The sequence below is a fragment of the Yoonia sp. genome (assembly GCF_965660735.1).
Taxonomy (GTDB): Bacteria; Pseudomonadota; Alphaproteobacteria; order Rhodobacterales; family Rhodobacteraceae; genus Yoonia.
Window position 1 is genome coordinate 1 of sequence record NZ_CBFIBD010000019.1, and the last position, 52,643, is coordinate 52,643.

Here is a 52,643-nt window from a genome sequence, read left to right on the forward strand (position 1 = left end):
GCAAGATTAACCGCGAGCATCCAGATGGTGCAACTGCGGGGCTGCCAATGCAGACCCCCGCAGCCCAACCTGCACAGACCGATGACAGCGGGACAGCGCACGACAGAGGAAAGATTATGGTAAACACGAAAACCACCGGACCGGTTCGCCGTTCACACCGCCGGTTCACCTATGGTGCCCTGGCACGGCTGGCATCGGTCGCGGCCATTGGATTGACCATGGCGAGCGGGACCGCAGCGCAGAACTTTACGACGGATGTCGGTTCAAGCGAGCGGATCAACCTGGCTGGTCAGCTTGGCACGCTTAGTCAGCGGATCATCGCTTCTGCCTGCAACCTGAATGCCGGCATCGCCGTAGCGGAAAGCAACGCGGTGCTCCAGATTTCGGCGTTTCAGTTCGAACGGATCAGCGATGCCCTGCTGTATGGAAACCGGGGCTTTGGCATATTGGGCGAAGAAACACGTCCGCGCACCCTGCAGGTCATTGGCGATCTAAACACGGTCTGGGGTCCTGTGCTGGAACAGGCGGTTGCGACAGAAATCACCGCCAACAATTCCGCGCAGATCGCGGCCATCGCGGAACAAAGTGATGCCATCCTCAACACCGCCAATATTCTGGTCAGCGAAATTACAGGCCAATATGCCGATCCGGTTGCGTTGTTGCATGCGGATGCATTGCTGATTGATCTGGCCGGCCGACAGCGGATGCTGGCCGAGCGGATGTCAAAGGACGTGTGCCTGATCGCATCGGGGGTCAACGTCGAGCAGGCCAGCGAAGACCTGCGCACGACAAGCCGACTGTTCGAAGACACGCTGAACGCGCTGCGCAACGGTCTGGAAAGTGTCGGTGTGCGCCCACCACCTACCAAAAAGATCGAGGACAGTCTGCAATACGTCGTTGATGAATGGCAAAATCTCCAACCAGCGCTGGAGGCGTCGCTGTCGGGCGTGCAGTTGGACGCGGGAATGCGCAGCCAGCTGTTCTATGCCTTCCTTGGCATGGAAGCCCGTATGAACAACGTCGTTGTTCTTTACGACAAGAACTCGAAACTGGGACTGTAACCGAACGCGTTAATCAAAATGAAAGGCACCACTGTGGTGGTGCCTTTTGCCTGTCTTTCATGTCCGGTTCAGCTGCGGCGCAATGTATCACCATACGCCAGTTTCGGGCTGAGCGAGATGACCGGTCCATCGACCGGCGTTTCCCCCGCATTATGCGCGGCGATGATTTGGGCGGCCTTGATACCGATTTCGCGGCGGCAGGCATCCATCGTGGCAAGCTGGCGTGGCAAACCGTCCAGCAACTCGACACCGTTAAATCCGGCGAGCCCGATTTGGCCGGGCACATCAATGCCCTTTTCCAGCAAATATAACAGACCACCCGCACCGATCATGTCATTGGAATAGTATAGAAAATCAAGATCGGGACTGCGCGCGATCATCTTGGCGGTCATCTCGCGGCCCTTGGCCAGCGCGGATCCGCCGGAATAAAATTCCTGATCTGCAATCTCAATGCCGGCCTTGGCCAGTGTCCGCGTGAAACCCTCGAACCGTTTGCGCGCGCGGTGGTCCAGCGGCATCTTGGTGCCCATGAACCCGATCTTTTTATATCCTGCGGCGATAATCGCCTCGGCCATCTTGCGGCCCGCCCGCCGGTGCGAAATGCCGACACAGGCATCCACCGGTTCGCCGTCGGTATCCATGATCTCGACCACAGGAATCCCCGCGCGTTCCAGCATCGCGCGCGATGCTTCGGAATGTTCCAGCCCTGCAATGATCACCCCCGAAGGCCGCCAGGACAGCATTTCGAACAAAACCTTTTCTTCCTTTTCAGGCAGATAGTCCGTGACGCCCACGACGGGTTGCAGGTCCGTATCCTCCAGCACCTGGGAAATACCGGCAAGAACCTCGGGGAATACCATGTTGCCCAGCGACGGAATGATCACACCCACCAGATTGACCCGCTGCGACGCCAGCGCGCCGGCGATCTTGTTGGGCACATATCCAAGCCTTTTTGCGGCGTCCTGCACCTTTTTTCGCGTGGCCTCGCTGACGTCGCCTTTGTTACGCAGAACACGGCTGACGGTCATTTCACTGACGCCGGATGCCTCGGATACATCGCGCAGGGTCAGCGGGCGTTTGTTCTTACTGTTCACAAAGATGTCCTGATTGCAGTGCTGTCCCCATTGATAACGAGCCTTTGGGCCGTTGACCAGATGCGCAAAGGCAGGCATTGAAAGACCCAAGTGGTCCCGTGGCTCAACTGGATAGAGCAGCCCCCTCCTAAGGGGCAGGTTGCAGGTTCGAATCCTGCCGGGGTCACCACTTAAAAAATGCAAATTTTACAGTTTCTTGAGTTTTCCCCAACCTGGACATGAATCGAATTTGTGTGGTGTTCGTAGGTCAGCACAACCTGCAAGCCAGCATGAGCAGACGTGGGAATTGCCATGATAACGCAGCAGCCGCGAGTTTCTTCCCGCTTTTAAGGCGGGAACAAGTCCGCCGCCGAACATGTCCCACGCGCGCGGCATGCTGTCGCCCGTTGAACGTGAGATCAGACAGCAGAAACTGAACGAGGCAGGTGTCTAGGACTGAAGCAGCATCGATCGCGCTATTTCACCGGCCGCTGCGCGACGGGGCCTTCTGACCTGCGAGATTCACGCAAAAATACCATTCTGCGCATTCCGTCCGCCACAAAAACGCGTTAGGCGAAACCATGGATATCAAAGCGATTATCATGGGTGTTGCCTTTGCGGCAATGTGGTCCTCGGCCTTTACCTCGGCGCGGGTGATTGTCGAATATGCACCACCGCTCAGCGCGCTGGCGCTGCGGTTCCTGATATCGGGCTTGCTGGGTGTCGCAATCGCGTGGGCGCTGGGCCAATCCGCACGGCTGACGCGAGCGCAGTGGCTGGCCGTCGTCGTGTTTGGCGTTTGCCAGAACGCGCTTTATCTGGGGTTGAATTTTGTGGCGATGCAGACAGTCGAAGCGTCATTCGCTGCGATCATTGCATCGACCATGCCCTTGCTGGTTGCCTTGGCGGGCTGGCTGATCTTTGGCGCAAAGGTCCGGCCACTGGGCGTTGCGGGGCTGATCGCCGGGGTGTTTGGCGTCGTGTTGATCATGGGCGCGCGGATACAGGGCGGGGTGGACCCGTTTGGCTTTGTTCTGGTGCTGCTTGGGGTTTTCTCGCTGACGGCGGCAACGCTGGCGGTGGGGCGTGCGCAATGGAACGGCAACGTGCTGATGATTGTCGGACTGCAAATGCTGGTGGGCAGCGCGATACTGTGGGTGCCCGCACTGGCGTTCGAGACGTTGGACAACATCATCTGGAACTGGCAGCTGGTCGTGGCGTTTATTTACACTACGCTTGTGCCCGGCCTGGCAGCAACGCTGGTCTGGTTTCTGCTGGTTGGCCGGATCGGAACGGTCAAGGCATCCACCTTCCATTTTCTCAATCCGTTTCTGGGGGTCGCGATTGCCGCCATGATATTGGGTGAAGCGATCGGCGTGTTGGATATTGTCGGCGTGGCCATCATCGCTGGTGGCATTCTGGCTGTGCAGCTATCGAAACAGGCCTAGCCGATCTGGCCCCGCACACCGCCTGTCTGCCCGCGATCCAGCAAAAGATGATCCAGAATGACACAGGCCATCATCGCTTCGCCCACGGGAACGGCGCGGATACCGACGCAAGGGTCGTGGCGGCCCTTTGTGATGACCTCGGTTGGGCTGCCGTCCATGCGGATGGACTTGCGAGGCGACAAGATCGACGACGTCGGCTTGACCGCGAACCGCACCACAACGTCCTGACCGGTGCTGATCCCGCCCAGAATGCCACCTGCGTGGTTCGATGAATAGACGGGCTGGCCGTCGTTTCCCATGAAAATCTCGTCCGCGTTGTCACGTCCGGTCAGCGCAGCGGCGGCCATGCCTTCGCCGATCTCCACGCCCTTGACTGCGTTGATCGACATCATCGCGGCGGCCAGATCAGTGTCCAGCTTGCCGTAAACAGGCGCGCCGATCCCCGCAGGGACGCCACGCGCGACAACCTCGATAATGGCGCCAACCGAATTATGGTCATCCTTGCGCAGCCATTGCAAATACTCTTCCCATTCGCCCGCCGCCTGCGCATCCGGGCAAAAGAAGTCGTTATGATCGATCTGGTCCCAATCCATGCGCGACCGGTCGATCTGCTTGGTGCCCATCTGGGTCATATAGCCCCTGATCTGCACGCCGGGTGCCATGGCGCGGATCGCCTCGCGCGCGACACCGCCTGCGGCCACACGCGATGCGGTTTCACGTGCCGACGACCGCCCACCGCCGCGATAATCGCGGATGCCATATTTCTGGTGATAAGTGATGTCGGCATGCCCGGGGCGGAATGTCTGCGCAATATCACCATAATCCTTGGACCGCTGGTCGGTGTTGCGGATCATCAACTGGATCGGAGTGCCGGTTGTCTGGCCCTCGAACACGCCGGACAGGATTTCGACCTCGTCGGCCTCTTGACGCTGGGTGGTGTTCTTGTTCAGCCCGGGGCGGCGCCTGTTCAGCCACTGCTGGATCATGGCAGGTTCAAGCGCCACACGCGGCGGGCATCCATCGACCGTCGCGCCCAAGGCCGGCCCGTGACTTTCACCCCATGTCGTAACGCGGAAAAGATGACCAAAGCTGTTGAATGACATGGCGTTCCCCTTTTGCTTGCCGGGTCTAGCCGCCGCGACAATCTTCCTCAAGAGGTTTCCCTTGTCATCGCCATTGATACGTCCTAGCTGTTGGGCACCTCGGGGGGCCTTGACTGGCTGAGATGCGCAAGCAGACCCGTTGAACCTGAACCGGTTAAGACCGGCGGAGGGAAGGTATCGCAATCGCGCTATCCCCAATCCGCCCGTCGCATTTGGAGGATATGATGAAAAAACCGATCTATCTGCCAGTTGTCGCGGGACTCGCCCTTTGTGCCACGGGCGCAATGGCGCAGACCCCGGTGCTGCAAGTTCTGACCTATGACAGCTTTACAAGCGAATGGGGCCCCGGCCCCGCGATCGAAGCCGCGTTCGAGGCCGAATGTGCCTGCGATCTGCAATTTATCGGCGCAGGCGATGGTGCGGCCTTGCTGGCCCGTCTGCAATTGGAAGGGCCAAGCACGGATGCCGATATCGTGCTGGGGCTGGATACCAACCTGACAGAGGCCGCCCGCGAAACCGGGCTTTTCGCACCCCATGGCGTAGTGGCCGATCTTGATCTGCCGCTGCAATGGTCCGATCCGGATTTCCTGCCGTTCGATTGGGGCTACTTCGCCTTTGTCGGCAATGCGGGTGAACCTGCGCCTGCATCGCTGCGCGCGCTGGCCGATAGCGATGTTTCCATCGTCATTCAGGATCCCCGTTCATCCACCCCCGGTCTGGGCCTGCTGATGTGGGTCAAGGCGGCCTATGGTGACGAGGCCGCGGCGCTTTGGGCCGATCTGACCGACAATATCGTGACCGTCACCCCCGGTTGGTCCGAGGCTTACGGGTTGTTCCTGGATGGCGAAGCCGATGCGGTGCTGTCCTATACGACTTCGCCGGCCTATCATCTGATCGCCGAAGAAGACGCAAGCAAGGTTGCCTGGTCATTCGACGAAGGGCATTATTTGCAGATCGAGGTTGCGGGCAAGGTTGCAGGCACCGATCAGCCTGAACTGGCCGATCAGTTTCTCGCCTTTATGGTGACGGACGCATTCCAAAGCGTGATCCCGACGACCAACTGGATGTATCCTGCGGTGCTGCCCGATGGCGGTTTGCCGGACGGGTTTGAAACGCTCATGACCCCGCAAGAGGCGTTGCTGTTCGATCCACGCGGTGCAGCCGAGGCGCGCGCCGTCGCCGTTGAAGAATGGCGCAACGCCCTGTCCCGCTAACGCCGCATTGGCCCGGCGCCCTGTCTGGGGCGTTGGTGCTGGTGCTGACATTTGGCACGCTGGCCGCTGTCGGTTGGCGGGCTGAATGGGGCGGCGGGCTGTCGCCGGCGGACTGGTCTGCGATCCGTTTCACCGTGACGCAGGCTTTGGTGTCGGCAGCGCTCAGTGTGGTTTTTGCGATACCTGTCGCGCGGGCCCTGGCGCGGCGTCGGTTTATCGGACGCAACGTGCTGATCACCTTGTTGGGTGCGCCGTTTCTTTTGCCGGTGATCGTCGCCATATTCGGCCTTTTGGCCGTGTTCGGGCGCGGTGGGTTGGTCAATGACGCCCTGACGGCGGTGGGCCTTTCGCCGGTGTCGATCTACGGTTTTCATGGGGTCGTTCTGGCGCATGTGTTTTTCAACCTGCCACTCGCGACCCGGCTTGTCCTTCAGGGTTGGTTATCAATCCCGGCGGAACGGTTTCGACTTGCGGCCAGCCTGAACGCGCCGGTGGGACGTTTGCTGGAATGGCCCATGTTGCGGGCGGTGGTGCCCGGCGTTTTTCTGGTGATTTTCCTGATCTGCCTAACCAGCTTTGCAGTGGCGCTGACACTAGGCGGCGGGCCACGTGCAACGACGGTCGAACTGGCGATCTATCAGGCGCTACGGTTTGATTTCGATCTGGGGCGCGCGGCACTGCTGGCTTGTGTGCAGTTCGGGCTGTGTGCCGTCGCTGCGACAATCGCCTGGCGTGTCACCGGAAAGGATACGATGGGTGCGGGACTTGACCGCATCGTGCAACGCTGGGACAGCGGGCCGGCTGTCATTGATTTCCTGGTCATCAGTCTTGCCACGCTGTTTCTGATCGTGCCGCTGGCCATGATCCTGTTGAAAGGGCTGCCCGGCCTTGCCGATCTGCCTGCTGGCATCTGGTGGGCTGCATTGCGGTCCATCGCGGTGGCAGTGGCATCGGCGCTTTTGTGCGTGGTGTTGGCGCTGACGCTGGCGCTCTGGGGTGGTCCTGTGGTGGCTGTTGTCGGTGTGCTGCCACTGGCGGCGTCCGGGCTGGTTGTGGGCACGGGGGCGTTTTTGCTGGTCTTTCCCTTCATCAACCCCGCAAAGCTGGCACTGGTGGTCACGGCACTGGTCAACGCAACGCTGGCCTTGCCATTCGTGCTGCGGGCCATTGCCCCGGCGGTCGCCGACGTGCAGGCAGATTTCGGGCGCCTGGGCGCGGCACTTGGCCTGCGGGGGTGGTCATGGGTGCGCATTGTCGTGCTGCCGCGGGTCCGCGGGCCACTGGGGTTCGGGGCAGGCATTGCTGCCGCGCTGTCGATGGGGGATCTTGGCGTGATCGCGCTGTTCGCTGGCGAAGCGCAAGAGACATTGCCGCTGGCCATGTTCCGCCTGATGGGTGCCTTCCGAATGGAGGCGGCTGCCGGCGCAGCATTGGTCCTCGTGACGCTGACATTTACGATATTCTGGATCTGTGACCAAGGAGGGCGGCGCGATGCTGACCTGTGAAAATCTGTTGTTGGCGCAGGATGATTTCAGCTTGCGCGCCGACCTGTCCTTGGAAGAGGGGCGCACGACAGCCCTGATCGGACCGTCAGGCGCAGGTAAATCAACCCTGTTGTCAGCCATCGCGGGGTTCTTCGCCCCGGCGCAGGGCCGCATCGTTTGGGACGGGCGCGACCTGACGGATTTGCCGCCGGGGCAGCGACCGTGCAGCATTTTGTTTCAGGACAATAACCTTTTCCCGCATCTGAGCGTGGCGCAGAATGTGGGGCTCGCGCTGCGCTCGGGATTGCGTCTGTCGCAGAGGGATAAGGCGCAGGTCGATGCCGTGTTGGCCGACGTCGGGCTGGCGGGCCTTGGCGGGCGCAAGCCGGCTGCCTTGTCGGGTGGTCAGCAAAGTCGTGCTGCCTTGGCGCGCCTGTTGCTGGCGGACAGACCACTGATTTTGCTGGACGAACCATTCTCGGCCCTTGGGCCCGGGTTGAAAAACGAGATGCTGGATCTGGTGCAAACGAAACTTGCAGGCCCGGATCGACTGATCATCATTGTGACCCATGACCCCGAAGATGCACAGCGGATTGCCGATGATGTGGTTCTGGTAGCGGACGGCGTGGCGGCAAGCCCGGTTGCAACGGCGGATTTGTTTGAGAACCCGCCCAAGGCACTTTCGACCTATCTGGGCCACACAGCGGGTTAAGGTCGCAACGCGGCAAACCCACCTTACACAACGAAAAAGGCCCGCCAGATTGGCGGGCCTTTGATTGATCATGGATCAGTGTTTTTTCTTATGCGGCGCCCAGATGCGCTTGTTCGTCAGATACAGCAGCACCGACAGCACCGTCAGGAAGATCACGCCAGTCAGGCCAGCCTGCTTGCGCGCAACCAGTTTCGGTTCAGCTGTCCACATCAGGAAAGCGGACACATCCTGTGCGACTGAATCCAGTTCGGTGGAATGGCCATCGGCGAATTCCACGTCATCACCATAAAGTGGCGGTGCCATCGCGATGTAGCTGCCCGGCACCATGTGATGCCCGTGTTCGTCGATGCAGCTTTCAGGGAAACCACCGGCGGCGAAAGCCACGTTATAGTAGCCGTCCATCGGCTCGCCTTCGAGTGCGCATTCCGGTTCTTCTTCGTAACCGGCAAGCAGTGATGCGATATATTCGGCGCCACCCATGCCCTTGACCAGCTGGGCAATCCCAGTGCCTGCGGGCCCGTGGAACCCGGCGCGGGCCTTGGCCATCAGTGACAGGTCGGGCGCGTTGGACAGTGACGAGCCGGGGAATTTATCGGCAGGTGTCGCTGGCCGAAAATCGCCTTCGCCATCGAACAGGGCCTGGTCGAACACTTCGTAAAATTCCGCATAGGCACGCATCTGGTCTTCGGGCAGGCCGGGGCCGCCTTCATCATGCAGGTTGCGGAATGCGACCAGTTCAAGCCCGTGACAGGCTGAACAGATCTCGGTGTAGACCTGAAGGCCGCGTTGCAGCTGCATCTGGTCATAGCTGCCGAATGGTCCCTCGAATGGGAATGCATAGTCGGTAATATGCGTTTCGACTTCGGCGGCCATGACGGGCGCTGTTGTGAGCGCCATTGCTGTGGCTGCGGTCAGTGTGAGTTTGCGGAACATTGTGTTTTGTCCTTTCTCACTCGGCCGGATTGACGGCAGCGGAACCGCCATCTTTCGGCGCGTAGTGCGCGTTGAAGTCTTCTTCGATGGTGGCTGGCGGTGTCTGTGGTTTTTCCAGCACGCCAAGCAGCGGCAGGATCACCAGGAAATACGCAAACCAGTAGGTCGATGCGATCAACGAAATCCAGTCATAGGGGAACTGCGCCGGACGGGCACCAACCCACATCAGGACGATGAAATCGACGACAAGCAGCGCGAACCACCACTTGAACATCGGACGATAGCGGCCGGACCGGACCGAAGATGTGTCCAGCCAGGGGGCCAGCGCCATCACGGCAATCGCGCCGAACATTGCCAATACACCAAAGAATTTCGCATCAATGATGCCAAAGCTCAGGAACTGGACGATCTGCACGACCCAGACGTCAGCGGTGAACGCCCGCAGGATCGCGTAGAAGGGCAGGAAATACCATTCCGGCACGATGTGCGATGGTGTCACCAGGGCATTCGCAGGAATGTAGTTGTCAGGGTGGCCAAGGTAGTTTGGCATAAACCCGACAATCGCCACGAACACCGCCAGGATGATCGCAAGTGCGAACAGATCCTTGATCACGAAGTAGGGCCAGAACGGCAGCGTGTCTTTTTCCGCGTCTTCCTTGGAGGTGCGGCGGACCTCAACCCCGGTGGGGTTGTTGTTGCCGGTCGTGTGGAAGGCCCAGATATGCACGATCGTCAGACCCAGCAGAACGAAGGGCAACAGATAGTGCAGCGAAAAGAAGCGGTTCAGCGCAGGCTGGCCCACGGCGGACGCGCCCAGCAGCCATGTCTGAACGGAATCACCGATGAACGGGATCGCGCCGAACAGGCCGGTGATCACGGCAGTGCCGTGGAACGACATCTGGCCCCATGGCAGGACGTAACCCATGAACGCGGTGCCCATCATGATCAGATACATCAGCATCCCGATGATCCACGTCACCTCGCGGGGGGCCTTGTAAGACCCATAGTAGAGCGAGCGGAACATGTGCAGATAAACCGCCACAAAGAACAACGACGCGCCGTTCATGTGGAAATAGCGGATCATATGCCCGCCATTCACGTTGCGCATGATGTGTTCGACGGATGTGAACGCCATGTCTACATGCGGCACGTAATGCATCACCAGAACGACGCCAGTCGCAATTTGCAGGATCAACGTAAAGGTCAGCACAATACCCCAGATCCACATCCAGTTCAGGTTCTTGGGTGTGGGCAGCATCAGGGTGTCATAGATCAGCCCGACAATGGGCAGCCGCGAATGCAGCCACTTTTCGCCGCCGGACTTTGGTTCGTAATGGTCGTGGGGGATACCAGCCATGGCGCTTTCTCCTTAACCCAGTTGAATTGTTGTTTCGTCGACGAAAGACGCGACGGGCACAGGAAGGTTGCGCGGCGCGGGCCCTTTGCGGATCCGGCCAGAGGTATCGTAGTGTGACCCGTGGCAGGGGCAGAACCAGCCGCCAAAATCACCCTGTTCACCCAGAGGAACGCATCCGAGGTGGGTGCAAACCCCCATCTGGACAAGCCAAACCCCGTCTTCTGACAGGGCGCGGTTTTCATCTGCCGCAGTGGCGCTTGGATCAAGGTTTTCATTTTCCGCGCGTTGATCAGGCAGATCGCCAAGGTCGATATCACGCGCCTGCGCAATTTCATCTTCGGTGCGGGCGCGGATGAAAACTGGTTTGCCCTGCCACAAGACCGTCAACTGTGTGCCCGGGTCGACCGCGCTGATATCAACGCGGATCGACGCGAGCGCGAGAACGTCGGCGGAAGGGTTCATTTGGTTGACCAGCGGCCAGACGGCGGCCCCTGTTACAACAGCGCCGGCACCGGCGGTTGCGTAATACAGGAAGTCGCGGCGTGTGCCTTGGTGTTCGTCTGCATGTGACACGGTGTGCATCTCCGATGTTTGCGGGCTTATCGCCCACCCGAAAAATTAGACCAACGTCGCCGATAGTCCATTCCGGCGCTGTTTAGCCATCAAATACTGATACGTCCAGCGGACATTCGGGCGCAGGGGGCTTTGGTTTGCCGCCATGTCATCAAAACGCTGGCCGGTTGCCCCCGTAACGGCCGGGCGCGAGCGGGAGCTTTCATTTGCGATGTTCGATATTTGCAACAGACCTGACGATATAATTTACACCTTCTGCCGCCAATTTCGCCATTCCACCGGTTTTTCAGATCAGCCTGTGTCGACACTGACACAGATCAGGTGCATCCCTTAATTGTGAGATAGTGTTTACTTGTGAGAGTAGGCCTCTCAATTTAACCCATGAGTCGTGATGACATTTTTTGGGAACTGATTCGATGATCCGCCCTGCTGCCGCCTTTTTACTTCTGATCGCCGCGACAACGTCTGCCGCCGCAGAGGTAGAGTTGAGCTTTTATGGTGGCGTGCAATCAGCCAATGCGTCGGATGTTACGGTTCGGAACGACAGCGTCATCCCTAACGGCGATTTTTCGATCGATTGGGAAGGCCGTTCCGGTGATGCCCCGCCATATTACGGGATCCGCGCGACAAAATGGCGGGAAAGCGGGTTCGGCTACGGGCTCGATTTCGCACATAACAAAATCTATCCCAAAGAATTGCCTCCCGGCTATGACGTGCTGGAAATGACGGATGGGTTGAATACGCTGACCGTGAACGCCTATCGCCGGTGGAACGGCGCATTCGGTGACGTCAGCCCCTATATCGGCGGCGGGCTGGGTCTGGCCATTCCACATGTGGAAGTCACGGCGCCAGGCTCTGAAACCTTTGGCTATCAGATCACAGGACCGGCGGCGACCGTGATTGCCGGTGCCAGCTATCCGATCAACGACAGATGGTCGGTCTTTGGTGAATACAAAGGCACCTATTCGTCGAACAAGGCCGATCTGGATACCGGCGGCACGCTCGAAACCGATGTCGTGACGAACGCGGTCAATCTTGGCGTCAGCTTCAACTTCTGAAGATTATTCGGGCGCGGTTGCGATCATGCTATCGCGCTGCACCCAATCCGCGTGCCACGCAGCAAGTGTGATATTGCCGTCGCGCCAGTTGCGCGCGTCGTGCCGTAGATCAAGATAGGATAGCGCGCAGCCGACCGCGATCTGCCCGATGTTCAGCGGGCCGCTCAGGTGGCTCATCCAGCGGGTGTTGATGGCGCCGACCGCACGGCTGGCCTTGCCCCACTGCGCATCCAGCCATTCGGGCGATTGCTGTTGCGATGGACGGAACCGCATTTCATAGGTCATCACAATAGCCGCATCCATGATCGCATCCGCCGTCGCTTCTAGCGTCAGGACCTCCCAGATCCGGCTTTGCGGATAAAGATGGCCACCCGCCAGATCGTCAAGATAACGGGTAATGACACGACTGTCATAGATTGCCGGACCATCATCGCGCAGCAGCGCAGGGATTTTCCCGGTGGGATTCGCGGCCAGTATCGTTGGGTCAGACGCAAGCGGCGTCGTTGACACGTTTACCTCTTCCACCTGGTCCAGCATGTCGGTTTCGCGCAGCAGCACACGCACCTTGCGGGCGAACGGTGACGGGGGCGAGGTGATCAACTTCATCATGGCGGGACCTTTCAGGATCGATTTACCCGAACAAGACCCGATCTTGTCCGTCTTGCCAAGGTGGGTATTTCGTCATGACCCCGGCAAAGGTATCAGATTGCAGGAAATCATCCAGCCAGCGGCGCAGCGGGCCCAGACCCTGCGCATCGAACCAGCCGCGGTCGATATGCGCAAATTGCCGCACAAACGGCAGAATCGCCATATCGGCGAGACGGCGGTCAGGTCCGGTCAGAAACGGCGTTTCGCTCAGCCGATCATTGAGATCACGCAGGAAATCCATCGCTTTGTCCCGCGCGTGGTCCGGATCAAGATCCGGGTAGCGGACCGCGTATTTGGTATGATCAAGCGCCTTTTTGAACGGCCCATCGCAACGGTCGATCAGCGCGTGCCCTTCGGCGGGCATGTCCAGCCAGCATTCCGGGTCAGAGCAGCGCAGCGCCCACAGCATGATGTCACGGCTTTCCGCGATCACCGTAGCGCCGGTGTTCAGCACCGGCACGGTGCCTTTTGGGGATGTCGCAAGAAAAGCAGTCGGTTTATCGCGCAGCAGGATTTCACGCAGTTCCACCTGCTGTCCGCTGGACAGGATCGCCAGCCTTGCCCGCATGGCATAGGGGCAGCGCCTGAAGGACCAAAGGATCGGAAGGTGTGGCATGGGTCAGGATGCCTCCGGCGGGGATATTTGAACTCTGAAGAAGCGTCAGGCGATAAGGGCCTGATCGTTGTGCCCGGTGATGCGGGCGCGGATGATCTGGCTTTCGGGTTGGTCTGTCGCAAAGGTGACTTCGGTGAACTGCTCGGTCCGGCCCATGCGCGGGTTTTCCAGCAGGATATTGTGCGTTTTGCCGACTTGTTGTTCCAGATGGGTCGCGACCTGTGCCTGCCCCGCAGCCCGTAGCCGGGCAGCGCGTGATTTGATCAGTTTGCCGTTCACCTGCGGCATCCGGGCCGCAGGCGTTCCCGGTCGGGGAGAATAAGGAAAGACGTGCAGCCAAGTGAGGTTGCAGTCCCGCACCAGCGCCAGTGCGTTGGCGAACATCGCGTCGGTTTCAGTTGGAAATCCGGCGATGATATCTGCCCCATAGGTCATATCGGGCCGCAGTTTGCTGGCGGTTTCAGTGAACCGGATCGCGTCGTCGCGCAGGTGCCGCCGCTTCATCCGTTTCAGGATCATGTCGTCGCCATGTTGCAGCGACAGATGAAGATGCGGCATCAGGCGCGGTTCGGTGGCGATTGCAGCCAGCAGGTTTTCATCTACCTCGATACTGTCGATCGAGCTGATCCGCAGGCGCGGCAGGTCCGGCACCAGTTTCAGGATGCGCATTACCAGATCGCCCAGCTTTGGCAGGCCGGGCAGGTCGGCCCCCCAGCTTGTCAGGTCAACGCCGGTCAGCACGACCTCGTTATAGCCGGTATCGACCAGCCGCTTTATCTGGTCCACCACAACGCCCGCCGGGACCGAGCGCGAATTGCCGCGCCCAAACGGGATGATGCAGAATGTGCAGCGGTGGTCGCAACCGTTCTGCACCTGCACATACGCGCGGCTGCGGGTGCCAAAGCCATCAATCAGGTGGCCGGCGGTTTCAGTCACCGACATGATATCATCCACCTGCACCGGCTCGGTCTGGCCGATCAGGTCGGGTGCCAGGCCAGCCCACGTCGCGGGGTTCATTTTCTCGGTATTGCCCAACACCACATCGACTTCGGCCATATTGGCAAAGGTGTCTGGTTCGGTCTGGGCGGCGCAGCCCGTAACGATCAGCCGGGCATTGGGATTGTCGCGCCGCAACTTGCGGATGTCCTGACGCGCCTTGCGCACGGCCTCGGCTGTGACGGCGCAGGTGTTCACGATCACAGCGTTATCGATGCCATGGGCGTTTGCCAATTCCTTCATCGCCTCTGTTTCATAGGCGTTCAGCCGGCAACCATGGTTGGAAAATATAGGTGCTTTGCGATCCATCACAGCCACCATTGCCCGTCGAACACATGTGCCGTCGGGCCTGTCATCCAAACCCCGTCGGCGCGCCAGGAAATTTTAAGCGTGCCGCCATCCAGATCAACCCGCACGTCGCGCCCGGTCAGGCCCCGCCGTGCTGCGGCGACTGCCGTGGCGCAAGACGACGACCCAGATGCTAGCGTCACCCCAACCCCGCGTTCCCAGACCCGCATCCGCAGATGGTCCGGTGCGACCAGGCTGGCGAATTGCACATTGGTCCGTTGCGGGTAAAGCGGGTGGTGTTCCATCGCGGAACCGCCCGTGACCAGATCGACCGCTTCCGCATTATCGACGAAAAAGGTGCAATGCGGGTTGCCCATGCCCGTCGCGACAGGATCACCTTCAATCGGCAGGTGCAGCGTGTCCACATCACGCGCCAGGGGGATTTCCTGCCAATCCAGCTGTGGTTGGCCCATGTTGACTGCCGTCTGCCCATTGCCCGCGTCCTGCGCAAACAGGCTGCCGCGATCAGTGGTAATCACCAATTCCGACTTGCCGGTCTGATCCATCAGGTACCGGGCAATACACCGCGTCGCATTTCCGCAGGCCGCAGAGAGTGATCCATCGCTGTTCCAGAATACCAGATGCACATCTGAATCCACGCTGTCAGACAATACCGCCAGCTGGTCGAACCCAACGCCGCGATGCCGGTCAGCCATGGCCACGGCAAGCCCTGCGTCGATACGCGGCGCGATACCCCGTTCGTCGACCACGACAAAGTCGTTGCCCAGCCCGTGCATCTTCATGAAAGGTATATATGTCAGTTCCCGTGCGCTCATGGCGGCCATATAGACAATGCAAAGCGACTTATCCAGCCGTGACAGCATTTGGGGGTTGACCACCTGCGCCGGTCTTTCTAAGTAGCGCTTCATGTGGGCCGTTAGCTCAGTTGGTAGAGCAACTGACTTTTAATCAGTAGGTCGATGGTTCGAACCCATCACGGCTCACCACTTTATCATTTTTTATCAAAGAGTTACCTGGCTTATCGTAGCCGCGTTTGCCACGGCTTCAATTACCGGAAGCCATACGGACGCAACGTGCAGCAAATTCGAGAGATTACATCGCTGCAATGCGCTCACTTTTCAAAAACGGGATGGCCGTTGATTCGTGGCCTTATCTGTCTGCGGAATTGCCGCGATCCATATTGGGAAAAAATTGTGAGCCTTTCATCGGTCGGTCCGGTTCAAGCCGTTCAGATCCCTTGAATGAGGTGAAAAATGAATATGAACAGCAAGACCAACGGACCCGGCACAAACCGGACATTTGTGTTCCGTACAGCGAACGGCGGCAGGAGCACATTCTACCGGATGCTGCGAGATGAACAAATGACTGCATAGGCAACGCAAACCTGTCGTTTGGGTTCATCGGACGAGGGGAGCAATCCGTCTCGGCCTATGATTTGCAGTTGCGCTTATCGGCTGACGCGGCAAGGGTTCTCGCATGACAAAGAAGTACACAGGAAAATGTCTTTGCGGCGATGTGACGTACACTGCCAATGGGGCACCCATCGTTGTCGCCCAATGCCATTGCGATGCGTGTCGCCGATTAAGCGGGACAGGGCACACCGTTGGAGCCGTCTTCGTCGCCGAAGCGGTCACTTTGAGTGGAAAGCTGAGTGAATTCAGTTATTCATCCGACAAGGGTGCGATGGTTACCAAGGTGTTTTGCGCGCACTGCGGTAGTCCAATTTATAGTAGCAACACGCGGATGCCTGACCATTTAACGCTGTCTCTTGGTACGATTGATGATGCAACCGGACTTGATATTGAGGTCGTCATATTTGAACGCGACAGACCTCATTGGGACCAGCTGGGGGAAGATGTCGTTTCATTCGCGACACAGCCAGATTGGAAGCCCGAAAGCTGAACGACACATTGTAGGGCAGCGTTTGGAAAATGGATCTGCGGCCATTGAGTGAACGATAGCAGGGGGCGATTTTGTCCCGCACGAGACATTCCCACGCGCAGGAGCGCCTGTCCTCAATCCGATGTTCTCGGCCTTTGGCAATGCGGCATCCGGCCCACCCAAAAAACCAAAAGGGCCGCCTTATTCGGGCGACCCTTTCGTATTCTCACCGGGGCACATTGTGCGCCGGGATACGTTAGCCGTTGACGCTGTCTTTCAGCGCTTTGGCGATCGTCATTTTGACAACCTTGTCGGCTTCTTTCTTGATCTGCTCGCCCGTGGCGGGGTTGCGGACCATACGCTCTGGGCGTTCACGGCAATAGATTTTGCCGACGCCGGGCAGGGTCACGGCACCGCCGCCTGCGACTTCCTTGGTGATGATGCCCGTCACGGCATCCAGTGCAGACCCTGCTGCTTTTTTATCCATGCCTGTTTCTTCGGCAAGTGCAGCAACAAGCTGCGCTTTGGTCATTGGTTTCGTCGCCATTTTTATGGTCTCCCTCGTTCGCCCGAATTATAGGGCCTATGCCCGCATATTTAACGGTATGTTGTGGGACACCACAACGGTTAGTATGATATTACAAGTGAAAATTGCGCGATTTCGAGTGTTTTTCGCCAGATCAAAGGAAAGCTGTCTCTTCAAAGCTACGCAATTTGCGGCTGTGGATACGTTCAAGCGGCATTTCGCGCAAGCGTTCCATCGCCCTGATCCCGATCATCAGGTGCGCCGCGACCTGTGTTTTATAGAAATCAGAGGCCATTCCGGGCAGCTTCAACTCTCCATGCAGGGGTTTGTCGCTGACGCAAAGAAGCGTGCCATAGGGCACCCTGAACCGGAATCCGTTGGCGGCGATTGTGGCGCTTTCCATATCCAGAGCGATGGCCCGCGACTGACTTAACCTTTGAACCGGGCCTGCCTGTTCGCGCAGTTCCCAGTTGCGGTTGTCGATCGTGGCGACGGTGCCGGTGCGCATGATGCGCTTCAGCTCATAGCCTTGCAGTTCGGTTACATCAGCCACGGCGGTTTCCAGCGCGATCTGGATTTCCGCCAAAGCCGGGATCGGCACCCAGATTGGCAGGTCGTCATCCAGCACGTGATCTTCGCGCAGGTAGGCGTGCGCCAACACGAAATCCCCAAGCCGCTGTGAATTGCGCAGCCCGGCACAGTGGCCCACCATCAGCCAGGCATGGGGGCGAAGCACAGCGATATGATCGGTTGCGGTTTTCGCGTTCGACGGGCCGACGCCGATATTGACCAGTGTGATCCCGCCGCCGTCGGCGCGTTTAAGATGATAGGTCGGCATTTGCGGCATCTTTGCAGGCACCGGAATCGGGGCGTCTGCTTTTGCGATTTCTACATTCCCGGTACTGACAAAACTCGTGTAACCGCTATCGGGGTCGGCCAGCACGTGGCGGGCGTAGGCCTCGAATTCCTCGACATAGAACTGATAGTTGGTGAACATCACATGGTTCTGGAAGTGCTCAGCCGCCGTGGCGGTGTAATGCGCCAGACGGGCCAGTGAATAATCAATGCGCTGCGCGGTAAAGGGGGCAAGCGGGCGCGCGCCATCGGGATAAGTGAACCCTTCGCCGTTGACGATGGCATCATGCGTGGTGCTCAGGTCCGGCACGTCAAACGCATCGCGCAGGTTGAAATCCATCGACCCTTCTTGCGGCACAGTCACAGACGGCACATTCGCCACCGCGAAATGCACCGGCATCACCGTGTCAGATGCGCCGATAATCACCGGCACCCCGTGGCTGGCGATCAGCAGGCCGATCTGCTGTTCCAGATAGGATGCAAACAGATCGGGCCGCGTTACCGTCGTGGCATATATCCCGGGTTCGGCCACGTGACCGAACGACAGACGGCTGTCGGTCTTGGCATAGCTGGTCGTAGTCAGCCGGATTTCGGGGTAAAAGGCACGCATACGGGTATCGGGCTGGCCATCTGTCAGCGCCGTCATGAAGTTTTCCGTCAGGAACGTCACCGCCGCCTGATACAAGTCTTGCAGGCGCGCCACTGCCATCGCCGGGTCGTTGAATGCCTCTGGCGCGGGAATGTCGGGTGTTTTGATGCCCGTCTGTGGTGCCATGTTCATGTGTTTCCCTCAAATAGCTCGGTCAGTTCAAATTTATCCACGTCTACCAGCCCAAGATCAGAAATGCGCAACGATGGGATGACGACCAGAGCAAGCAGCGAATGTTGCATATAGGCGTTATTGAGCGTGCAGCCGCAATCCGCCATCGCCGCGACCATCTGATCGGCCTTCGCAGCGACTTCGGCCGCCGGCCTGTCGGACATCAGGCCCGCGATGGGCAATTCCACCAGCGCCAGTTCCGCATCGTCCTTCCAGACGGTCACGCCACCACCCACTTCGGCCAATCGGTTGGCCGCCGCCGCCATCATGTCGCGGTCGGTGCCCACGACGATCATATGGTGGCTGTCATGTGCCACGGTCGATGCGATCGCCATTCGCCCCTGATAGCCAAAACCAGAGACAAAGCCGTTCACGACCTTACCAGTGCCCCGGTGCCGTTCGACAAGGGCGATCTGATAGGTATCGCCTTGCCCTGCGACCAACCCATCGACCACCGGCAGTTCGGCTGTCAGTGCCTCGGTCGGGGCCTGATTTTCGACGACGCCGATAACCTTGGCGGTGACACTGTTGGCACCATCCGGCGCATGGATTTCAAAGTTTTCTCTGTTTAGCGGCTGCATATTCACGGTATGGCGCGCGTCGGCGGGCCAGTCGTAATGCGGACAATCGACGGCGATCCTGCCATTCAGCGCCACGGTGCGCCCGCGCGCGATCACATGTTCAATGGGCAATGCTTTCAGATCAGACGTCAGGATCATATCAGCCCTGCGGCCGGGGGCGATGGACCCCAATTCGCGTTCCAGCCCGAAATGCGTGGCAGTGTTGATCGTCGCCATCTGCAACGCGATCAGCGGGTCGCAGCCGCAGGCAATCGCATGACGCACGACGCGGTTCATATGGCCGTCGTTCACCAGCGTCCCGGAATGGCAATCATCGGTGCAAAGGATGAAATTGCGCGGATCAAGGCCGCGTTCCGTCACCGCAGTGATCTGGCTTTCCACGTCATACCATGCGGACCCCAGCCGCATCATCGACTTCATGCCGTTGCGGACACGGGCGAGCGCATCAGCCTCGGCAGTGCCTTCGTGATCGTCGGCGGCACCCCCTGCGACATAGGCGGAAAACGCGATCCCCTTGTCGGGCGATGCATAGTGCCCGCCCACAGTCTTGCCCGCGTCCATGGTCGCGGCCATTTCGGCCAGCATCTGGGGATCGCCGTTGATCACACCGGGAAAGTTCATCATCTCGCCCAGCCCGATGATGCCGGGCCAAGACATTGCCTCGGCCACGTCTTCGGCGCTGATTTCGAACCCGGTGGTTTCCAGACCGGGGGCAGAGGGCGCGCAGGACGGCATCTGTGTATAGATGTTGATGGGCTGCATCAGCGCCTCATCATGCATCATCCGGACACCGCGCAGGCCAAGGACATTGGCGATCTCATGCGGGTCGGTGAACATGGTCGTGGTGCCATGCGGGATCACGGCAGCGGCGAATTCGGCAGGGGTCAGCATACCTGACTCAATATGCATATGGCCATCACACAGACCGGGGATCAGATAGCGGCCTTCTGCCTCGATCACCTGTGTCCCGGGGCCGACGCAGTGGCTGGCGTCCGGCCCGACATAGGCGAAACGCCCCCCGGCCACCGCGACCTGCCAGTCAAGAATTTCGCGGGTGTGCACGTTGACCATCCGCGCACCGCGCACGACCAGATCTGCCTTGTCGCGGCCTGCGGCGACGGCAACCAGACGGGGGGCCACATCGGCCCATGACTTGATAGAAGTATCCATCCCCAAAATTGTCACCCTTTCGGGCAGGGTTCAAGGGGGTCAGATGTTGGGCAGATCCAGCGGCTTTTGGTCCGGGTTCAGCTTGTAGACTGAATAATTCAGTGCGGCCGCGACAGTGACCCAGACCAGATAGGGCACGAACGCCAGCCCGGCCCAGAAATCCAGCCCGAAGTGCGTGATCATCGCCCCCAGCACAGCCAGCCACAAACACGCCATCACCGGCAATGATGCCCGCAGATTCCGCAACCCGAAGAACACCGGCGTCCACAGCGCGTTGAACGCGATCTGAACAGCCCAGAACGCCATGGCGTAGGCACTACCTTCCATTCCGGCGACGCGCGCCCCTGCGAAGGCGATCAGCAGATAGATACTGGTCCATACCACAGGAAACACCCAGTTCGGCGGAACCCACGACGGTTTTTTCAGGGTCTTGTACCACTCGCCAGTGGGAAACAGCGCACCTGTGGCGGCGGCCCCGAATGTGGCGGCGAGAAACAGGAAGAAAAGCACGATATCCATTGCGGGCCCCTTTCAAGGTGACATGTGACACCTAGGCCAGCGGGCGATCCCTGCCAAGTGCTGCTTCGCGGGCGCGCAATTCGGCCAGCATCGCCAGCACGGCGCTTGACCGGCCCGGATCAGGCCGTGCCCGGCTTGCGGCATTCACCAGAAACGCAACTTCATCCAGAGGATTGGCATAGATGATTGCAGATTTCGGCATCACAAGCGACACACCTGTGCGCAGCGACGATTGCACCACCCAACCGAGTTTTTGCCGCGAAGATGTGCGGGCGCGCATTGAAAGACTGTCATATCCCTGGCGGCGCACCTGCTTGCCGATCCCTGCATAGATCAATCGCGCCGCCCAGATTCCCGTCCGCGCCTGCAAGGGCAGTACGTTGATCCCAGCCTCGGACCGCAGATAAAGCCTATCGGCCTCGGTCAGCAGGCGTTTGACCATGCGGCGCACGGCTTTGGTTGGCCGCGGATCGCGGGTGAAATTGACCGGATCGATCCCAGCCTCTTCCAGCCAGTCCAGCGGCAGGTAAATCCGCCCCATCCGCGCATCTTCGCCGACATCGCGGGCGATATTGGTAAGTTGCATTGCGACACCCAGATCGCAGGCCCGCGCCAGTGCATCGGGGTCGCGCACGCGCATCAGCACACACATCATCGCGCCGACCGCACTTGCGACACGGGCGGAATAGTCGCGCACGCCGCTCAATGTGTCATAGCGCCGCTCGGCGGCATCCCAGGCGAGCCCCTCCAACAGCGCCTCTGGCAGGGCGCGGGGCATGTCGAAATCTTCAATGATGGCGGCAAACGCACGATCTTCGGGCGCGTTGCGCGGCTTGCCCTGATAGGCCAGATCAAGCCTGTCTTGCAGCCGTAGCACAGCGCCGGTCTGATAATCGCCCTCATCCACCTCGTCATCGGCCAGTCGACAGAACGCATAAAGAGCGAGTGCAGGGTCGCGCACCTTGGCCGGCAACAGTCTGGAAGCCGCATGAAACGACAGCGATCCGTGGCGGATCGCCTCGCGGCAATGCGCCAGATCATCGGGCCGGATCATTCTGCGGCCACTTTGATTGCAGGCATCGCAGGCGCATCGGGGACCAGTTTTCCCAGAACCTCGGCGCTTGAAATCACCCCGGGAACGCCGGCACCGGGGTGGGTGCCCGCGCCGACAAGGAACAGCCCGCGCGCTTCTTCGCTGATGTTGTGTGGCCGGAACCATGCCGATTGCAGAATGCGCGGTTCGATGGAAAACCCCGAACCGTTGGGCGACAGGTAACGGTCGCGGAAATCTGCGGGTGTCAGCGTCATTTCGGTGACAATACGGTCGGCAAAACCGGGCAGGGATTTTTCGACCTCTGCCTGCATCTTGGCCTTGTAGTTCGCCGCCTCTTTCGCCCAATCGACCGGTTTATCGAACCCCAAATGCGGGACGGGTGACAGGACATAGAACGTATCATCGCCGGCAGGTGCCACGCTGGGATCGGTGCGCGCCGGCCGGTGGATATAAAGACTCATGTCGTCGGCCAGATTGCCCTTGATAAAGATATCCTTCAGCAGGCCTTCGTAGCGGGGCGCGTTGGTGATTGTGTGATGGCCGATGTCGGGCCACATATCCGCGGTTCCCTTGGTGCCAAAATACCAAACGAAGAGACCCATCGACCAGCGGCGTGATTTCAGTTTCTTGTCGGTCCAGCGTTTGCGCGGGCTATTACGCAGAAGGTGCTTATAGGTATGCCCCGCATCGGCGTTGCTGATGACGAGTTGGGCCGGAATAGTGTCTGAATTCGTCAGGCGGACGCCCTGCACTGCCCCATCGGTGACAAGAATCTCATCGACCTCGACCCCATGCCGCACTTGCCCGCCCTGCGACCGGATCACGCCCACCATCGCATCGGCAATCGCCTGCACGCCACCCATGGCGTAATGAACGCCGAACTGCTTCTCCAGATAGGCGACAAGCGAATACATTGCTGTCACATGACGGGGATCACCACCGATAAACAGCGGATGAAACGATAGCGCCATCCGCAGACGGGCATCGCGGACACGGGCCTTGGCCAGCCCAAGGATCGACCGGTCGGCGCGCAGCCGCGCAAAGGTCGGCAGCACCTTGATCGTTTCCCATATCCGGTGCATCGGCTTGGCAACCATGCCTTCGAACCCGACTTTATAGCAGGCCTCGCTGTCGCGCAGGAACCGTTTGTAGCCTTTTACATCGCCGGGCGACAGGCGCGCGACCTCTGCCAGCATCGCATCGGTATCCTGCCGCGCGGTAAAGCTGGATCCATCCGGCCAGCGGACCTCGTAAAACGGGTCCATCGGGCGCAGGTCCACGTCTTTGTGGAAATCGCGCCCGCAGGCGGCCCACAGGTTTTCGTACACCTGCGGCACTGTTATGATCGTTGGCCCAAGGTCGAATCGGTGGCCATCCTGCGTGATGGACGACCCCCGCCCACCGGGCCGGTCAAGCCGGTCCAGCACCGTGACGCAATAGCCCTTGGCGCCCAGCCGCATCGCCGCCGCAAGCCCGCCAAGGCCAGCACCAATGACTATGGCAGCGTTTGAATCGGTTTGATCAGGTATCAACATGGCTTAACACTAGTAGTGTCAGGCTAAGTTGACAAATACTATCGCGCCGCCTTCCCAAATGATGTGCCGTGTGTCAGGATTAATTGACACTAGCAAAGGTTCCGCTTCTGACCCAGATCGTCACACTGTCGTTTTTCCGCTTTGCCGGGCCGCTGGCCCGGATTTGGGCGCTTGTCATGATGGGCGCGGCGCGGGTGCCGCTGGCCCGCACGCCTGACATCGGGTTCTGGAAGCTGTGCGGATCCGGCACAGGCGAAGGGTTCACCCCACTTCCCAATACGGCAGTCTATGCGATTCTGGCCACATGGCCAGATGTGGAAACCGCGCGGAAGCGCACGCAGTCGGGGATTTTTGCACGTTACATCCGGTGCGCGACGGAAAATTGGACGGTCTTTCTGCAACCCACGTCTGCGCGCGGGCAGTGGTCGGGAAAAACGCCGTTTCTTCCATCGGGGGCCATTTCGGGCGGTGCGCTGGCCGCCCTGACCCGCGCAACGATCAAGCCACGTATACTTGCGCGGTTCTGGGCGCGCGTGCCCAATATCTCGGCCATGATCGGGGCCGATCCAAACGTCGCCTTCAAGATCGGTATCGGCGAGGTGCCGATGCTACATCAGGTGACATTTTCCATCTGGCCGTCCGAGGACGCGATGGCCGGTTTCGCCCGCACCGGCCCCCACGCCGACGCCATCCGTGCCGTCCGTGACGAAGGCTGGTTTCGCGAAGAACTTTATGCCCGTTTCGCGGTTCATTCCGATATCGGCACCTGGAACGGCACATCCCCACTCACCAAACTGGAGGCCGCATGACACAGCCTTTCCCCTTTTCTGCCATCGTCGGGCAGGAGGAAATGAAACAGGCCATGATCCTGACCGCCATTGATGCGTCCATCGGTGGCGTGCTGGTGTTCGGCGACCGGGGCACTGGCAAATCGACCGCGGTCCGTGCGTTGGCCGCACTGCTGCCCCCGATCCGCGCGATCAAGGGCTGCCCGGTAAACAGCGCCAAGGCCGCACAGGTGCCGGACTGGGCCGGGCTGAAATCCAGGCGCGTGCATGACATGCCGACACCCGTCGTGGACCTGCCGTTGGGCGCGTCAGAGGACCGCGTGACTGGCGCGCTGGATATCGAAAAGGCTCTCACCAAGGGCGAAAAGGCGTTCCAGCCAGGGCTGCTTGCCCGCGCCAATCGCGGCTATCTCTATATAGACGAGGTCAACCTGTTGGAGGATCACATCGTCGATCTGCTGCTGGACGTGGCGCAATCTGGCGAAAATGTCGTCGAACGCGAAGGATTGTCGATCAGGCACCCGGCACGGTTTGTGCTGGTAGGGTCCGGCAACCCCGAGGAAGGCGAATTACGCCCGCAACTGCTGGACCGGTTCGGCCTGTCGGTCGAAGTGACATCGCCCAAGGATATCGACACCCGCGTCGACGTCATCAAACGCCGCGATGCATTCGAGAACGACAACACAGCCTTCATGGTGCGCTGGCAGGCCGAAGATGCCGCGATCCGCGACAAGATCCTGATCGCGCGCAAGGCGCTGGCCAAGCTGAACACCACTGAAAGCACATTGCGCGACGTGGCCGCGCTTTGCCTGGCACTGGGGTCCGACGGCCTGCGCGGTGAATTGACGCTGCTCAAGGCAGCGCGTGCTTTTGCAGCGTGGCGCGATGACACGGCAGTGACGCGCGGGCACGTGCGCGCCGTGGCGCCGATGGCCCTGCGGCACCGCCTGCGCCGTGATCCGCTGGATGAGGCGGGCAGCGGCACACGGGTGGCCCGCACAGTGGAAGAAGTTCTTGGATAGCTGGGAACAGGCCACCCTGGCGTTGCGGCTGCTGGCGATCGATCCGGGCCTTGGCGGGATCACGATCCGCGCGCGGTCCGGGCCGGTGCGTGACCGTCTGCTGGGGCAGATCGGCCCAGACGTCCGCAAGCTGCACCCGGCGATATCGGATGCCGCACTTTTCGGTGGTCTTGACCTGAGCGCGACATTGCAAAAAGGCCATCTTGTGCAGGAACAGGGTCTGTTATCGCAGCCCGGTCCATTGATCCTGACGATGGCGGAACGTGCCAGCACGGCGCTAGCGGCGCGGCTGTCCATTGCGCTGGATGCTGGACAGCACAGCCTGATCGCGCTGGATGAAGGGGCCGAACCGGACGAGGTTCTGAACCCCAAACTGACAGAGCGGCTGGCATTCCATGTGGATCTGTCCGATTGCCGGCTAGGCGAGACGGGTGCAACTGAAATGCCCGGCTTTGCCCCGCAAACCCAAAGGCTGCCGTCTGTTCCACCCGATGCAAGGGAAGCAGTCACCCGGATCGCCGCCCAGTTTGGCATCGACAGCTTGCGTGCGCCGCTGTTCACGCTGCGGGCAGCGCGGGCACACGCGGCGCTTTTGGGCAGGGATAGTGTCACATCCGACGATCTGGAAATCGCTTGTGCGTTGACGCTGGCGCACCGCGCGACGCGTATCCCCCAAGACCCGGCACCGCAGGAACCGGACACACCGCCCCCCGATCAGGCCGAACAGGAAAACGAGCAGGACACATTGGATCTGCCGGACGAGATGCTGCTTGATGCGGTGCGCGCGATGTTGCCCGATAATCTGCTGGAGCGGCTTGCGGCGCAAAAGGCGCGGTCAGGGCGCGGCAACGGCAGCGGCGCCGCGCACAAAGGTAACCGGCGCGGCAGACCGCTGCCATCGCGCGCCGGACGCATGCACGACGGCGCGCGCATCGACATTATCGCGACATTGCGCGCCGCGGCCCCCTGGCAGACGATCCGCAAACAGGCGACCGGGCGCGATACCCTGCAAATTCGCACCGGCGATATCCATGTCAAACGGTTCGAGGAAAAGTCCGACCGGCTACTGATCTTTACCGTCGATGCCTCAGGCTCATCAGCACTCAGTCGGCTGGCCGAGGCAAAAGGCGCGGTCGAACTTTTGCTTGCGCAGGCCTATGCGCGGCGCGATCACGTGGCATTGGTGGCCTTCCGCGGGACCGAAGCGGAATTGCTGCTGCCGCCCACCAGATCGCTGGTGCAAACCAAACGCAGGCTGGCCGCACTGCCCGGCGGTGGCGCCACGCCATTGGCGGCAGGTATGGCAACGGCGTTTGAACAGGCGACGCAGGCCGTGCGCCGCGGGTTGACGCCGACCGTCGCGATCCTGACCGACGGACGGGCGAATATTGCGCTGGATGGCACCGCCAACCGCAAACAGGCGGCACTTGACGCACAGCAAATTGCACGGCTGCTGCGCGCCAGCGGGATTGATGCGTTGGTGATCGACACGGGCAACCGGCCCGAACCTGCGCTGCGCGACCTGGCACAGACGCTGGCCGCGACCTATCTGCCGATGCCACGTGCCGATGCAAAACGGCTATCGCAATCCGTTGCCACCGCGCTGGGCGACTGACGCGTGCGCTGGCCCAAGGATGCAGAAAACTGGCCCCTGAACCAGTATTCCCGGCGGGTTTTGTGCCGTCCGCACCGCTGGCATGTGCAGGAACACGGCACCGGCGATACGATCTTGCTGATCCATGGCGCAGGCGGTGCGACGCAAAGTTTCCGCCATCTGTTTCCACTGCTTGCGCAGGATCATCATGTCATCGCCATCGACTTGCCGGGGCAGGGGTTTACGCAACTGGGCGCGCAGCAACGCTGCGGGTTGGATCACATGACCGAGGATCTGCTTGCCCTGATCCGGCAGGAAGGCTGGACGCCTCGCATGATCGTCGCGCATTCTGCCGGTGTTGCGATTGCCCTGCGACTTTTTGAAAAGGGCTTGCGACCGGATCAAGGGATCGTGGGAATCAACGCGGCCCTTGGCAATTTCAAGGGCGTGGCGGGCTGGCTATTCCCGATCATGGCCAAGACACTGGCGGCGACACCTTTCAGCGCCAGCCTGTTTGCGGCCACGACCACCCGCAATTCCGTGCGCAACCTGATCAGGGGCACAGGGTCCAAGCTGGAACCCGAAGGCCTGGAACTCTATTACCGTCTGGCCCGTGATCGCGGGCATGTGGATGCGACACTGTCGATGATGGCGCAATGGTCGCTGGACGGGCTATTGGCGCGGCTGGGGACGATCGATGTGCCGGTGCATTTGATCACCGGTCTGAACGACAAGGCGGTCCCGCCGCAAGTCAGCCGGGATGCTGTAGCCAGCCTACCTAATGCGCGCCTGACCGAACTGCCAGACCTTGGGCATCTTGCCCATGAAGAAGACGCGCAAATCATAGCGGATCTGATCCGCGGATAAAAAAAGACCGCCCAGGTTTCCCAAGGCGGTCTTTTCAAGAATGAAATTAATTGGTTGCTTCGGCTTCTTCTGCGCCAAAGGTCGAAAGATAAGCGAACAGGTCATAAGCCTGCGATTCTTCGCGCACCTGATAGGCCATCTTGCCGCGGGCGCGGCGATTATCCAGCGTTTCGCGCAGCCAATCTGTTGGGTCTTGCACGTAACCGACAAATGCCTCTTCCGTCCATACACCGCCAGCTTCGCCGACTTCGACGATGGAATCACCGTAACGGAACCCTTCGACGGACCCGATCGTCCGACCGGCGATACCATAAAGATTCGGACCTGTCTTGGCGTTGCGCCCTGCCAGCACCTCGCCCGATGCATCCTGCACCACGTGGCAGGCCACGCACTGGCGGTTGAACTGTTCTTCACCGGCGGCTGCGTCACCTTGGGTGGATGCATGGCCAGCTGCAAAAGCGGGCGCTGCGAGAACTGCAAAAGCAGCTGCCATTGTAAATCTTTTCATGATCGTGTTCCTTTTCGATCTCTGTTTTGACCGTTTGCCCCAGTCGCATGGCAATGTAATACAAACAGCAGGGTGGTCCACCCCTGCTGGGAAAAAGTTGTGTGATCCCGATCAGGCAACAGCATGGGCAAGGGCGCACTGCCGCCAAAGAACGCTGAGCGCTTTGACAAGATAGTCGATATCGGCATCTGTATGCAGTGGCGACGGCGTAAACCGAAGCCGCTCCGTGCCCTTGGGGACGGTCGGATAATTGATCGGCTGCACGTAAATATCCCATTCGCGCATCAGGTAATCGGCCAGCATCCGGGTCTTGACCGGATCCTTTATCAGCACAGGCACGATATGGCTTTCGTTGGCCATATGCGGAATGCCTTCGCGATCCAGCGCCGCCCGCAGACGGGCCACTTGGCGGCGCTGTTGGGCGCGCTCGATCTCTGACTGCTTGAGATAGGCGATCGATGTCCGCGCTGCGGCCGCCACGGCAGGGGGCAACGCCGTGGTAAAGATAAACCCACTGGCAAAGCTGCGGATAAAATCACAAAGCGCCGCAGACCCGGTGATGTAGCCGCCGACAACGCCGAATGCCTTGCCCAACGTGCCCTCGATCAGGGTGATCCGGTCGGCAATCCCTTCACGTTCGCTCACGCCGCCACCGCGCGGGCCATACATGCCCACGGCGTGCACCTCGTCCAGATAGGTCATTGCGCCGTATTTCTCGGCCACTTCGACGATCTGGCGGATCGGGGCCATATCGCCATCCATCGAATAGACGCTTTCGAACGCGACGATCTTGGGCACATCGCGCGGCAGGGCGCGCAGCTTCATTTCCAGATCATGCACATCGTTGTGTTTCCAGATCACCTTGTCGGCGCGGGAATGGCGGATGCCTTCGATCATGGACGCATGGTTTCCCGCATCCGACAGGATCACGCAGTTTTCCAACCGGCTCCCCAGCGTGGATAGCGCCGCCCAGTTCGACACATAACCGCTGGTAAACAAAAGTGCCGCTTCCTTGCCGTGCAGATCAGCCAGTTCATGTTCCAGCAACAAGTGATCGTGATTGGTGCCGCTGATATTGCGCGTCCCACCCGATCCGGTGCCGGTGCGTTCCACCGCCTCGCACATGGCGGCAATGACCGCCGGATGCTGGCCCATGCCCAGATAATCGTTGGAACACCACACGGTCACATCGCGCACGCCGTCCTCGGCATGGTTGGCGGCCCGGGGGAATTTCCCGCACTTGCGTTCCAGCTCGGCAAAATACCGGTAATTGCCATCATCTTTCAGCTGGTTCAGCTGCGCGTTGAAAAGGGCATCAAAATCCATCGGTCTCATCTTTCTTCTTTGGGCATGGTTTTGGGCGCGGGCAACATCCAGCGCCAGAGTTTCGCATCAGGCAGCGGCACCACCATCAGCCAGTGTTCCAGCAACGCCAGCGCCGCCAGCGCAGTCAGCAGGGCAAATCCGACGACAGTTGCGTCAGATCCGGCGGTCCAAAGGCGTTCGGCACAGACTGCCAGCAGGGCGGTCAGCGCGGTGATCGCCGCAGGAAAGGCAAGCGTGACAGGCCCGCGCCGGAAATAGGTTTTCAGATGGATCAGGCGATCTGGCAGAAATTCCGTATTGATCCGGGGCACCCCGAAAAACAGGTTCAGCTTGGCGAATATACGCGCCAGAAACAGCACCAGATAGGTCGCCATCGCCATCCGGTTCGGCGCGCCCTGTGACAGCAGGACCAACCCCAGCAAACCAGCGGTCAGCAGCAGTTCATGATAGGCGACCGTGGCAAAGGCGCGGTTGAACCGGTCCTTTCCCGACAGGCCCGGCAGGCAATCGTTGCGCATCGGGCCGGTGACGACGCCTGCCAGAAAGGCCAGTTCGATCCAGGCCCAGACGGCCAACGCACCCAGAAAACCCATATAGGCCCCAAGAACGCTGGCATCCGCCAGTGTAGACATCACCGCCCAAAGACCGATGATCAGCAGCGGCACACCCGCAATTACGGTCACTGCGTGGTTGTTCTGTCGGTCAGCGCGCCGCACCGCCACCAAAATCGCCCCGGTGGAAAACCACCAGACGAATATGGCAAACAGCGATGCGGTCCAAGGTGATGTCATCTTGTTTCTTCCGAGCACAAATATCCCGGTGGTGTGGAGGCAGAGCCTCCACCGGTTTTCAGCATGAAAACCGCCCGCCGCATTAGTAAACAGGCTCCATCCGGGGGCTGTCGGGCACCGCATTCTTTTCCACCGGTATCGTCATCAGCGACACGAACGCAAACCCTGCCTTGGCAGACCCTGCCATGCGCTTGGCCCAGCCCCCGACGCCGCCTTGCTTGCGCCCTCTGGCGATCTGCACATTCGCAGCTTCCATCCGACGCAAGGTCGGTTTCCAACGCGGATGGTCAATATCCAGCACCATCGGGAACACCTGACGCGAAATGTCGGATGTCTTGCGGAACACCTCTTGGCCATACCATTCAGGATCAACGCCCAGCGCCTTGTGGAATTCGGGGCGCTGGTGGTCGCGCACCCACATGGTCGAAAACACGGCCGTCAGGAAAAACTTGATCCACATGCGGTTGGCCCAGCTTTCCGTCAGCTTGGGGTCGGTTTTCAGCAGCAGGGCGAACGCCTCGCCATGGGAAAACTCGTCGTTGCACCATTCACGGAACCATTTGAAAATCGGGTGGAACCGCATTTCGGGGTGTTCCTCCAAATGGCGGAAAATCGTGATATACCGCGCATAGCCGATCTTTTCCGACAGATAGGTGGCGTAATAGATGAACTTGGGGCGGAAGTAGGTGTATTTCTTGGCCTGCGTCAGAAAGCCAAGGTTCACAGCGATTCCCGCTTCGCGCAAGGCGTCGTTGATGAAGCCGGCATGGCGGGCTTCGTCGCGGGCCATCAACTGGAACAGTTCGGTGATGTCCTTGTTCGATCCGCGCCGTTTCATTTCCTTATACAGCACACAGCCCGAGAATTCCGCCGTGCAGGATGAAATCAGAAAGTCGATGAATTCGGCTTTCAACTTGGGTTCCATCCCGTCCCAATCGACGGTGTCCCAGTCTTCGTTCTTGCGAAAGTGGCCCTTGTTCGGGTCTGCTTTCATCGCCGCGATCAGCTTGTCCCAGTCCTTGCGGACGGGGGTGACGTCAATCGCGTCCATTTCCGCGAAATCGGTGGTGTAGAAACGCGGCGTCAGCAGCGTGTTCGACATGGCAACCTTGGTCGCCTCTTCGTTGGTCAGCGGCGGCAATGCCTCTTGCGCGGCAATGGCTTCTTCGGCGGTGTTCGCATTTGATGAATGGATATTCATGACATCACCTCTTCGCTGAATGAGAATTCGCACAGTTCCATGAATTCAAGATCACCGGTGGCGCGGGTCCAAAGCTGTTCCAGCTTTGACGCACGTGTAATCACGGCGGTGCGCTTTTCCTCGATCATTTCACCAAAGGCGGCCATGATCTCCGGGCCTTGCACCTGCACCGTATCGCCGGGATGAATGACCGCGCCATTATCCAGACGGACATGCGCCGACAGTTCCTCGAACCGGTGCGAAATCGTCACCGTGCAGGGCGCGGTTTCCGTCTCTCTCAAAAATAGTCCCATGTGAGTTCCCTTTCACATTCATGCACGCAGGGGGCTAACCCGTGTGCGGTTTCAATCCAGCAGTCTGGCAAAGGCTGCCACGTTATCCACGCCATAGCCAATAAGTTCGACAGACAGCCCGGTGGTTTCATCGACAACAGCAACATTGCCGTTCTTGCGGCGCAGCACCGTAATCGGTGCGTCGGATGTCTTCGCCTGCAACTGGCGTTCCCGGTCAAAGACCCGGCCGATCACACCGATGAACCCGGCCTTGTTTTCGCTGGATACGGCCAGTTGATTGCCATTCAGATCATGCACGACGTAAACGCCGTTACGGTCGCCTGTCAGAACGATCTGACGCGCAACCTCGACGGCCGTTTCCTGCACTTGGGCCAAGGGCTCGCGTCCCGTGAATGTTGCAAATGCAACAAGCCCCAGCGTCGCGATCATCAGGGCAAACATGCCCTGCACAAGCGCCTTGGGAACCATGTCGCGGTCGTGGTGGCGGGTGGATACATTTGACATCGGGTTTACTCTGCTGCGACGGCTTTGCCGTCATGTGAGGTGCCACGGCTGACGACAGGCTGGGAAATGCGGGTTTCGGCTGCCTCGGCAAAGATTCGTGCGACGTTTTCTGCATCGGGGATGCAGCGCAGCGCGGGCTGGGTGCGCGACATGTGCCAGGGCCGGACATGCGGCCATGTCATCAGATACGATACCCGGCTGTCACCGATCAGTTCAAATGCCAGCGTGCCGTGGCCCGATGGCTTCAGGTCCAGTTTTGCGGTGCCGATCCACGTATAGGGCAGGTTCAGCGTCATGGTCAGCGCCGCACCGATCCGCATGGCGACCCGCTTGTTTGTCAGGGTATAGACCGTAGCGCGGGCCTGCACATAGGCGATGCCATAAAGAATGGCGCATGCAATGGCCCCGGCAACAACGAAAGGCAGCCCGTGCATCACGGATACGCCAAGTGGAAAATCTGCGGTTGATGCCCCAATACGCCAGACCGTCAGCAGGGCGAAATACCCTGCCACCCAGCGCAGGTTCAGCGCCTCGCGGGCCAGACGGCGCGGATCGGGTGACCCTTGCCACAGGATATGTTCATCGGCAGGCAATGCCTCTGGCAGGCCGCGGATGGGTTCAACTTTGAAATCGTCGTGGCTCATGGCTGGTTCCCTTTGGTGTTTGTGCAGCCCCGGTGGCGAACCGGGGCCACGTGGTTCTTCAGGCGCTCATCGCACCTGGCTTGGCATAAAGTGTGCCACCTGCGACATATCCGCAGATCTTGTCTTCTTCGAGCAGTGTTACCTTGTCGGCGCTTTTGGTCGTCGGGATGCCTTCCCAGTTATGGGCATGCAGCGCGCGGACGGTCACACGATCACCACCGATTTTGGCCATCGTCATGGGGACAAGCCGCGTTTTCCCGCTGCCTTCGGGGTTCAGATCGACGGTCAGGTAACGCACCATCTGTTCCGGCACATCAACCCACATGTCGATGACGCGCCCGACGACCTCACCGTCACCGCCGACAACCGGTTTGCCGCGCGGGTCGCGCCCGGCGGATACGCGGAAATCGTCCAACGTGGACATCGGCTTGATCTTGGCGTGGCCTTCGTAATCCAGTTCAGGCTCATCGCGGCGAATGGCCCAGCTGGCCGGGCCGACACCATCGACCATCGGATCACCTGTCGGGATCCATGGCGAACCCGTCGCGACGGCAGATGGCGCAAGCGCCAGATCGCTACGGATCAACGTGTCTTCGTGTTCCTTGTTGGGAACGGTCAGCGTGCCGCGCCCGTTGCGCAGTTGAAACGTCTTTTCCTTGGGCAACGGGAACAGGCTCTCGTTTGCGGGCACCCCATCATCGTCATCGCGCAGGGGATAGCCTTCGCGCATGTTTTCGGTCTGAAGATAGTAAACCAGACCGGCGAAAAAGATCCAGAAAAGCCAGATTGCCGCGCTCGCCAGATCGAAGTCTCCAAAGAATGTAGTGCCAACCATGATGATTCCTTTCAGTGGTCAGGTAGGGAAATCGGCCAATCCCAGCTTGGCAGACCCCCCGCGTGTCATGGCCCGGACGCGCACCAGCGGCCCAAGCACAATCAAGGTGATAAACAAAAGGCCGATTTCGGTGTGATAAACGACCGAATAGCCGGTGGCAGGCGTGGCGAGCGCCTCTCCCAATGTGCCGTTCCCAGCGGCATGGTTCACAAGGTCACGCAAGGTGCCCCCGATAAAGATGGACAGCCCGGCACCGGTGGCCTGAGCGGCCCCCCAGGCACCCAGCGCGAGGCCGCGACCGGCATTGCCGATGGCAGGCATCGTCATGGCGGCGGTTAGGGTCGAAACCCCGAACAGCCCACCACCAAACCCGATCAGGGCGGCACCAGCAAAAAACAGTATGTGCGACCCCATGGGCGCGGCAAAGATGACGGCACAGAACGCCGCGATCCCGGCCAGAATACCGCGTGTTGCCATGCGATACGGGTCCATCCCCCGCGCCAGCCAGCGCGCCGCCATCGCAAAACCGATCAGAGCACCCCCGGCCCACATCGCCGTCAGCAGCGTCGTGGCAGATACCGACAGACCAAGGATTTCACCGCCATAAGGTTCCAGCAACACATCCTGCATGTTGAACGCCATGGCTCCCAGAAACACCACCGCCAACAGGCGCCCGGCGTCGCCGCCAGTGGCCAGATCCCGCCACGCATCCCGAAAGGTCGGGCTGACGACCGCGCGTTCGGCCTTGGACATGGGGCGGACTTTTTCCTGCTTCCACAGCGCGATCAGGTTTAAAAGCAGCGTCACAACGGCGGTGCCCTGCACCACCTGCACCAACCGCAAGGCGGAATAATCACGCAGCAAGGCACCAATAATCACGGCGGAAATCACCATTCCCACCAGGTGCATGACATATAGTAGGGCCACGACCTTGGGCCGCGTTTCCTCGGTCGCGCGGTCAGCGGCCAGCGCCAGACCGGCGGTCTGGGTCATATGCATCCCGAGACCGGTCAGCAGAAACGCCAGTGCGGCCCCCACATAGCCCGCCCAGTCCACGTCAAGCGCCCGATCCCCGGCCAGCACCAGCAGCGCCATAGGCATGATGGCAAGCCCACCGAACTGCCACATGGTGCCGAACCACAGATAAGGGATCCGTTTCCACCCGATTGCGGATTTGTAGTTATCCGACTTGAACCCGACCAGCGCGCGAAACGGTGCGACCAGCACAGGGATAGCGATCATCGCCGCCACCAGCATCGCGCCGATATTCAGTTCGACGATCATCACCCGGTTCAGCGTGCCAAGCAGCATCACGGCGGCCATGCCCACCGACACCTGAAACAGCGACAGTCGCAGCAACTGCCCCAGCGGCAGATCATCGCTGACCGCATCGCTGAACGGCAGCATGTTCACCGAAAGTCGCTTCAGGGCTGAGGCTTTGAAAATCATTTCGGGCGTTCCTCAAAAACCAGAGCGTTCGAGATGTAGAAACCGGATTTCACCCGCTCGATATCGCGCAAATGGCCCCTGATGCCCGCCCTCCGCAGCGCTTCCGCCACGCCGACAATGGTCTGTGGCACCATGGTCGGGCTGCGATCGGCGCGGGGGAACAACTTGCCCACACGCCACATCGCCATTAGTGCGGGCGTGCGCGGGGCGACGGTAAAGATGAACTTGCCAGCGACACGGGGTGCGGCACGACCCAGCAGGGCGGCAATATCCGGCGCATCGTAATAGATCAGCGAATCCATTGCGACCGCGTGGTCAAACCCGCCGTGCGTTGCATCCAGCATGTCACCCGTGATCCAGTCGATGTTGCCATGCATCCCTGCTGGCATCCGTCTGCGTGCAATCTCTATCAACGCGGGCGAAATATCGACAGCCACCACCTCGGCCCCGCGCTGCGCCAGTGCCACCGCCAGCGCACCGGTGCCGCAACCGGCATCCAGTATACGCGCGCCGCGCAAATCGCCAGGCAACTGCGCCAACAACAAATCACGCATCCGGTCACGCCCCGCGCGCACTGTGGCGCGAATACCCGACACCGGCGCGTCCGACGTCAGACGTTCCCATGTCTTGGTCGCGGAACGGTCGAAATAGTGTTCGACCCGGTCACGCGTGGCGGCGTAGCCCGACATCAATCAAACCCCAGCAATTCAAAGATCTCACGGTCGGGCAATGGCGCAGGCGCCAGCGGCTCCGTCCCGTTCCAAAGCGTTTCGGCCAAGCGGATGTATTCCTTGCGGACCTGCACGATTTCTTCATCATCGGGCATTTCGAACAGGGTCTTTTTCTTCAGCCGCGAACGGCGGATGGCATCCAGATCGGGCATATGCGCAATCCGGTTGAATCCCACTGTCCGGCAGTAACGATCGACCTCATCCGTCTCGCGTGACCGGTTCGCCACGCAGCCTGCCAGCCGCACCTTGTAGTTGGCCGACTTGGCCTGCACGGCGGCAATGATCCGGTTCATCGCATAAATGCTGTCAAAGTCATTTGCCGTGACGATCAGCGCACGGTCCGCATGCTGCAAAGGTGCTGCAAAACCACCGCAAACCACATCACCCAGCACATCGAAAATCACCACATCGGTGTCTTCCAGCAGATGATGCTGCTTAAGTAATTTGACAGTCTGGCCCACTACATAACCACCACAACCGGTTCCGGCGGGTGGGCCGCCCGCCTCGACACATTTCACACCGTTGAAACCGTCGAAAATGAAATCCTCGGGGCGCAGTTCCTCGGCGTGGAAATCGACTTCCTTCAGAATGTCGATCACCGTCGGCACCAGCGTGCCGGTCAGGGTAAAGGTGCTGTCATGCTTGGGGTCGCAGCCGATCTGCAACACCCGCTTGCCCATCATCGAAAAGGCCGCAGAAAGATTGGACGAGGTCGTCGATTTCCCGATCCCGCCCTTGCCATAAACGCTGAACACCTTTGCGCCTTCAATCTTGGCGTCTTCATCCTGATGGACCTGTACTGATCCTTCGCCATCCAAACCCTTCAGGTTCGGGATCTCATCTCTGGGGCTCATGAGAGCCTCCTTTCCATCAACTTCTTCTGTTCAAAAATACCTCGGGGGTGAGGCCGCAGGCCGAGGGGGCTGGCCCCCTTTTCACCGCGCCCCGCAGGGGCGCAAAACCTGATCGTCCCGGTCATTCCGCTGCTACCCCTTCCATGCGATCTTCCAGCGTGTCGGCGGCATCCTGCAACGCAGCCAACATATCGGCATCCGGTGCCCAATAGGCGCGATCGGATGCCTCCAGCAGCCGGTTCGCCATGCGCATCGATGCCTGCGGGTTCAGGGCCGCCAGCCGTTCACGCATCGCACTGTCCAGCACAAAGGTCTCCGACAACCGCTGATAAACCCAAGGCTCCACCTCGCCTGTCGTTGCAGACCAGCCCAGCGTATTGGTCACATGCGCCTCGATCTGGCGCACACCTTCGTGGCCGTGGTTCAACAGCGCTTCATAGAATTTCGGGTTCAGGCTGCGCGACCGGGTTTCAAGCGCGACCTGGTCCTGCAAGGTGCGCACCTTGGCTGCACCCCGTGTCTGATCGCCGATATAGACCGGTGCGCTGACGCCACCCTTTGCCCGCTTCACGGCGCGCGAAATGCCACCGAGGGTATCGAAATAATGGTCGACCGTCGTGACGCCCAGCTCGACCGACTCAAGGTTCTGATAGGCCAGATCGACGTCCTTCAATGCCTTTTGCAGCAAAGCGGGGTTCTGCGACGCCTTGCCATTCACGCCATAGGCAAAGGATTTGCGTGCCTCATAGGCATCGGCCAACTCGTCCTCGTCGCCGAATGCGGAACTGTCGACCAACTGGTTCACGTTAGACCCATAGGCCCCTTCGGCATTGGAAAACACCCGCAGCGCGGCGGTTTCGAGGTCGCAATCCATCTCTTGCGCATAGGCCAGCGCATGGGCGCGGATGAAATTCTGCTCTGCGGGTTCATCGGCTTGCGCCGCCTTCAACGCGGCCTCGGCCAACATACGGGTCTGCAAAGGCAGCAGATCGCGGAAAATGCCCGACAGGGTCATCACCACGTCAATCCGGGGGCGGCCCAGCTTTTCCAGCGGGATCAGATCAGCGCCGGACAAGCGCCCGAAATTGTCAAACCGTGGCACTGCTCCCATCAGGGCCAGCGCCTGACCAATCGGACCGCCGTCAGACTTGATGTTATCAGACCCCCACAGCACCAGCGCCACTGTGCGCGGCATGGCATCATGGGTTTTGAGAAGCAAATCAGCCTGCTTGCGCCCTTCGGCGATGGCAAAGGCCGTTGGCATCCTGAACGGATCGAACGCATGTATGTTACGCCCCGTCGGCACAATCTGTGGCGCCCTGATCAGATCCCCCCCCGGAACCGGCGCGATATAATGGGCCGATAGCGCCCGCATCAGCGCCGGCAATTCGTGATCCTGGGCCAGCAATTCAACCGCCTTGTCAGCCGCTTCACCCGGCGGCATCAGCCGTTTCATATCGGCTTGCGCGGCTGCAGACAGCGGCTTGCCCACAATATGCAGACCTTCGGTAATCAGCGATCCTTCGGTTTCCAGCAGGGTCAGCCACAGCTTGTCGATGTTGCGCGCGTTCAGATCCACCGCGTTGGCCTGATCGCGGATCAATTGTTCCAGATCGGCGCGCTGGCCATCGCCCACAGGCATCTCGCGCCAGCGGGTCAGACTGTCCTTGAGTTCGGCCAGACCTTTGTAAAGCCCCGCCGTGGTTAGCGGCGGCGTCAGGTGAGTAATGGTCACCGCATTCGACCGACGCTTTGCCAGCGTGGCCTCGGACGGGTTGTTGGCGGCGTAAAGATAGACATTCGGCATCTCACCGATCAGTCGGTCCGGCCAGTCCGCAGCCCCAAGCCCGGCCTGCTTGCCCGGCATGAATTCCAGCGCGCCATGCATCCCAAAGTGCAGCACGACATCGGCGGCAAAGTTGTTGCGCAGCCAGTCGTAGAAGGTGACAAACGCATGGGTCGGCGCAAAACCACGCTCGAACAACAGCCGCATCGGATCGCCTTCATAGCCAAAGGCAGGCTGAACCCCTACAAAGACATTCCCGAATTGATGGCCCAGAACGAAGACGCCGCGCCCGTCAGACTGCACCTTGCCGGGGGCGGGGCCCCATGCGGCCTCTACTTCGGCCAGATGCGGGGATGTGCGGACAATCGTGTCGGCATCGACATGGGCGGCGACATTGGCCTGCTGGCCGTATTGTGCGGCGTTGCCTTTCAGGATCACGGCGCGCAGGTCGTCAACAGTTTCCGGCACTTCAAGCGTATAGCCATCCTGCTTCATCGCGTTCAGCGTATTGAACAGGCTTTCGAACACGCTCAGATAGGCGGCCGTTCCCACAGCCCCGGCGTTGGGCGGAAAGCCGAACAGAACGACGCCGACTTTCTTGTCGGCATTGCGCTTGCGACGCAGGATGGCCAGCCGCAATGTCTTTTCCGTCAGGCTGGCGACACGTTCATGGCAAGGGGCCATTGCCTTGCAATCCGATACGCCCGGACAGGCCAGCGCACAGCCCTTGCACCCGGCGACACCGTGGCGTCCGGCAAAGACGGTGGGGTTGGTCGCACCATCAATTTCAGGCAGGGCGACCAGCATCGTCGTCTCGATCGGGCCAAGCCCCTGCGGGCTTTCGGCCCATTGACCCAGTGTCTGGAATTCCAGCGGCTGTGCCGCGATATAGGGCACGTCCAGTTTGCCCAGCAAGGCGACGGCGGCTTCGCTGTCATTATAGGCAGGACCACCGATCAGGGAAAAGCCGGTCAGCGACACCATCGCATCCACATTTCCCTGGAAATAGCTTTCGATCGCAGGACGCCCGTCAAGCCCCCCGGCAAATGCAGGGATGACACGCATCCCCTTTTCTTCGAACGCGCGAATGACGGCATCGTAATGGGCGCAATCAGACGCAAGGATATAAGACCGCAGCATCAATAAACCCACCGTGGCCACAGGGGCAGCAGGCCGGGGCAGGTCGGCCAGATCGGTGACAATTCTGTGCCCCGGCAAATCGGGGTGATACAGCCCGACCTCGGGGTATTCGATTGGCGCGTTCGCCTTGGCGCCCTGCCAATCCGGCCGGGTTGCATAGCGACCGATGAGGAAGCGGATCAACTGTTCGACGTTGTCGTCAGAGCCGCCAAGCCAGTATTGCATCGACAGGAACCAAGCGCGCAGATCCTGCGATTTACCGGGGATCAACCGCAATATCTTGGGCAGGCGACGCAGCATCTTCATCTGCTTGGCACCTGAATCCGCGGAAGGCCTGGCCGATCCGCGCAGCTTCTTGAGCAGCGCCATCGCGCCGCTCGCGGGTTTGGACATATCCAGATCGCCCATCCGGGTCAGCTTGACGATTTCACCGTCGGCAATCATGCCCACCATCGCGTCGCAACCATCGCGGCGGGCCTGCATGGCAGGCAGAATGGATTTGATGTGTTCTTCAAGGAACAACAGGTTGGCGATGATGATGTCGCCGCCTGCAATGGCTTCACGTGCACGGATCAACGCATCGGGGCTTTCGCCCCACTCAGCGGCAGACAGGACTTGCACTTCAAGCCCCGGAAAATCGGGGCTCAGCCGCGACGACACCCGCGCTGCTGGGCCAGCGGCATGGGCATCCAGCGTGACGATCACCACGCGGTAAGGCTTATGAACTACCTCATCGCGCATAATGTGCCTTTGCTTCGTATAGCGTATCGAGACTGATTTCGTGCAAACCCTTCTCGATCGCGAATGTTTCGGTGTTGCGGCGGGCCTTGCCGCGCACGAAGAACGGAATTTTCTTGAGTTCTTTTTCGGCGTCCGACAGCCAGACGATATTGTCGCTGTCCGGCTGCGGGGCGGGTTCGGGTGTTGCGCTGCGCGCGACTGCCTTACCACCATGATGGCTGGGCCCGGCGTCATCGTGAAATTCGAAATCGTCGCGGAACATTGTCAGCAGATGTTCTTCCAGCCCCATGACAAGCGGATGGATCAGCGTGTCAAAGATGACATTCGCGCCCTCGAAACCTACCTGCGGGGAATAGCGGGCGGGATAGTCCTGCACATGCACAGGGGCCGAAATTACGGCACAGGGAATACCCAGCCGTTTGCCGATATGCCGTTCCATTTGGGTGCCAAGGATCATTTCAGGCGACAGCGTTTCAATCGCCTGCTCGACTTCCAGATAGTCATCGGTAATCAGGGCGGTCAGTCCGTATTCCTTGGCCAGCGCCCGGATCGGGCGGGCCATTTCGCGGTTGTAGCAACCGATGCCGACGACCTCGAATCCCATTTCATCGCGGGCGATGCGGGCGTGGGCCGCGACATGGGTGCCGTCGCCAAAAATGAAAACGCGCTTGCCTGTCAGATAGGTGCTGTCCACGGACCGGGACCACCATGGCAGGCGCAAACGGCTTTCGTCGATCATCACTGGCTTGCCGACGATGTCACCGACTTCTGCAATGAAATCGCGGGTCGCGCCGACGCCAATGGGCACGATCTTGGTGTAGGGTTGATTGTGGTTCTTTTCCAACCAGCGGGCCGCTGCTTCACCCGTTTCGGGGGACAGCAACACGTTGAAATGCGCAGCAGGCAGGCGGGTTATGTCGGCGGGCGTCGCGCCCAGCGGAGCAACCACATTCACGTTGATGCCAAGGTCAGACAACAGGCCGGTAATCTCTTCCACATCGTCGCGGTGCCGAAAGCCAAGTGCCGTCGGGCCGAGTATATTGCAGGTGACACGCGGTGTACGCTCTTGCGATTTCGCCAGATGCTTGACGATCTGATAGAATGTTTCATCCGCGCCGAAATTTTCCTTGCGCTGATAGCTTGGCAATTCCAGCGCGATCACCGGGATCGACAGGCCCATAGTTTCGGCAAGGCCCGCCGGATCATCCTGAATCAACTCTGCGGTACAGGATGCGCCAACGATGATCGCCTGTGGATTGAATCGGTCCACGGCGTCCTGACACGACGTCTTGAACAGCGTCGCTGTGTCCGAACCCAGATCGCGCGCCTGAAAAGTGGTGTAGCTGACCGGCGGACGGTGATTGCGCCGTTCGATCATGGTGAACAGCAGATCGGCATAGGTATCGCCCTGCGGCGCATGAAGGACGTAATGCAGGCCCTTCATCGCGGTGGCAACGCGCATGGCACCCACATGGGGGGGGCCTTCGTATGTCCAGACGGTCAGCTTCATGGCTGACCCCCGGGGCGCTGCCCCGGACCCCGAGGTATTTTTGAACAGAAGAAGTTCATTCAGCCGCCTCCAGTCGAAGGACGGACTTGCGGCGCAGCGGACGCGAAAAGAGACCGGCCAGATCCCCCGCCTGTTCGTAGAAATGCACCGGTGTAAACACAAGTTCGATGGCCCATTTTGTGGAAAGCCCTTCGGCTTCCAGCGGGTTGGCAAGGCCAAGGCCGCAAACGGTCAGGTCGGGCCGGGCGGCGCGTGCGCGGGCCAGTTGCTTGTCCACGTCCTGCCCTTCGGAGATTTGCGGGCCGGCGGGCAGCAGGTCCAGGTCGGGGCCGTGCAGCGCGTCGTGGATATAGGGGCTGCCGACCTCGATCGCGGTCATGCCGCATTCGCGGGTCAGGAAGCGGGCGAGCGGGATTTCCAACTGGCTGTCGGGGAAGAAGAAGACCGACTTGCCGCGCAACGCCTCGGATGCTTGGGCAATCGCCCTTTGCGCACGGGCACGGGGGGCGGCGGTCACGGCCTCGAACGTGGCCTCATCGATGCCGAATTCCAATGCAACGGCACGCAGCCATGCGGTTGTGCCTTCATCGCCGAAGGGGAAAGGCGCAGGCAGATGCCGCGCGCCGCGCCGTTCAAGCGCGGCATGGGTTTCACCAAGGAACGGCTGGACCAGTGCAAAGACGGTGCCCGGGCCGACGGCGGTCGTATCGTCGATCCGCCGGGCAGGCAGCAACCTCACCGGGCCAATGCCCAGATCGGCCAGCAGCCCCAGCATTTGATCCTCGACCACATCAGGCAGCGCACCGACCACCAGCAATTCGCGGGCGGTCGTATCTTTCAGCACCGGCACCATCGACGCCAGACAGGCATCTTCGCCCTCGGTAAAGGTCGTTTCGATCCCGGAACCTGAATAATTCAGCACCCTTACATGCGGCGCGTGGACTTGGCTCAGCCGTTCGGCGGCACGGGCAAGGTCGATCTTGATGACTTCGGACGGGCAGGATCCGACAAGGAACAACTGCCGGATATCGGGGCGGCGTTCAAGAAGGCGTGCCACTTCGCGGTCCAGTTCCGTGTGTGCGTCGGCCAGGCCGGCCAGGTCTGATTCTTCGAGAATCGCCGTGCCGAATCGTGGCTCGGCGAAAATCATCACGCCAGCTGCGGATTGCAGCAAATGCGCGCAGGTGCGCGAACCGACCACAAGAAAGAACGCGTCCTGCATCTTGCGGTGCAGCCAGATGATACCGGTCAGGCCGCAGAACACCTCACGCTGGCCGCGTTCCTTGAGGACCGGCGCGCTGCGGCAGCCGCCATTCGTGGGGGTCAGCGGGGCATTCATTGGCGTGCCTCTGCATCAAGGCGAGCCATGCGGAGCTTCCAGATGAACTGTCCGGCGTTGATGACGTAGGCTGCGTAAGCGGCAAGCGCCAGATACATCAGCCCCACCGGGGCAAGTGCGCCTGTCAGAAGGGCGAAAACATACAGCAAATGCAAGGCGATCACGCCAAAGCTGAACACGTCTTCCCAGAAAAAGGCAGGCGCGAACAGATACTGACCAAAGACAACCTTTTCCCAGATTGCACCGGTCACCATGATCGTCAGCAGCACGCCCGTCTTGACGATGATCGACAGGGTCGCGGCGTCGTACCCCGCGCCTGTGAGCAGATAGCGCGCCACAAGCGCAACCGAGACCAGAAAAACAAGAAATTGCAGCGGTGCCAGAATGCCCTGAACCAAGGTCCACTTTGTTGCATCACGCCGCGCACGTTCGGCATCAGAATATAGCCGCCGCGCCGGAGCGGCGATCGGCATCTGTGCGCGCGTCGTTTCGGTTGATACAACAGACATGTAAACGGCCCCTGACAGTCTCATGTGTCAAGACTAGGTGGCAAAACAGGCAAGTGTCAACTTTAACTTACAGATTTAGTGACCGAAAATGCTGGTTATCTACGCTGTCTCTGCGCACTGAATTCCCTACATTTTCCAGTAATTTAACGCAATATATGCGGCTAAACCCCAAAATAATGTCAATTTGCTTTGACATTCATCTTTGTGCAAAGGACAATGTAATTTCATGCTGTCCGTGCATATTCGATACGTGGGCATCAGTCAGAGGAAGCGTGGATGGCCGATTGTCGGAACATAGACGCCACGGCGCAGAAGAACGCGCGGAATTCGCAGACCAGCCGGTCGGCGGGGAAAATTGCCTTGGCTGTTGTTCAGGATGTCGCGCGCCACCTCGATCCCGTTGTCTTGTCCCGTCTGCGCCTTGCCGCATTGGGCGCGGACAAGTCTGAATGCACCCGCGCCATGCACGATGTGCTGGCGAATGGTGTGCGGCGCGAAGACATGGCCGACTTTTACATCCCCGAGCTTGCCCGCCAGTTGGGTGAACAATGGTGTTCGGATGAATTGGGTTTTGTCGGGGTGACGATCGGGGTGTCGCGATTGCAAGCGATGTTGCGTGATTTGGGGCCGGAATGGTCGGGGGATCAGTCAGCCCGTGCCGATGCGCCGTCTATTCTGCTTATCGTGCCGCAGGATGCACATCATACACTGGGGGCAATGGTGCTGGCGGGGCAGTTGCGCCGCAAGGGGTATTCGGTCCGCTTGATGCTGGGCCTGCGCCGCGAGGAGGTCGCCACGAGGATGAAGCTTACGAAATTTCAGGCGGTTTTCGTCTCTGCATCGCAAAGTGAAAAGCTTGAAACACTGCGCCGGATAGTTGATGTTGTCAAAACTGCAACACTCCAACCGCCTTTGGTGGTGATCGGCGGATCAATATTGGAAGTCGAAACAGAGAAGAACCTGAAGACACTCACGGGCGCCGACCATGCCACCAAACGACCAGACGAGGCCCTGAGACTTTGCGGCCTAAGAATGAACTCTCAAGACAGCATCAATTTGATGCGCGGAACCTAAGTGGTGGGCCTGATGCTATCTCTGATGTGCCGCCGATGACGTCGCGTGGAACAAAATACTGGAACAGTGGTGCCATTCCATTGATCGCCCCTGAAATTCTGGGGGATATCATTTCCGAGGTCGCGGATATCGGGATCGTTATTTCGGAAACCGGCACCGTGCTGTCCGTTCTTGCCAATCCCGCCCATGATACGTTCCAAAGACTGGAAAACTGGGAAGGCAAAGATATTCGCGCAGCCCTGAATGTGGAAAGTGTGCCAAAGTTCGAAAACCGTCTGGCGGTATTCTTGAGGGGCGAAAAGGCTGTACGCCCCGTCGAACTGAATCATTCAGCAGATTCCGGCCGCTGGGAATTTCCGGTGCGTTACAGTTTCCACAGGATCGGGCCGGATGGTGCGATCTTGTTGCTGGGCACAGATCTGCGCCCGATTGCCGAAATGCAGCAACAACTGGTCAAGGCCCAGCTGGCCCTTGAGCGCGACTATGAAATTCAGCGTGAACATGACACCAGGTTCCGTGTGTTGATGGAAAACATCACCGAACCGGTGATGTTTGTTTCAATCCAGACTGGTGAAATCACAGATGCCAATCCCGCTGCCTGCACCTTGGTGGATACCGCCCGTGGCAGGTTGATTGGTCAGCAGTTCAACGCGATATTCGAGGGCCGCAAGCGCGGTGATCTTGTTGATGGTCTGACAACGCAAGCGATTTCAGACCAGAACGCAATCACAAGAACTGAACTGCGTGGCAAAGGGCAGGCTGTCACGATCCAGCCGACCCTGTTCCGCGCGGCCGGCGACCGTATCTTGCTGTGCCGGATTTCCGCCGTGGACGACAGCAGTGCCGGCGCTGATGATTTGACCCGCAACATGCATGATTTATTCCTGAGCACCCCCGAAGCGATTATCTTTGCTTCAGAAAGTGGCGAAGTGCTTTCCGCCAATGACGCGTTTCTGGAAATGATCGACGTGGCGCATGATATCAACCTGCGGGGGAGGAGCCTTGCAGATTTCCTGCAACGGGGCAGCGTCGATTTAAAGGTCATGATTGAAAATGCGACACGCGCTGGACGCATGCGCATGTATGTGACCAAGATCGCCGGTGAATATGGCAGCCCCCGTGCGGTCGAAATTTCAGTCACACGGCTGCATGCAGCGGGCCATGCTGTGTTTGCCTTTGTGATGCGCGACGCCAGCCAGGCCGATGCAGTGCGCACCACTGGTGCCCCTGCCAGCGATGAAAGCATGCACTCGGTCGCCGAACTGGTAGGGAGCGCGTCGCTCAAGGAAATTGTCGCAGAAACAACGAACGTTGTCGAAAAGATGTGCATCGAAACGGCGGTCAAGCTGACCATGAACAACCGGGTCGCGGCAGCAGAAATGCTGGGGCTTTCACGTCAGTCGCTTTACGTCAAGCTGCGCAAGTTCGATCTGTTGAGCCGCGACACCGACGACGGCAACTGATTTCGTTACGCGATGATCGTCAGGTAAACCGCCCGTGGCCTATCGGCGCACGCCCGGTTGACTATTGAAAAATCAGAACCAAAAGATGCAAGTGCAACAGCCACCAAACAGTGGTATCAGCAAGGCATTATTAGTCAAATCAGGTTCTCGCCATGAAAATTGCAGTTATTGGAACAGGTTACGTCGGGCTGGTGTCGGGGGTGTGTTTCGCGGATTTCGGGCACGACATTGTTTGCGTCGATAGGGATCAGCGTAAGATCGACATGCTCGAACGGGGCGAAATTCCAATCTTTGAACCCGGTCTGGATGTAATGCTGGCGCGCAATACCGACGCGGGGCGGTTGCGCTTTAGCCGTGATTTACCCACGGCGATTGAGGGGGCAGACGCCGTTTTCATCGCGGTCGGCACACCCACAAGGCGCGGTGATGGCCACGCCGATGTGTCCTATGTGTTGGCCGCCGCTGAAGAAGTCGCGCGCGCCGCAAGCGATTATGTCGTGATCGTCACGAAATCGACTGTGCCTGTGGGCACGAACCGCAAGGTGGCAGCCGCCGTAAAGGCGGCGAACCCGCATCTGGATTTCGATGTTGCGTCAAACCCCGAGTTCCTGCGCGAAGGAGCCGCGATTGATGATTTCATGCGCCCCGACCGGGTGGTTGTCGGCGTGCAAAGCGACCGCGCGGCGGCGGTGATGGCCGCAATTTACCGGCCCCTGTTCCTGCGTGATTTTCCGATCGTGACCACCGATCTCGAAAGCGCGGAAATGATCAAATACGCGGCGAACGCATTTCTGGCGACCAAGGTGACCTTTATCAATGAAATCGCCGCCCTGTGCGAACGCACAGGCGCCGACGTGAAAGAGGTGGCCAAGGGTATCGGCTATGACGGGCGGATCGGGAACAAGTTTCTGCATGCCGGTCCGGGCTTTGGCGGGTCGTGTTTTCCCAAGGACACCAAGGCACTGGCCCGCATAGGTCAGGAAAACGGTGTGCCCATGCGGATCACCGAAACCGTGATTGAGGTGAACGAACAGATCAAGCGCCGGATGATCGAAAAACTGCGCGACCTTTGCGATGACAGTTTTGCCGGAAAAACAGTTGCCGTGCTTGGCGTGACTTTCAAACCGAACACGGATGATATGCGTGAATCGCCCGCGCTGACCATTGTGCCCGCATTGCTGGGCGGTGGGGCGACCGTCCGCGTCACTGACCCTCACGGTCGTGCGGAAGGCGAAACACTTTTGCCCGGTGTGACGTGGTCGGACAGCGCCTATGACGCGGCGGACGGTGCAGATCTGTTGGTGTTGCTAACGGCCTGGAATGAATTTCGCGCACTGGATTTGCGGCGGTTGGCCGATCGTATGCACAGGCCGCTGATGGCGGATTTACGCAACATCTATTCCCCGGATGACGTGCTGGACGCCGGGTTCATCGGATATACGTCGATCGGGCGGGCCTCACGCAGCAATACAAGCTAAAAAATCGTGCTATAGCGGCGCTGGATCGGTGTCTGCCTCATCCTGAACCAGTGTCAGCCCGGGGATCTGCGTATCCCGCTTGCGGTCGGGACCAAGAAAAAATGCGAGGTTGCGATGCGCCAGGCGGGCATGCTCGCGCGCCAGCGCTTCTGCGCGCGCGCCTTCACGGTTGGCAATCGCGCACAGAATCGCCTTGTGTTGATCCTGCGCGACATAAAGCGACTGCAGGGTGCGTGGCGCCATCGACTGATCCGTCAAGAATGCACTTGGTCCCGCCATCGGGCGCTTTACGACACGCGCCAGTTCGGCCAACATCACAGGGCTATCGCACAACGCTGCCAGCTCCTCATGCAATCTTTCGTTCAGGACGACATAGCGGGCAAAGTCGATACATGTCGTCGTCTCGCCCAAGGCGCTGTCGATCTCGGCGACGGTTGCCTCGCATGATTGGCGCTGTTCGTCGGTAATACCGCGCTCGGCGGCGATCCGGAAAACGGCACCCTCCAACAGGCCGCGCAGGTCAATCGCATCCTGCACATCGCGTTTGGTAAAACTGCTGACCCGGCAACCGCCGGTCGGTACGCGTTCCAGCAAGCCCTGATCGACCAGTTCGCGCATCGCCTCGCGCAAGGGGGTGCGCGAAATCCCAAGTTCCTCAGAAAGGGCCACTTCTGAGACGCGATCACCCTGCATCAGGTTGCCGACAAGAATGCGATCCCGCAATCCGACCAAGGCACGTTGAAAGCTCTTTTTCTTTTCAATTTCTGCCATCGTAACCCTTCTTGTCAATTTTTGTATACATCGGTATCGTGGGCCATCAAGAATAAGTGATTAAAAGCCCTCAAATCCTCTGCATATGTCTATCTAAAATATAGCCTCGCCGCTTTTGTCGACAAACTGAAAATGCGATCTTGCAAGAGCCCACCCGAGATGGAGACCCGATGACTGACAACACTTTTGCCCCGCTTGATACCTCGATCAGCATCGACCAATTGGTAATGGATCCCTACCCCATCTACAAACGCCTGAGAGCTGAAACGCCCGTCTTGCGCGTCAATTCCGTTGGGCGAACCTTATTGACAAAGGCCGCCGATACCAAGGCTGTCAAGGATGATCCGGTTCTTTTCAGCTCGAACGATCCGAACGCGCCGATGAAACGCGCATTCCTTGCCCATACGCTGATGCGCAAGGATGGAGCAGAGCATCTGCGCGAGCGCAACGCGATGGCCCCCGCCTTTAGTGCGAAGACAATCCAGTCGGAGTGGATTCCGCGCTATCGTGACATCGCAACCGCCTATCTGGATCGGCTTCCAAAAGGTGAAGTGGTCGATCTTTTCAGCGCCTTGGCGGTGCCCTACGCCGCGCGGGGTCTGGCCGTTGTCCTGGGCACTGAACAGGCGACGGATCAGCAGATGGCGGATTGGTCGCAGGCACTGATCGACGGGGCGGGAAATTTCGGCTGGCTGCCCGAACCGTTCGAACGCAGCGACAGGGCAAACGCCGAAATGGACGCGCTGTTCGACAGTTTGCAGGCGTGGCACAAGGCCGAACCGAACAGCAGCGCGTTGTCGGTCATGCTGAATGCCGATGACCCGATCCCGCTGTCGCAGATATATGCGAACATCAAGATCGCCATTGGTGGCGGGATCAACGAACCACGCGATGCGCTGTGCACCATTCTTTATGGTCTGTTGACCAATCCAGACCAGTTGGAACAGGTCATTGCCAAAGATGACTGGGGCAAGGCATTTGAAGAAGGCGTGCGCTGGGTCGCGCCCATTCAGGCGTCATCGCGACTGGTGACCGAAGACACCGAAATTCGCGGTCATGTGATCCCCAAGGGCGACACCGTGATGACCATCCAGGCCTCTGCCAATCGGGACGAGGATCTGTTCGAAAACGGCGAGGATTTCATCGTTTATCGCGACAAGAACCCGCATCAGTCCTTTGGCAACGGGCCGCATTTCTGTCAGGGCACCCATGTCGCGCGCCGCGCGGTTGGCGTGGTCATGCTGCCGATGTTGTTCGAACGGTTCCCCAACATGCGGCTGGCCAGTGCCGAAGATGTCCAGTGGCGCGGTTTCGGCTTTCGCGGCCCCATCAACCTGCCGGTTTTTCTGGAATAATCACACCTCTCCGCGTGCGAGCGCTGCGACGCCTGTTCTTGCGATTTCCTGGAGGCCGAGGGGGCGCATGAGGTCTGCGAGGGCGTCGATTTTTTCGGGTGTGCCTGTGATCTCGAAGACAAAGCTGGTCAGCGTGCTGTCGACCACGCTTGCGCGAAAGATGTCTGCCAGGCGCAGCGCCTCGACCCGGTGGTCGCCGCTGCCTGCGACCTTGAGCAGGGCCAGTTCGCGTTCCACTGATGGCCCTTCGACGGTCAGGTCGTGGACGTCGTGCACATCGACGATGCGGCCCAGTTGCGCCTTGATCTGGGTGATGATCTGCGGCGTGCCGCGGGTGACGATGGTGATGCGGCTGCGGTGGCCCAGGTGGTCGATCTCGGCCACGGTCAGGCTGTCGATGTTATAGCCGCGCCCGGAAAACAGCCCGATGACGCGGGCCAGCACGCCGGGTTCGTTTTCCACCAGCACCGCCAGCGTGTGCCGTTCTTCCACGTCGGAAAAGGTGGGGCGCAGGTTATAGGCGGAATGGCTGGTCGCGCCTTTCTTGATCTTGAGCGGGGACATGGGGTGGTCCTTGTAACTGGATTTCTATCGGTGAGGGCGGCGTCGGTCCGCAGGGTGGGGCGAAGCGCCGCCCGGTCTGGCGACCGGGCGGAAGGTTCAGACCAGCGCCTCGCCCGCGCCCTGAATGGCGCCCCGGGTGTCGGCCTCGCCCATCAGCATTTCGTTATGCGCCTTGCCGGACGGGATCATCGGAAAGCAGTTTTCGTGCTTTTCCACCAGACAATCGAACACCACCGGGCCGTCGTGGGTCAGCATTTCCATGATCGCATCGTCCAATGTGTCGGGGTCGCTGCACTGGATGCCCTTGGCGCCGAATGCCTCGGCCAGTTTGACAAAGTCGGGCAGGCTTTCGGACCATGATGAACTATACCGCTCGCCGTGCAGCAATTCCTGCCACTGGCGCACCATGCCCAGCCGTTCGTTGTTCAGGATGAACTGCTTCACCGGCAGCCGGTATTGCATCGCGGTGCCCAGTTCCTGCATGTTCATCAGCCACGATGCCTCTCCGGCGACGTTGATGACCAGCGCGTCGGGGTGGCCCATCTGCACGCCGATCGACGCGGGAAAGCCATAGCCCATGGTGCCCAAGCCCCCCGATGTCATCCAGCGGTTGGGGGCCTCGAACCCCAGATATTGCGCGGCCCACATCTGGTGCTGGCCGACCTCGGTGCAGATGTAACGGTCGTGCTGCTTGGTCAGCGCCTCCAGCCGTTGCAGGGCGTATTGCGGCTTGATCACCGGGCCGGCCTGCTTGAACTTCAGACAATCCACCGCGCGCCACGCGTTGATCTGGCCCCACCATTTGGCCAGGCTTTCCTTGTTGGTCTTCGCACCGCGGGATTTCCAGACCTTGATCAGGTCCTCCAGCACATGCGCCACATCACCCAGGATCGGGATATCGACGTGGATCACCTTGTTGATGCTGCTGGCGTCGATGTCGATATGCGCCTTGGTGGATTTGGGGCTGAAGGCATCGATGCGCCCGGTGATCCGGTCGTCGAACCGCGCGCCGATGTTGATCATCAGATCGCAGTCGTGCATCGCCATGTTCGCCTCATACAGGCCATGCATGCCCAGCATCCCCAGCCAGCCGTCGCCCGACGCAGGATACGCCCCCAGACCCATCAGGGTCGATGTGATCGGAAAGCCGGTCGCCGCCACCAGTTCGCGCAAAAGCTGGCTTGCGGCAGGCCCCGCGTTGATGACCCCGCCGCCGGTATAGAACACCGGGCGCTTGGCGGTTTCCATCGCCTTCGCCAGTTCGGTGATCATCTCCAGATCGCCCTTGACCTGCGGATTGTAATGCGTTTCCACGGCGCGGGCGGGGGTATAGGTGCCGGTGGCGAACTGCACGTCCTTGGGAATGTCGACCAGCACCGGGCCCGGGCGCCCTTGGGTGGCGACATGGAACGCCTCGTGCAGGGTGGCCGACAGCCGGTCGGTGTCCTTGACCAGCCAGTTGTGTTTCGTGCAGGGCCGCGTGATGCCGACGGTGTCGGCCTCTTGAAACGCGTCCGATCCGATCATGAAGGTCGGCACCTGCCCCGTCAGCACGATGATCGGGATACTGTCCATCAGCGCGTCCGTCAGACCCGTCACCGCATTGGTGGCCCCGGGACCGGATGTGACCAGCGCCACGCCGGGCTTGCCGGTGGCGCGCGCATAGCCCTCGGCGGCATGGACCGCGGCCTGTTCGTGGCGCACCAGCACGTGCTTGATCCGGTCCTGCTGGAAAATCTCGTCATAGATCGGAAGCACCGCCCCGCCGGGATATCCGAACACGACATCCACACCCTGATCGATCAGGGCCTGCACCACCATCCTTGCGCCCGTCATGGCTTTGCTCATCTGCTTCGCGTCCTTCGCGTCTGGTATCCGTTGCGCATAAAAAAGCCCCCGATGGGATCGGAGGCGCATGGGATCGTGATGGTCAACCCTGTCAAAGGCCCATGCGCGCATTTCCTACAAGTAGTACGACAT

At 59.9% G+C, this 52,643-nt stretch carries 48 protein-coding genes, 2 tRNA genes, 1 pseudogene and 1 riboswitch; of the genes and pseudogenes, 18 read left to right on the forward strand and 33 right to left on the reverse strand.

Annotated features, from left to right (window positions below):
- A partial coding sequence (locus ACTG4B_RS08675) for a type IV pili methyl-accepting chemotaxis transducer N-terminal domain-containing protein (RefSeq protein WP_439155303.1) occupies positions 1–1,061 on the forward strand: 1,061 nt, incomplete at its 5' end.
- Positions 1,062–1,129: 68 nt separating this feature from the next.
- Here the strand turns inward: ACTG4B_RS08675 and ACTG4B_RS08680 are convergent.
- Positions 1,130–2,155, reverse strand: a complete 1,026-nt coding sequence (locus ACTG4B_RS08680; protein WP_439155304.1) for a LacI family DNA-binding transcriptional regulator — start codon at positions 2,153–2,155, stop codon at positions 1,130–1,132.
- 92 nt (positions 2,156–2,247) lie between these two features.
- On the opposite strand from ACTG4B_RS08680, the gene ACTG4B_RS08685 reads away from it, so the two are divergent.
- From ACTG4B_RS08685 to ACTG4B_RS08695, 3 genes and pseudogenes are all read left to right on the forward strand, one after another.
- A tRNA-Arg gene (locus ACTG4B_RS08685) sits at positions 2,248–2,324 on the forward strand.
- 70 nt (positions 2,325–2,394) lie between these two features.
- Positions 2,395–2,523: pseudogene (locus ACTG4B_RS08690) on the forward strand (IS3 family transposase); the annotation flags it as partial.
- Positions 2,524–2,715: 192 nt separating this feature from the next.
- Positions 2,716–3,582 carry a DMT family transporter gene (locus tag ACTG4B_RS08695; RefSeq protein WP_439155305.1) on the forward strand — a complete coding sequence of 289 codons (867 nt, stop codon included), beginning with the start codon at positions 2,716–2,718 and terminating at the stop codon, positions 3,580–3,582.
- Here the strand turns inward: ACTG4B_RS08695 and aroC are convergent.
- Positions 3,579–4,685 carry a chorismate synthase gene (aroC, locus tag ACTG4B_RS08700; protein ID WP_439155306.1) on the reverse strand — a complete coding sequence of 369 codons (1,107 nt, stop codon included), beginning with the start codon at positions 4,683–4,685 and terminating at the stop codon, positions 3,579–3,581. The two genes, ACTG4B_RS08695 and aroC, sit on opposite strands and share 4 nt — an antisense overlap.
- A 90-nt stretch (positions 4,686–4,775) precedes the next feature.
- A riboswitch (TPP riboswitch) is annotated at positions 4,776–4,874 on the forward strand.
- Between the two features lie 35 nt (positions 4,875–4,909).
- On the opposite strand from aroC, the gene thiB reads away from it, so the two are divergent.
- Genes thiB through ACTG4B_RS08715 form a run of 3 tightly spaced genes read left to right on the forward strand, consistent with a single transcriptional unit; the run spans position 4,910 to position 8,095 of the window.
- Complete coding sequence (gene thiB, locus ACTG4B_RS08705) at positions 4,910–5,899, forward strand: thiamine ABC transporter substrate binding subunit (protein ID WP_439155307.1); 990 nt, start codon at positions 4,910–4,912, stop codon at positions 5,897–5,899.
- Positions 5,875–7,404, forward strand: a complete 1,530-nt coding sequence (locus tag ACTG4B_RS08710) for a thiamine/thiamine pyrophosphate ABC transporter permease ThiP (RefSeq protein ID WP_439155308.1) — start codon at positions 5,875–5,877, stop codon at positions 7,402–7,404. The genes thiB and ACTG4B_RS08710 overlap by 25 nt, the downstream gene beginning before the upstream one ends.
- Positions 7,391–8,095 carry a thiamine ABC transporter ATP-binding protein gene (locus ACTG4B_RS08715; protein WP_439155309.1) on the forward strand — a complete coding sequence of 235 codons (705 nt, stop codon included), beginning with the start codon at positions 7,391–7,393 and terminating at the stop codon, positions 8,093–8,095. Before ACTG4B_RS08710 ends, ACTG4B_RS08715 begins: the two co-directional genes overlap by 14 nt.
- Positions 8,096–8,170: 75 nt before the next feature.
- Here the strand turns inward: ACTG4B_RS08715 and ACTG4B_RS08720 are convergent, their stop codons facing one another.
- The 3 genes from ACTG4B_RS08720 to petA are packed head-to-tail and all read right to left on the reverse strand — an operon-like array spanning position 8,171 to position 10,958.
- Positions 8,171–9,028 carry a cytochrome c1 gene (locus tag ACTG4B_RS08720; protein ID WP_439155310.1) on the reverse strand — a complete coding sequence of 286 codons (858 nt, stop codon included), beginning with the start codon at positions 9,026–9,028 and terminating at the stop codon, positions 8,171–8,173.
- 16 nt (positions 9,029–9,044) lie between these two features.
- The gene (locus tag ACTG4B_RS08725; RefSeq protein ID WP_439155311.1) at positions 9,045–10,385 is read right to left on the reverse strand and encodes a cytochrome b; all 1,341 of its coding nucleotides are present in this window, start codon (positions 10,383–10,385) and stop codon (positions 9,045–9,047) included.
- A gap of 12 nt (positions 10,386–10,397) precedes the next feature.
- A complete protein-coding gene (gene petA, locus ACTG4B_RS08730) occupies positions 10,398–10,958 on the reverse strand; it encodes a ubiquinol-cytochrome c reductase iron-sulfur subunit (RefSeq protein ID WP_439155312.1) in 561 nt (186 codons plus the stop codon).
- A gap of 416 nt (positions 10,959–11,374) precedes the next feature.
- On the opposite strand from petA, the gene ACTG4B_RS08735 reads away from it, so the two are divergent.
- The gene (locus ACTG4B_RS08735; RefSeq protein ID WP_439155313.1) at positions 11,375–12,016 is read left to right on the forward strand and encodes an outer membrane protein; all 642 of its coding nucleotides are present in this window, start codon (positions 11,375–11,377) and stop codon (positions 12,014–12,016) included.
- 3 nt (positions 12,017–12,019) lie between these two features.
- Here ACTG4B_RS08735 and ACTG4B_RS08740 read toward each other — a convergent pair whose 3' ends face one another.
- Genes ACTG4B_RS08740 through dapF form a run of 4 tightly spaced genes read right to left on the reverse strand, consistent with a single transcriptional unit; the run spans position 12,020 to position 15,409 of the window.
- On the reverse strand, positions 12,020–12,622 hold the full coding sequence (locus ACTG4B_RS08740; protein WP_439155347.1) for a glutathione S-transferase: 603 nt from the start codon (positions 12,620–12,622) through the stop codon (positions 12,020–12,022).
- Between the two features lie 25 nt (positions 12,623–12,647).
- Positions 12,648–13,280, reverse strand: a complete 633-nt coding sequence (locus ACTG4B_RS08745; RefSeq protein ID WP_439155314.1) for a glutathione S-transferase — start codon at positions 13,278–13,280, stop codon at positions 12,648–12,650.
- Positions 13,281–13,325: 45 nt separating this feature from the next.
- A complete protein-coding gene (gene mtaB, locus ACTG4B_RS08750) occupies positions 13,326–14,585 on the reverse strand; it encodes a tRNA (N(6)-L-threonylcarbamoyladenosine(37)-C(2))-methylthiotransferase MtaB (protein ID WP_439155315.1) in 1,260 nt (419 codons plus the stop codon).
- Entirely contained in the window at positions 14,585–15,409 is an 825-nt protein-coding gene (gene dapF, locus ACTG4B_RS08755) for a diaminopimelate epimerase (protein ID WP_439155348.1), read from the reverse strand. The genes mtaB and dapF overlap by 1 nt, the downstream gene beginning before the upstream one ends.
- Positions 15,410–15,495: 86 nt before the next feature.
- Here dapF and ACTG4B_RS08760 point away from each other — a divergent pair.
- Together ACTG4B_RS08760 and ACTG4B_RS08765 are read left to right on the forward strand one after the other, a co-directional pair.
- Positions 15,496–15,571: transfer RNA gene (locus ACTG4B_RS08760), tRNA-Lys, on the forward strand.
- Between the two features lie 490 nt (positions 15,572–16,061).
- Positions 16,062–16,487: a GFA family protein gene (locus ACTG4B_RS08765; RefSeq protein WP_439155316.1), complete on the forward strand. Its 426-nt coding sequence runs from the start codon at positions 16,062–16,064 to the stop codon at positions 16,485–16,487.
- Positions 16,488–16,722: 235 nt separating this feature from the next.
- On the opposite strand, the gene ACTG4B_RS08770 is transcribed toward ACTG4B_RS08765, so the two are convergent.
- The 6 genes from ACTG4B_RS08770 to ACTG4B_RS08795 all read right to left on the reverse strand — a co-directional run bounded on the left by ACTG4B_RS08770 (position 16,723) and on the right by ACTG4B_RS08795 (position 23,526).
- Positions 16,723–17,013, reverse strand: coding sequence for an HU family DNA-binding protein (locus tag ACTG4B_RS08770; protein ID WP_439155317.1), 291 nt, complete (start codon positions 17,011–17,013; stop codon positions 16,723–16,725).
- A 133-nt stretch (positions 17,014–17,146) separates the two neighbouring features.
- On the reverse strand, positions 17,147–18,622 hold the full coding sequence (locus ACTG4B_RS08775) for an AMP nucleosidase (protein WP_439155349.1): 1,476 nt from the start codon (positions 18,620–18,622) through the stop codon (positions 17,147–17,149).
- 2 nt (positions 18,623–18,624) lie between these two features.
- Entirely contained in the window at positions 18,625–20,418 is a 1,794-nt protein-coding gene (gene ade / locus ACTG4B_RS08780) for an adenine deaminase (protein WP_439155318.1), read from the reverse strand.
- Between the two features lie 39 nt (positions 20,419–20,457).
- A complete protein-coding gene (gene tspO, locus ACTG4B_RS08785; RefSeq protein ID WP_439155319.1) occupies positions 20,458–20,937 on the reverse strand; it encodes a tryptophan-rich sensory protein TspO in 480 nt (159 codons plus the stop codon).
- Positions 20,938–20,968: 31 nt separating this feature from the next.
- Entirely contained in the window at positions 20,969–21,991 is a 1,023-nt protein-coding gene (gene crtB / locus ACTG4B_RS08790; RefSeq protein ID WP_439155320.1) for a 15-cis-phytoene synthase, read from the reverse strand.
- Entirely contained in the window at positions 21,988–23,526 is a 1,539-nt protein-coding gene (locus ACTG4B_RS08795) for a phytoene desaturase (protein WP_439155321.1), read from the reverse strand. Before ACTG4B_RS08795 ends, crtB begins: the two co-directional genes overlap by 4 nt.
- Before the next feature lie 107 nt (positions 23,527–23,633).
- On the opposite strand from ACTG4B_RS08795, the gene crtA reads away from it, so the two are divergent.
- Genes crtA through bchO form a run of 4 tightly spaced genes read left to right on the forward strand, consistent with a single transcriptional unit; the run spans position 23,634 to position 27,797 of the window.
- Positions 23,634–24,335 (forward strand): spheroidene monooxygenase, encoded by a 702-nt coding sequence (gene crtA / locus ACTG4B_RS08800; protein ID WP_439155350.1) that lies wholly within the window; start codon positions 23,634–23,636, stop codon positions 24,333–24,335.
- The gene (gene bchI, locus ACTG4B_RS08805; RefSeq protein ID WP_439155322.1) at positions 24,332–25,336 is read left to right on the forward strand and encodes a magnesium chelatase ATPase subunit I; all 1,005 of its coding nucleotides are present in this window, start codon (positions 24,332–24,334) and stop codon (positions 25,334–25,336) included. The genes crtA and bchI overlap by 4 nt, the downstream gene beginning before the upstream one ends.
- A complete protein-coding gene (locus ACTG4B_RS08810; protein ID WP_439155323.1) occupies positions 25,281–26,951 on the forward strand; it encodes a magnesium chelatase subunit D in 1,671 nt (556 codons plus the stop codon). Before bchI ends, ACTG4B_RS08810 begins: the two co-directional genes overlap by 56 nt.
- 3 nt (positions 26,952–26,954) lie before the next feature.
- On the forward strand, positions 26,955–27,797 hold the full coding sequence (bchO, locus tag ACTG4B_RS08815; protein ID WP_439155324.1) for an alpha/beta fold hydrolase BchO: 843 nt from the start codon (positions 26,955–26,957) through the stop codon (positions 27,795–27,797).
- Between the two features lie 46 nt (positions 27,798–27,843).
- On the opposite strand, the gene ACTG4B_RS08820 is transcribed toward bchO, so the two are convergent.
- The 15 genes from ACTG4B_RS08820 to bchF all read right to left on the reverse strand — a co-directional run bounded on the left by ACTG4B_RS08820 (position 27,844) and on the right by bchF (position 43,958).
- Positions 27,844–28,305 (reverse strand): c-type cytochrome, encoded by a 462-nt coding sequence (locus ACTG4B_RS08820; RefSeq protein WP_439155325.1) that lies wholly within the window; start codon positions 28,303–28,305, stop codon positions 27,844–27,846.
- A 111-nt stretch (positions 28,306–28,416) separates the two neighbouring features.
- Complete coding sequence (hemA, locus tag ACTG4B_RS08825; protein ID WP_439155326.1) at positions 28,417–29,631, reverse strand: 5-aminolevulinate synthase; 1,215 nt, start codon at positions 29,629–29,631, stop codon at positions 28,417–28,419.
- A gap of 5 nt (positions 29,632–29,636) precedes the next feature.
- A complete protein-coding gene (gene puhE / locus ACTG4B_RS08830; RefSeq protein ID WP_439155327.1) occupies positions 29,637–30,422 on the reverse strand; it encodes a putative photosynthetic complex assembly protein PuhE in 786 nt (261 codons plus the stop codon).
- An 82-nt stretch (positions 30,423–30,504) separates the two neighbouring features.
- Positions 30,505–31,623 carry a magnesium-protoporphyrin IX monomethyl ester (oxidative) cyclase gene (gene acsF / locus ACTG4B_RS08835; protein WP_439155328.1) on the reverse strand — a complete coding sequence of 373 codons (1,119 nt, stop codon included), beginning with the start codon at positions 31,621–31,623 and terminating at the stop codon, positions 30,505–30,507.
- Positions 31,620–31,916, reverse strand: coding sequence for a hypothetical protein (locus ACTG4B_RS08840; protein WP_439155329.1), 297 nt, complete (start codon positions 31,914–31,916; stop codon positions 31,620–31,622). The genes acsF and ACTG4B_RS08840 overlap by 4 nt, the downstream gene beginning before the upstream one ends.
- Before the next feature lie 51 nt (positions 31,917–31,967).
- Positions 31,968–32,420 (reverse strand): photosynthetic complex assembly protein PuhC, encoded by a 453-nt coding sequence (gene puhC, locus ACTG4B_RS08845; RefSeq protein ID WP_439155330.1) that lies wholly within the window; start codon positions 32,418–32,420, stop codon positions 31,968–31,970.
- A 5-nt stretch (positions 32,421–32,425) separates the two neighbouring features.
- Positions 32,426–33,064 (reverse strand): photosynthetic complex putative assembly protein PuhB, encoded by a 639-nt coding sequence (puhB, locus tag ACTG4B_RS08850; protein ID WP_439155331.1) that lies wholly within the window; start codon positions 33,062–33,064, stop codon positions 32,426–32,428.
- Positions 33,065–33,122: 58 nt separating this feature from the next.
- Positions 33,123–33,899 (reverse strand): photosynthetic reaction center subunit H, encoded by a 777-nt coding sequence (gene puhA / locus ACTG4B_RS08855; protein WP_439155332.1) that lies wholly within the window; start codon positions 33,897–33,899, stop codon positions 33,123–33,125.
- Positions 33,900–33,917: 18 nt separating this feature from the next.
- Positions 33,918–35,348 (reverse strand): PucC family protein, encoded by a 1,431-nt coding sequence (locus tag ACTG4B_RS08860; RefSeq protein WP_439155333.1) that lies wholly within the window; start codon positions 35,346–35,348, stop codon positions 33,918–33,920.
- Positions 35,345–36,037: a magnesium protoporphyrin IX methyltransferase gene (gene bchM / locus ACTG4B_RS08865; RefSeq protein ID WP_439155334.1), complete on the reverse strand. Its 693-nt coding sequence runs from the start codon at positions 36,035–36,037 to the stop codon at positions 35,345–35,347. The genes ACTG4B_RS08860 and bchM overlap by 4 nt, the downstream gene beginning before the upstream one ends.
- Positions 36,037–36,933: a ferredoxin:protochlorophyllide reductase (ATP-dependent) iron-sulfur ATP-binding protein gene (gene bchL / locus ACTG4B_RS08870; protein ID WP_439155335.1), complete on the reverse strand. Its 897-nt coding sequence runs from the start codon at positions 36,931–36,933 to the stop codon at positions 36,037–36,039. Before bchL ends, bchM begins: the two co-directional genes overlap by 1 nt.
- 121 nt (positions 36,934–37,054) lie before the next feature.
- Positions 37,055–40,600: a magnesium chelatase subunit H gene (locus ACTG4B_RS08875; RefSeq protein ID WP_439155336.1), complete on the reverse strand. Its 3,546-nt coding sequence runs from the start codon at positions 40,598–40,600 to the stop codon at positions 37,055–37,057.
- On the reverse strand, positions 40,590–42,110 hold the full coding sequence (gene bchB / locus ACTG4B_RS08880; protein WP_439155337.1) for a ferredoxin:protochlorophyllide reductase (ATP-dependent) subunit B: 1,521 nt from the start codon (positions 42,108–42,110) through the stop codon (positions 40,590–40,592). Before bchB ends, ACTG4B_RS08875 begins: the two co-directional genes overlap by 11 nt.
- 55 nt (positions 42,111–42,165) lie before the next feature.
- A complete protein-coding gene (locus ACTG4B_RS08885) occupies positions 42,166–43,449 on the reverse strand; it encodes a ferredoxin:protochlorophyllide reductase (ATP-dependent) subunit N (RefSeq protein ID WP_439155338.1) in 1,284 nt (427 codons plus the stop codon).
- Positions 43,446–43,958 (reverse strand): 2-vinyl bacteriochlorophyllide hydratase, encoded by a 513-nt coding sequence (gene bchF / locus ACTG4B_RS08890; RefSeq protein WP_439155339.1) that lies wholly within the window; start codon positions 43,956–43,958, stop codon positions 43,446–43,448. Before bchF ends, ACTG4B_RS08885 begins: the two co-directional genes overlap by 4 nt.
- A gap of 276 nt (positions 43,959–44,234) precedes the next feature.
- Between bchF and ACTG4B_RS08895 the strand changes: the two genes are divergently transcribed.
- The 3 genes from ACTG4B_RS08895 to ACTG4B_RS08905 all read left to right on the forward strand — a co-directional run bounded on the left by ACTG4B_RS08895 (position 44,235) and on the right by ACTG4B_RS08905 (position 47,973).
- Positions 44,235–45,032, forward strand: a complete 798-nt coding sequence (locus ACTG4B_RS08895; protein ID WP_439155340.1) for a cobalamin B12-binding domain-containing protein — start codon at positions 44,235–44,237, stop codon at positions 45,030–45,032.
- A 35-nt stretch (positions 45,033–45,067) separates the two neighbouring features.
- The gene (ppsR, locus tag ACTG4B_RS08900; protein ID WP_439155341.1) at positions 45,068–46,495 is read left to right on the forward strand and encodes a transcriptional regulator PpsR; all 1,428 of its coding nucleotides are present in this window, start codon (positions 45,068–45,070) and stop codon (positions 46,493–46,495) included.
- 152 nt (positions 46,496–46,647) lie between these two features.
- The gene (locus ACTG4B_RS08905) at positions 46,648–47,973 is read left to right on the forward strand and encodes a UDP-glucose dehydrogenase family protein (protein WP_439155342.1); all 1,326 of its coding nucleotides are present in this window, start codon (positions 46,648–46,650) and stop codon (positions 47,971–47,973) included.
- Between the two features lie 9 nt (positions 47,974–47,982).
- On the opposite strand, the gene ACTG4B_RS08910 is transcribed toward ACTG4B_RS08905, so the two are convergent.
- On the reverse strand, positions 47,983–48,744 hold the full coding sequence (locus tag ACTG4B_RS08910) for a GntR family transcriptional regulator (RefSeq protein WP_439155343.1): 762 nt from the start codon (positions 48,742–48,744) through the stop codon (positions 47,983–47,985).
- A 170-nt stretch (positions 48,745–48,914) separates the two neighbouring features.
- Here ACTG4B_RS08910 and ACTG4B_RS08915 point away from each other — a divergent pair, with 170 nt between their 5' ends.
- Positions 48,915–50,099 carry a cytochrome P450 gene (locus ACTG4B_RS08915; protein WP_439155344.1) on the forward strand — a complete coding sequence of 395 codons (1,185 nt, stop codon included), beginning with the start codon at positions 48,915–48,917 and terminating at the stop codon, positions 50,097–50,099.
- Here the strand turns inward: ACTG4B_RS08915 and ilvN are convergent, their stop codons facing one another.
- Positions 50,100–50,663, reverse strand: a complete 564-nt coding sequence (gene ilvN, locus ACTG4B_RS08920; RefSeq protein WP_439155345.1) for an acetolactate synthase small subunit — start codon at positions 50,661–50,663, stop codon at positions 50,100–50,102.
- 96 nt (positions 50,664–50,759) lie between these two features.
- Positions 50,760–52,511: an acetolactate synthase 3 large subunit gene (locus tag ACTG4B_RS08925; protein WP_439155346.1), complete on the reverse strand. Its 1,752-nt coding sequence runs from the start codon at positions 52,509–52,511 to the stop codon at positions 50,760–50,762.
- Positions 52,512–52,643 lie beyond the last annotated feature (132 nt).

Excerpts from the sequence above, each read along its gene's own strand:
- ACTG4B_RS08695 (WP_439155305.1), top strand. The coding sequence starts at position 2,716 with ATGGATATCAAAGCGATTATCATGGGTGTTGCCTTTGCGGCAATGTGG.
- aroC (WP_439155306.1), bottom strand. The coding sequence starts at position 4,685 with ATGTCATTCAACAGCTTTGGTCATCTTTTCCGCGTTACGACATGGGGT.
- thiB (WP_439155307.1), top strand. The coding sequence starts at position 4,910 with ATGAAAAAACCGATCTATCTGCCAGTTGTCGCGGGACTCGCCCTTTGT.
- ACTG4B_RS08710 (WP_439155308.1), top strand. The coding sequence starts at position 5,875 with ATGGCGCAACGCCCTGTCCCGCTAACGCCGCATTGGCCCGGCGCCCTG.
- ACTG4B_RS08715 (WP_439155309.1), top strand. The coding sequence starts at position 7,391 with ATGCTGACCTGTGAAAATCTGTTGTTGGCGCAGGATGATTTCAGCTTG.
- ACTG4B_RS08720 (WP_439155310.1), bottom strand. The coding sequence starts at position 9,028 with ATGTTCCGCAAACTCACACTGACCGCAGCCACAGCAATGGCGCTCACA.
- ACTG4B_RS08725 (WP_439155311.1), bottom strand. The coding sequence starts at position 10,385 with ATGGCTGGTATCCCCCACGACCATTACGAACCAAAGTCCGGCGGCGAA.
- ACTG4B_RS08735 (WP_439155313.1), top strand. The coding sequence starts at position 11,375 with ATGATCCGCCCTGCTGCCGCCTTTTTACTTCTGATCGCCGCGACAACG.
- ACTG4B_RS08740 (WP_439155347.1), bottom strand. The coding sequence starts at position 12,622 with ATGAAGTTGATCACCTCGCCCCCGTCACCGTTCGCCCGCAAGGTGCGT.
- ACTG4B_RS08745 (WP_439155314.1), bottom strand. The coding sequence starts at position 13,280 with ATGCCACACCTTCCGATCCTTTGGTCCTTCAGGCGCTGCCCCTATGCC.
- mtaB (WP_439155315.1), bottom strand. The coding sequence starts at position 14,585 with ATGGATCGCAAAGCACCTATATTTTCCAACCATGGTTGCCGGCTGAAC.
- dapF (WP_439155348.1), bottom strand. The coding sequence starts at position 15,409 with ATGGCCGCCATGAGCGCACGGGAACTGACATATATACCTTTCATGAAG.
- ACTG4B_RS08765 (WP_439155316.1), top strand. The coding sequence starts at position 16,062 with ATGACAAAGAAGTACACAGGAAAATGTCTTTGCGGCGATGTGACGTAC.
- ACTG4B_RS08770 (WP_439155317.1), bottom strand. The coding sequence starts at position 17,013 with ATGGCGACGAAACCAATGACCAAAGCGCAGCTTGTTGCTGCACTTGCC.
- ACTG4B_RS08775 (WP_439155349.1), bottom strand. The coding sequence starts at position 18,622 with ATGGCACCACAGACGGGCATCAAAACACCCGACATTCCCGCGCCAGAG.
- ade (WP_439155318.1), bottom strand. The coding sequence starts at position 20,418 with ATGGATACTTCTATCAAGTCATGGGCCGATGTGGCCCCCCGTCTGGTT.
- tspO (WP_439155319.1), bottom strand. The coding sequence starts at position 20,937 with ATGGATATCGTGCTTTTCTTCCTGTTTCTCGCCGCCACATTCGGGGCC.
- crtB (WP_439155320.1), bottom strand. The coding sequence starts at position 21,991 with ATGATCCGGCCCGATGATCTGGCGCATTGCCGCGAGGCGATCCGCCAC.
- ACTG4B_RS08795 (WP_439155321.1), bottom strand. The coding sequence starts at position 23,526 with ATGTTGATACCTGATCAAACCGATTCAAACGCTGCCATAGTCATTGGT.
- bchI (WP_439155322.1), top strand. The coding sequence starts at position 24,332 with ATGACACAGCCTTTCCCCTTTTCTGCCATCGTCGGGCAGGAGGAAATG.
- ACTG4B_RS08810 (WP_439155323.1), top strand. The coding sequence starts at position 25,281 with ATGAGGCGGGCAGCGGCACACGGGTGGCCCGCACAGTGGAAGAAGTTC.
- ACTG4B_RS08820 (WP_439155325.1), bottom strand. The coding sequence starts at position 28,305 with ATGAAAAGATTTACAATGGCAGCTGCTTTTGCAGTTCTCGCAGCGCCC.
- hemA (WP_439155326.1), bottom strand. The coding sequence starts at position 29,631 with ATGGATTTTGATGCCCTTTTCAACGCGCAGCTGAACCAGCTGAAAGAT.
- puhE (WP_439155327.1), bottom strand. The coding sequence starts at position 30,422 with ATGACATCACCTTGGACCGCATCGCTGTTTGCCATATTCGTCTGGTGG.
- acsF (WP_439155328.1), bottom strand. The coding sequence starts at position 31,623 with ATGAATATCCATTCATCAAATGCGAACACCGCCGAAGAAGCCATTGCC.
- ACTG4B_RS08840 (WP_439155329.1), bottom strand. The coding sequence starts at position 31,916 with ATGGGACTATTTTTGAGAGAGACGGAAACCGCGCCCTGCACGGTGACG.
- puhC (WP_439155330.1), bottom strand. The coding sequence starts at position 32,420 with ATGTCAAATGTATCCACCCGCCACCACGACCGCGACATGGTTCCCAAG.
- puhB (WP_439155331.1), bottom strand. The coding sequence starts at position 33,064 with ATGAGCCACGACGATTTCAAAGTTGAACCCATCCGCGGCCTGCCAGAG.
- puhA (WP_439155332.1), bottom strand. The coding sequence starts at position 33,899 with ATGGTTGGCACTACATTCTTTGGAGACTTCGATCTGGCGAGCGCGGCA.
- ACTG4B_RS08860 (WP_439155333.1), bottom strand. The coding sequence starts at position 35,348 with ATGATTTTCAAAGCCTCAGCCCTGAAGCGACTTTCGGTGAACATGCTG.
- bchM (WP_439155334.1), bottom strand. The coding sequence starts at position 36,037 with ATGTCGGGCTACGCCGCCACGCGTGACCGGGTCGAACACTATTTCGAC.
- bchL (WP_439155335.1), bottom strand. The coding sequence starts at position 36,933 with ATGAGCCCCAGAGATGAGATCCCGAACCTGAAGGGTTTGGATGGCGAA.
- ACTG4B_RS08875 (WP_439155336.1), bottom strand. The coding sequence starts at position 40,600 with ATGCGCGATGAGGTAGTTCATAAGCCTTACCGCGTGGTGATCGTCACG.
- bchB (WP_439155337.1), bottom strand. The coding sequence starts at position 42,110 with ATGAAGCTGACCGTCTGGACATACGAAGGCCCCCCCCATGTGGGTGCC.
- ACTG4B_RS08885 (WP_439155338.1), bottom strand. The coding sequence starts at position 43,449 with ATGAATGCCCCGCTGACCCCCACGAATGGCGGCTGCCGCAGCGCGCCG.
- bchF (WP_439155339.1), bottom strand. The coding sequence starts at position 43,958 with ATGTCTGTTGTATCAACCGAAACGACGCGCGCACAGATGCCGATCGCC.
- ACTG4B_RS08895 (WP_439155340.1), top strand. The coding sequence starts at position 44,235 with ATGGCCGATTGTCGGAACATAGACGCCACGGCGCAGAAGAACGCGCGG.
- ppsR (WP_439155341.1), top strand. The coding sequence starts at position 45,068 with ATGACGTCGCGTGGAACAAAATACTGGAACAGTGGTGCCATTCCATTG.
- ACTG4B_RS08905 (WP_439155342.1), top strand. The coding sequence starts at position 46,648 with ATGAAAATTGCAGTTATTGGAACAGGTTACGTCGGGCTGGTGTCGGGG.
- ACTG4B_RS08910 (WP_439155343.1), bottom strand. The coding sequence starts at position 48,744 with ATGGCAGAAATTGAAAAGAAAAAGAGCTTTCAACGTGCCTTGGTCGGA.
- ACTG4B_RS08915 (WP_439155344.1), top strand. The coding sequence starts at position 48,915 with ATGACTGACAACACTTTTGCCCCGCTTGATACCTCGATCAGCATCGAC.
- ilvN (WP_439155345.1), bottom strand. The coding sequence starts at position 50,663 with ATGTCCCCGCTCAAGATCAAGAAAGGCGCGACCAGCCATTCCGCCTAT.
- ACTG4B_RS08925 (WP_439155346.1), bottom strand. The coding sequence starts at position 52,511 with ATGAGCAAAGCCATGACGGGCGCAAGGATGGTGGTGCAGGCCCTGATC.